Here is a 51,913-nt window from a genome sequence, read left to right on the forward strand (position 1 = left end):
ACCACATCCCCCCCCCGCCCCCCGGCCTCTGGGCCCGCCCCCCCACGCCCGCTTACCACCCCCACCCGGCCCCGGGCGGGGGCCCCCCTGGGGCGGCCCCCCCCCCGCCGTCATTGGAGGCTTCCTCGGCCGTCCGGGTGCCGAGCAGGGCTGGTAACGGATCGGTCTCGGAGCTCGCTCGCCGCGTGCGCGGGGGTTGACGGCGTGCGGCGGGCGGGCGTTTGCTGGCTCCCGCTCGTGTGAACCTGTTGGGTTCTGGTTTGTTTTGTGTGTTTGAACGTTCAAAGCGAACGCCCCGCAGGGCCCCCTTGTCTCCCTCGCCCCCTGCGCTGCCCCACAGAGAGGAATGCAATGTCACACCTTTCCCGTCGAGACCTGCTCCGCACCTCCGGAGCCGGTCTGCTGGCCCTGGCCGCCGGCGGCACCCTCGCGGCCTGCGGCAGCTCCGGCTCGGGCGGCGGCTCGGGCGGGGACGCCGACACCGGCACCGTCACCGTCTGGTCCTGGGCCACGGCCGCCGCCGCCCTGCGTGGAGTCGTCCCGGCCTTCGAGAAGGACAACCCCGGCATCAAGGTCGACGTGCAGGACATCGGCAACCCGGCCATCTGGGACAAGATCACCGTCGGCCTCGCGGCCGGCGGCCAGGGCCTCGGCGACGTCCTGCACATCGGCTGCGACTACCTGCCCGGCTACCTGGAGAAGTTCCCCGGCGGCCTCGCCGACCTCTCCGCCTACGGCGCCGACGCGCACAAGGACACGTTCGCCAAGGGCCTGTGGCCCGTCGTCACCGGCAAGGACGGCCACGTCTACGCAATGCCCTGGGAGGTCAACCCGCTCGGCTTCTTCTACCGCAAGGACTACTTCGACAAGGCGGGCATCGACCCCACCACCCTCGCCACCTGGGACGACCTGATCGCCGTCGCCGACCGGTTCAAGGCAGCCAACCCGGGCATCTCCCTCATCGGCATCAGCAAGGCCGCCAACCCGGCCCCCGACCTGGACTTCCTGCAGTCCCTCATGCAGCTCCAGGGCGCGTTCTACTTCGACCTCCAGGGCAGGATCACCCTCGCCTCCGAGCCGTGCGTGCGCGCCCTCACCACCGTCAAGCGCCTGGAGGACGCCGGACTGATCGCCGACGCCCCCGGCGACCAGGGCTGGGCCACCGCGATGAAGGCGGGCAAGCTCGCCGTCGCCCCGACGCCCGCCTGGGCCGCGCACTACCTGGAGTCCAAGTTCGCCGACCAGACCGGCAACTGGCGCCTCGCCAAGCCCCCGGCCGTCACCCCGGGCGGCAAGCGCACCGCCCTGGTCAACTCCACCCACCTGGCCGTCTCCGCCGCCAGCCCGCGCCGCCGCGCCGCCTGGAAGTTCGTCGAGTACGCGCTCACCCGCCCCGACTCCGTCAACAGCATGTTCGAGGCCGGCGGCGTCTTCCCCGCGCTCACCGCGGCCTACACCGGCCCGATGTACGCCGCGCCCCACCCGTACTTCGGCGGCCAGCCCGTCCTGAGGACCTTCGCCGACCTGGCCGTCGACGGCGGCGACCCGACCAACTACTCCGGTGACTACGCCCGTGCCCTCAAGCTCGCCGGCGACGCCCAGACCAAGGTCTTCCTCAAGGGCGGCGACCCCGCCGCCGTCCTCCAGGACGCCGCCAAGCAGCTCGCCCAGCAGACCGGACGCGGCATCGCATGACCGCCGCCGCCCAACCCGTCGTCCTCGCCGAGAAAGCCGCACGGACCCGCCGCCGTCCCCAGTGGCGCCGCGCCGCCCTGCCGTACCTGCTGATCGCCCCCGCCCTGGTCACCTTCGGCGTGTTCAAGGCCTACCCGATCGTCGACTCGCTGCTGCTCTCCTTCACCACCGGATCCGGCACCGCCACCCGCGCCGCCGGACTCGCCAACTGCCGCCGCCTGCTGGACGATCCGCTGTTCTGGACGGCACTGCGCAACACCGGCGAGATCCTCGTCGTGCAGGTCCCGCTGATGCTCGGCCTGGCCCTGCTGATGGCCGTCGGCATCAACTCCGCCCTGGTGCGCTGGCGCGCCGTGTGGCGACTCGGCGTCTTCATGCCCGCCGTCACCGGCCTGGTCGCCACCGGCGTGATGTTCGCCTTCCTGCTCAGGACCGACGACGGCGCGGTCAACTGGCTGCTCGACGCGGTCGGCCTGCCCACCGTCGACTGGCTCGGCCAGCCGTTCTGGGCTCGGATGTCGGTCGTCCTGGTGATGACCTGGCACTACACCGGCTACAACGCCGTCATCTACCTGGCCGGTCTGCAGTCCATCCCCCGGGAGCTGTACGAGGCCGCGATGGTCGACGGCGCCGGACCGATCCGCCGCTTCACCGCCGTCACCGTCCCCGCGCTGCGTCCGGTGCTGCTGTTCACCGTCGTGCTGTCCACCATCGGCACGCTCCAACTCTTCGACGAGCCGTACGTGTTGACCGGCGGCGGCCCGGACAACGCCACCCTGACCGTGTCCATGTACCTGTACCAGAACGGCTTCCGGTACTTCGACTTCGGCTACGCCTCCGCCATCGCCTACGCGCTCACCCTGCTGGTGTCCGTGCTCGGCGCGGTCCAGATGCGCCTGATGGGGGACAAGGACAGATGAACCTCAGGAAACTGCGCGGCTGGCCGCTGACCTTCCTCCTCGCCGCCGTCACCGGCCTGTCCGTCGGCCCGTTCTACTGGCTGGTGATCGCCACCACCCGGAAGGACACCGACATCTTCGACTGGCCGCCCGCACTGCTCCCCGGGGGCCACCTCGGCGACAACCTGGACCGGCTCCAGCACCGGATCGGGCTGCTCCGGGTGATCGGAAACTCGCTGCTGGTGGCCGGAGTCCAGACGGCCGGCGCGCTGATCGTCGCGCTGCTCGCCGGCTACGCCTTCGCCAAGTTCCGCTTCCGCGGCCGCACCCTGCTCTTCGCGCTGCTGCTCTCCACCCTCGTGGTGCCCGAACAGGTCATGCTGGTACCGCTGTTCAAGATGATGATGAGCTTCGGGCTGCTCGACTCCTACCAGGCGATCATCCTGCCCGGCCTGTGCGTGCCCTTCGCGATCTTCCTGATGCGCCAGTCGCTGAGCGGCCTGCCGGACGAACTGCTCGACGCCGCCCGGGTCGACGGCGCCGGCGAGTTCCGGGTGCTGTGGAGCGTCGTCGTCCCGGTCATGCGGCCGGTCCTGGCGGCCCTCTCGATCTTCCTGTTCCTGGGCTCCTGGAACCAGTTCGCCTGGCCGCTGATCGCCCTGCGCAGCCCGGACATGCACACCCTGCCGGTGGCCCTCGCGACCCTGTACGGCAACAAGAGCACCACCGACTACGGCGCGATCCTCTCCGGCACCGCGCTGTCCACCCTGCCGATGATGGTCCTCTTCCTGGTCCTCCAGCGGCAGTTCATCTCCGGCCTGCTGGCCGGCGCCACGAAAGGCTGAGCATGTCCGAGACCTTGAACGACATCTGGGAACCGCACGCCCCCACCGTCGCCGGCGGCCTGCGCCCGCTGTCCGCGCAGGGCCTGGACCTGAAGGCGAGCGGCGCGGCCACCGTTTGCGCGGTCGCCGACGGAGTGGTCGAGGTGAGCGCCGAGAGCCCGGGGGACGTGCGGATCGAGTGGCGGGTCCCCTGCGTGGACGCCACGGCCTTCTGGACCCCCGAGCCGCGCGGCACCGGCTGGCTGCCCGCCGCGTGGAGCGCCCCGCGCCGTACCGGCCTCGCGGCCGGCGCGCCGATCGCCGCGCTGGTCGGCACCGGGGACGTCGCGCTGTGCGCCTTCGCCGCCGAGCCCCCCGACGTGCTGGTCGGAGCCGGAGTGGTCGAGGAGACCGGCGAGTTCCGGTTCTGGGCCCAGGCCGAGGGCCGGCTCACCGTACGGATCGACACCTCGGGGCGGCACTTCGCCCGTTGCCTGGCCGACCTCGCCGTCTGGTGGGGCAGCGGCCGCACCGTCGACATCCCCGACGCCGCCCGCCGCCCCGCCTACTCCACCTGGTACTCGATGCACCAGGACATCACGCCCGAGCGTGTCGAGACCCAGGCCGCGCTCGGCAAACAGCTCGGCCTGGACGTGATCATCGTGGACGACGGCTGGATGACCGCCGACCGCACCCGCGGCTATGCCCACTGCGGTGACTGGGAGCCGGTTTCACTGCCCGACACCGCCGCCCACGTCCGCCGGGTGCACGAGCTCGGCGTGCGCTACCTGCTCTGGTACGCACTGCCGTTCATCGGCAAGGACAGCGCCGCGTACCAGAAGCTCGGACGCTACGCCCTCGCCGACGTCGCGCACCTGGGCGCGATCGTCGCCGACCCGCGCTATCCCGAGGTCCGCGACTTCCTCACCGCGCGGCTCGCCCGCGCCGTCGAGGAGTGGGGCATGGACGGCCTCAAGGTCGACTTCGTCGACTCGTTCGTCCGCGCCGAGCCCCCCGCCGCCGGCCCGGAGGCGGACTGCGCGGACGTGGACGAGGGCGTGGAGCGCCTGCTCGCCGCCATCCGCGGCCGGATCACCGCCGCCGACCCCGAGGCGATGGTCGAGCACCGCCAGCCGTACGTCAGCCCGGGCCTGTGGCCCTACGTCACCATGATCCGCGCGACCGACTGCCCACTCGGCCCGCAGGTGAACCGGAAGCGCACCGTCGATCTGCGGCTCGCCGCCGGACCCGTCCCGGTCCACTCCGACATGCTGATGTGGCACCCGGCCGAGCCGCCGGAGCAGATCGCCTGCCACCTGATCAACGTGCTGTTCTCGGTGCCGCAGATTTCCGTCGACCTCGCCGCGCAGAGCACCGCCCAGCGGGAGACGATCGCCTTCTGGCTGGGCGTCTTCCGCGCCCACCTCGACACCCTGCAGCTCGGCGAGCTGCGCCCGGCCCGCCCGGACCTCGGGTACCCGATGGTCACCGCCCTCGGCGCCGGGACCGTCGTGGTGGCCCGCTACGCGGCCCTGCCGGTGGACGCCTCGGGGACGGGCTGGCGCACCCTCATGGTGGCCAACGCCGACGCCGACCCGGACGTCCGGCTGACCGGCGTCAGCGGGACGGCCGCGGTCACCGTGCAGGACGCCCGGGGGCGTATCGTCCGGCAGGGCGAGGTCGAGCTCGACCGGGTGCAGGGGATCCCCGTACCCCGCGGCGGGCTGCTGACGCTGCGCCGCCCCTGACCACCCCGATCACCGGCCTGGAGGACGGCATGCCCGAGGGACCACGCCGACCGCGGCGCGGCGCCACCACCATCGAGGAGGTCGCCCGCGCGGCCGGGGTGTCCCGGCAGACCGTCTCCAACGCGCTCAACGCCCCCCACCGGGTCCGCCCGGCGACGCTGGCGCGGGTGACCGCGGCGATCCGCGGACTCGGCTACCAGCCCGACCAGTCGGCCCGCTCGCTGCGCAGCGGCGCCCGGCGCACCATCGGCTACCTCGCCCCGGTGGACGACCCCTTCGACCCCAACCCGCTGATGGCCGGCTTCCTGGAGGCCCTGGTCGACGCGGCCGGGGCCCAGGGACAGCGGGTGCTGCTGTTCCGGCCCGTCCCGCCCACGGCGGATCCGTCGCCCGCCCTCGACGAGCTGGTGGCGGCCCGCCAGGTCGACGGGCTGGTTCTGGCGGACGTGGTCCGCGAGGACGCCCGGGTCGGGCACGTCGCCCGGCTCGGCGTCCCGTTCGTCACCTTCGGCCGGACGGGTCCCGGTGAGCCGCAGCACTGGGTGGACGTCGCCAACGACGCCGCGATGGCCGCCGTCGTGCGCCACCTCGCCGCGCTCGGCCACCGGAGGATCGGCTACCTCGGGGCTTCCGAGGACCTGCCCTGGATGGCGGCGCGGCGGGCGGGCTTCCTCGCGGAGGCCCGTCGGCTGGGGCTGTCCGCCCTCGTGGCCGCGGGCCCGGCGACCGCGGCGGTACGGGCGCTGCTGCGCGGGCCCGACCGGCCGACCGCCGTCGTGGCGGGCAGCGACCTGCTGGCGCTGGACGTGTACGAGGCGGTGCGGGCGGAGGGGCTGACGGTCGGGCCGGGCGGGGTCGCGGTCACCGGCTTCCACGACACGCCGCTCTGTCGCCATCTCCATCCGGCGCTGACCTCGGTCCGGCTGCCGCTGCAGGCGATCGCCGTCGCGTTGGTGGGGCGGCTGCTCGACCAGGTGCGCGGGCAGCCGGCGCCGACGGCGGGGGTGGAGTTGGCCTGCGAGCTGGTGGTGCGGGGGAGTTCGGGTTGACCGGCCGCGCACGCACGACTTCGCCCCGTCGGGCAACGGCTCGACGGGGCGAAGTGCGGTCAGTCCAGGGGACTCACCCGGTGTGGGCGGCGCTGACCAGGTCGGGCAGCAGGTTCGCCGCGTTGGGCGTGCCGAGACCGGTGATCGGGTCCCAGCCGGTGGTGGCGGGGTAGCCCGGCACCGTCGGGTCGGCGGTGTTGTTGCCGAGGGTGACGTCGTTGAAGTCGGCCGCGTACTTCGCCGGGTCGGTGCTCAGCTTGTACAGGGCCGGGTTGATCTGGCCGAGGCCGCCGCCGTTGATCTGGTCCGCGATCGAGACCAGGCCGGCCCACTGCGGGCAGGACAGCGAGGTGCCGCCGATGTCGTACCAGCCCGTGCTGCACGGCGTGCCACCGCAGTTGAGGCCCGAGGAGCCGTCCGGCGGCAGCGACAGGTAGACCAGCGCGCCGGTGCCGGGGGCGGCCTGCAGGGCCACGTCCGGCACGCCGCGCTTGGCGCCGATCGGGGTCGAGCCGGCGGGCAGCGCCGACTGGTAGGCGGGCTTGTCGAAGACCTGGCTGAAACCGCCGCCCGCGTTGGTCCAACCGACCTCACCCGCACCGGGGTTGGCCTGGCAATTGCCCGGGTTGTCGGTGCTGTCCACGGTCCGGCCGCCGGTCGCGTTGGGGTCGGTGCACAGGTACGTGCCGCCGACGCCGGTCACCAGCGGGTCGGAGGCCGGCCACTCGACCGACGGGTACGGGAGGGTGGTGCCGCCCGACTTCACCGGGGTCTTCTCCGAGCCGGCCGTGCCGTTGTCGCCGGAGGAGCCGAGCACCGTGACGCCGTTGAGGGCCGCCGACTTGAAGGCGTGCCGCAGGGGCTCGATCGACTGGGGGCTGCCGAACGCCCCCTCGGCGGAGGCGAAGGACTGCGAGATGACGTTCGCCAAGTGGTGGTCGACGACGTACTGTTCGGCGTTCATCAGGGCGGGGAAGCCCTGAGTGCCGAGCGTCTCCGCGGTGGGCGTGGAGACCAGCAGGATGTTGGCACCCGGGGCCATCGCGTGCGCGGTCTCGACGTCGAGCGCGACTTCGAGCGCCCAGGCGGCCTTGTTCTCCTGGCCCGTGCCGTGGCTGGTGGGCGGCGGCGCGGTGGTGCCCGGCGAACCCTGGACGTGCAGCTCGCTGAAGGTCGGCATGCCCGGCTGGCAGGTCACGCCCTCCTCGCCGCACAGCGCGTTGACGCCGAACGCCTGGTCGAAGACGTGCAGGTCGTGCGCCATGGTGTCGCTGCCGTACGAGTCGAAGATGGCGATCGTCTGGCCGCGGCCGTCATAGCCGTTGGCGTACAGCGGGCCCAGGTTGTAGGCGGCCCGGATCGCCTGCGGGCTGAAGCAGCGGCGGCCCGCACTCGCGCACTGCGTCTGAGTGGGGGGAGTGGCGCCGGTCGACACCTGGGCGAAGTCGGCGACCGTGGGATGGGCCACCGGGTAGTCGGCGGCCACGGCGCTGACGGCTGCCGGGACGGCGAGCGCGCCGGAGGCCGCGAGGGCCAGGCTGCTCACCCCCGCCAGGAGCATGCGGCGTATGGTTCGAGCCTTCAAGTAGTCCTCCACGAGGGTTGGTTGGGGGACATCGGCGAGGAACCCGGGTCGGATCGAACGGCCCGGGTACGTGGGGGCTCCGGGACGCAAGGTCACGGACGGGCGCGAGTGTAGGCATGGGAGTGGCCCGGCCTCAATGGCTCGTCGGACGTCGGATCGACATCCGTTCTCGCGCACGGTGCTCCGGCGGTCCGCCCGAAACCCGTTCGGGTGAACGGCTGTCCGGGTGCTTCGTCCACGGCCCGTCAAGCCGACGAGCTGGGAGGCGAGTTCGTAAGAACCGCTTAAGAAAGCGGGCGGCCGAGACCTCGCTCACCCCGCCGGCCGACGTCTTCCCGACGCTCCTCGCGGACGTCGCCGACGAGGCCGCCGGCGCCCGGACGTGCGCCGACCGACGGTCGGTACCCGGCCCCGCCAGGGCGGAGCCGCAGCGGCCTCGCCGTCAACGGCGGCCGAACGCCTGGCGTCGATCCGCTTTATTTCTACGCGCGTTGTGCCGCGACCCTTGCCGGGCGGTCGGTCCGTCGCGACCATACGGCCGGGGGGTGTCGTGCACCACACGCGGACTCTGCTGGAGGAGTTTCGGTATGAGGTGGAAGACACGGATCGCCGGCACGGTGGCAGTCGTGCTGGCACTGGGAGTAACAGTGCTGAGCCCGAGCGGAGTCGCCGGACCGCATCCGGCGAGCGGCGTCGGCTCCTGCTCGCTGAAGAACTGGAACCCGGGCGACGACCCGGACGACGCGACGGACCTGCCCGAGGGGCAGAGACCCCAGTCCTACAAGCCCGACGACTACGACTGCACCGGCGCCGCCTTCGCCGCTCCCGGCGTCGAGTTCGCCAAGTTCCCGCAGCCGGGGAACTTCCACATCACCAACCAGCCGAAGGGCAGGACGGCCAAGGACGCGGTGGCGACGGTCAGTTCGCCGACCCAGGCGGTCAACCCGCTCGCGCCGTACTTCCCGCCCTTCACCCACTTCGTGGTCCTCTACCGGGAGAACCACACCTTCGACGACTACCTCGGCGACTGCGCCACCACCGTGCAGGCCGGCTGCAACGGGCAGGTGCAGAGCACCAACCACATCAGCTCGACGCCCAACCTGCACACCCTGGCCAAGAACTACGCGCTGATGGACGCGTACAGCACGGGCACCCAGCCGCCCAGCGGGCCCAACCACTGGTGGCTCTTCTCCGGCCAGTCGGCGTCCAGTTCGCGGCAGCAGTCCTACCCCGCCGCGACCGGCACCCAGTTCGACCGCTTCCTCAAGGGTCCCAACGGCGGCTACCCGTTCATCATGAACGGCGACTTCTACTGGATGCTCAGCACCGGCAGCGGCTACTGGCTCAACCCGGCCACCAACGCCGTCGAGGCACTGCCGGTCAACCGCCCCGGCACCAGCATCCCCGAGGAGCTCAACTACAACCACTACACCTGCTGCGGGCAGAACGACGACGACCAGACCGTCGCCACCGACTACGAGAACTTCGTCACCGCGAACGGCCTACCGACGTACTCGTACGTCGAACTGTTCAACGACCACCCGGGCACGTACCAGGACATCCCGAAGAACGACGCCGTCACCAAGCAGATCACCGACTTCCTGATGGGCAACGCGGCCTACCAGGACAACACGGTGATCGTGGTCACCGAGGACGACACCCAGAACGGCAGCAACGGCCCGGACCACGTCAGCAACACCTACCGGGTGCCGACCGTCATCGTCGCCTCGCCGAAGTACATGAAGCAGGGCTACGTCACCCACGTCGCGTACACCACCGACAACGTGCTGGCCGCGATGGAGCGCACGATGCAGAACGTCCACCCGGGCGTCATCGACCCGAACGACAACATCGGCCTGGCGACGTTCCCCATGACCACCGCGGACCAGGGCGGCCTCGGCGACCCCCTGGAAGACCTCTGGATCCAGGGCTCCACCCCGCTCTCGGCCACCGCCACCGGCACACCGACGACCGGCAACGCGCCGTTGAACGTCGCCTTCACCGGCTCCGGAAGCGGCGGCACCGCCCCCTACGGTTACAGCTGGGACTTCGGTGACGGCTCGGCGGCCAGTACCGCGCAGAACCCGAGCCACAGCTACGGCGCCGCCGGGACGTACACCGCGACCCTCACCGTCACGGACGCCTCCACGCCCGCCAAGACCGCCACCTCGTCCGTCACCCTCACGGTCAGCGCCGTCGGCAACCCACTGGCGGCCAGTGCCTCGGGCACCCCGACCTCCGGCCAGGTCCCGCTGAACGTCGCCTTCACCGGCACCGCCACCGGCGGCAGCCCGCCGTACTCGTACAGCTGGGACTTCGGTGACGGCTCGGCAGCCGGTACCGCGCAGAACCCGAGCCACAGCTACGGCGCCGCCGGGACGTACACCGCGACCCTCACCGTCACGGACGCCTCCACGCCCGCCAAGACCGCCACCTCGACCGTCAGCGTCACGGCCTCACCCATCGCCGGGACGGCCCCGGGCGCCCCCACCGGCCTGACCGCCACCGCCGGAAACGGACAGGCCACCCTGAACTGGACGGCCCCCACCAGCAACGGCGGCGTCGACATCAATGCCTACCGGGTCTACCGGGGAACGGCGAGCGGCGGCGAGACCCAGCTCACCACGGGCGGTTGCTCCGCCCTCGGCGTCGTGCTCAGCTGTACGGACACCGGGCTCACCAACGGCCAGACCTACTACTACAAGGTCAGCGCCGTGAACTCGATCGGCGAGGGTGCGCAGAGCACCGAGGCGAGCGCCAGGCCCGGCGGCTGCCCACCGCAGCAACTGCTCGGCAACCCCGGCTTCGAGACCGGCACCGCCGCACCCTGGACGGCCACCAGCGGAGTCATCAGCAACAAGACCAATGAGCCTCCGCACACCGGCAGTTGGGACGCCTGGCTGGACGGCTACGGCTACAGCCACACGGACACCCTGGCCCAGGCGGTCACCCTGCCGAGCGGCTGCTCGTCGTACCAGCTGAGCTTCTGGCTGCACGTCGACACCACCGACCCCAGCACGACCACCGCCTACCACACCCTCAAGGCGCAGGTCCTGAACAGCTCGGGAACCGTGCTCGGGACGCTCGCCACCTACTCCAACCTCGACGCCAACACCGGCTACGCCCAGCACACCTTCGACCTGTCGGCGTACGCGGGCCAGAGCGTCACCCTGAAGTTCACCGGCTACGAGAACGCGTACTACTCGACCTCCTTCGTCCTCGACGACACCGCGGTCAGCATCAACTGAGCGCGCCACCCGGGTCGGCCTCTCCCCGCTCCGGGGAGAGGCCGACCCGGGCCCGTGACGCCCTGCCGGTCACACCGTTCGGTCGTGCCCCGCCGGCTACGCCCGGTGGGCCGCCGGGCGCTCCGGGGAGGCCTCGGCGAGCGCCCGGGTAACCGCCGCGACGCCCTCGCGCAGCCCGTACACCGGGGTGCCGGGCTGCTGGCGCCAGGAGTCGTCGATCCCGCCGGCGTCCACCGTGTCGAAGCCCAACTCGTCGATCAGCGCCCGCACCACACGCTTGGCCGCCTCGTCGTCGGAGGCGACCGGCACGGCGAGGCGCTCCGGGTCGCCCGCCGGGCGGGGGCGCTCCAGCAGGTCCTGGGCGTAGGTGCCGTTGAAGGCCTTCACCACCCGGTGGCCGAGGTGCTGCTCCGTCCAGCGGCTCTCGGTCAGCCCGCCGTCCTCGATCGCGTCGATCCGGCCGTCGCGCTGCTGCGGGTAGTAGTTGCCGGTGTCGATCACCGCCACGCCCTCGGCCGCGCTGTCCAGCAGCCCGGCGGGCAGGGCCGGCACGCTCTTCAGCGGGACGGTGACCACCACGACCTGCGCGCCCTTCGCCGCCTCGGCTGCCGTCACCGCCGTCGCGCCGGTCTCCTCGACCAGTGCCTTGAGCGACTCCGGGCCGCGGGAGTTGGCCACCGAGACCTCGTGCCCGAGCGCGGTCAGCCGCCGGGTCAGGTTGCCGCCGATGTTGCCCGCGCCGATGATGCCGATCTTCATGGGAAAGCCCTCGTTCCGGGAGTGCCACAAGCTCGTCGACCTGCCCCAACCAGGCGGTGACCGGTTCTGTTCCCCTCGACCCGAGTCCCCGCCGGACGGCGTACCGGATCCACCCGGCCGGCCGAGTTGTCTCATGATGTGCATGACGGACGGCGCGACACCGCACGAACTCATCGACGGGCTCCCCGAGGCCTTCGTGACGGCCCGGCGCCCCGCGCGGATCGACGCCTGCCCGTGCCGCACCACCCCCCTGCGAACCGGCGACCCGGGGCGACTCGACCAACTGCCCACCGCCCATGACATCCTGACGACTTTCGCGTAGCGTCCGTTCGTATGACCCACGACTTGGCGCCGCCGCTCCTCGAGGTCGCGGCGGTTCTGCTAGCTGTCAAGGTGAATCGGCGCCGACGGAACGGGGATCCGGTACCGCTACTGCCCCGATCCACCGCGGCCCGGGCGGTCGCCGCGGCTGTCTTCGCGCTGGTGGTGGTCTCGGGCGTGCTGGCGGGCGGGCCCTGGACGGCGTCGATCATTCCCGCCGTGGCGCTGGGCGGACTCGTGGGCGCCGGCGTGGACCTCCTTCACCGTTCCCGCCGTTGACGCCGTCCCCGGGGTGCCGGCCACGGCATTCTGGCGGCCCGGCCGACCTCGCGTGGCGTCACCACGATGGGAGGCGCCCCTTGTGCCGGTCACGGCTGGAGCACCAGCAGGTCCCGTTCGTACAGCCAGGCGGCGACGGCCAGGGCCTGCTCGGCCGGCAGGGTGCGGCCCCAGGCCCGTAGGGCCTCGGCGAGTGTGTGTTCGCCGCGCAGGGCTTCCGCCAGTGGGGCGAGTGCGTGCCCACCGAGGTAGGCCACCGGCTGGGGCAGCGCGGGGTGGGTGAGCGCGGGTCGGAGCGCCACCTGGTCACCCACCACGCAGGGGGTGCTCGTCAGCCGACCGGCCGGTGCCAGCCGGACCCGCCGGTGCATCAGCGCGGCCAGGCTCGTGCGGGGCGCGGGCGAGGCGGCCGGCCCGGGGGCGGGGAGCGGCCGGGCGCGTCGGCGCCAGAAGCTGTTGCCCCGGTGCGGGAGGTGTTCCGCGTAGTGGCCGCCGGTCCAGCGTGCGTGCTGTTCGACCGAGGAGAGCTGGCTGTCGCGGTAGTAGGCCAGCGCGGCCTTCCGGTCGCCGCCCGGGTCGAGCAGGGTGTGCACGGTGACCGCCCCGGCCATGGCGGTCTGCAGGGCCTTGTCCACTCCGGAGGAGGAGAGCGGGTCGAGGGCGAAGGCCGCCTCGCCCAGGCTGATGCGGTCCTCGGCAACGGGGTCGGGGTCGTGGTAGCCGGTCGCGTCGCAGACCGCCACCGCGCTCGCGGGCCGCTCTCCCGCGAGTCCGCGCAGCAGTTCGGAGCCGTCCAGCAGGCTTCGCAGGAAGCCGGCGAGGGAGGAGCGGCGGACGCCGGACCGGTGCAGCTGTTCCGGGTCGGTGAAGGCCATGGCCCGGTAGGCCCCGTTCGGCAGGGGCGTGCCCCACAGCCAGCCGTGCGGCCCGGCCTCCAGGCAGGTCGGCGGGCTGGGCCGGGTCTCGACCTGCCAGGCCGCGTACAGCGCGACGGTCCGCGGGCCGGTGCGCGTCACGCGCCCGCCGAGGATCCGCGACCGCCCGGTGGCATCGACCAGGAACCGGGCGCGCAGGAGCCGGGCCCCGTCGGGCGTCGTGACGGGCACCTCCCATCCCTCGGCGCGGCGGTCGGGCCGGTGGGCGCGGGCGGGTTGGAGCACCGTGACGCCGGCGGCTCGGGCGGTGTCCAGCAGGAGTTGGTCGAATCGTCCGCGGCAGACCGTGAGTCCGCACGTACCGGCCGGCAGGCGAACCCGACGCACCTGCTCGTCCGCCCAGCGCACGCTCGACCAGGTGGGGGTGAGGAAGCCCGCGCCGCGTACGGCGGGCAGCAGCCCGAGGCTGTCCAGCAGCGGCCAGACGGCCGGCGTCAGCGCCTCGCCGACGTGCGGGCGCGGGAACGGATGCCGCTCCACGAGCAGGACCCGGTGGCCGAGTTCGCCCAGCCGCCGGGCGCACAGGGCCCCCGCCGGTCCGGCGCCGAGGACACAGATCTCGGTGTCGATCGTTGAGGGGTGCGCCCCGACGCTCATGCGCCCGCCTCGCTTCGCTCGGCGGAGGCATTCGCCCACGCGCACCCCTCAAGGGTGAGCTCGCTCCGCTCGCTCACACCGGTGTCCCGGTGGCCGGCCCGGGGAGGAACCAGTCGGGCCTCCGGGCGAGCAGGCGGTGGTACGCGCCCAGGGCGTAGTGCAGCCAGCCGCGGATGTACTGACAGGCGGGGCGGCCGCGGTCGATCACCTCGTGGTGGCAGCCGCCGCCGCACAGGTAGCGCGCCCAGCACGAGCGGCACGGTTCCTGGCGGTGCACATGCCGCTCGCTCAGCCAGGCCAGTTGGCGGTCGCGGTCCACGCCCCGGTCGAGGCTGCCCATCGCGCCCCGGGCATCGCCCACGAAGCGGTGGCAGGCGGCGAGCTCGCCCTCCGCCGAGACGCCCAGGTACCCGGCGCCGGCGCCGCAGGGGTACGGGCGGTGGGTGCCCCGGTGGAGTTCGCGCAGCGCGTTGACCAGGTTGGCGAACGGGTAGCGGTGGCCGGCGACCACCTGCCGTTCGAACTCCTCACCGCAGGCGACCATCTGATCCAACATCACTTCGAGGTCGGCGGAGGTCAGTTCGCCGCGACCGGTCGGGGAGTTCAGCAGCGGCGAGAAGCCGACGCTGTGGAAGCCGAGTTGGACGAAGGCATCCAGGGTGTCCCGCAGGGCGAGGTTGTGCGGAGTCACCGTCACCCGGGCGGAGACCTGCATCCGGCGCTGCGCCGCCAGCAGCGGGGCCACATTGGCGATCACCTTCCGGAAGCTGCCCTGTCCGCCCCGGTACGGGCGCAGCGAGTCGTGCACCTGCTGGGTGCCGTCCAGGCTCACCGTCACCGCGAAGCCGTGCCGTTCGAAGAAGTCGGCGTCCGCGGCCGTCACCGTGGTGCCGTTGGTGGTGATCGAGAAGGTGGCCGGCACGTCGTGCTCCGCCGCGAGCCGGGCCGCGTGCTCGGTGGCGGCGTGCACGACCGGCCGGTTGAGCAGCGGCTCGCCGCCGAGGAAGGAGAGGTTCACCCGCTCGCCCGGTGCGGCGGCACGGAAGAGCAGCTCGACCGCGGCGAGCGCGGTCTCGACCGGCATACTGGTGGGTGTCTGGCCGAAGCTGCCCTGCTGGGCGTAGCAGTAGGTGCAGCCGAGGTTGCACTTCTGCGCCACCGAGAGCGACAGGGCGCGTACCGGTGGCTCGACGGGCGGCCGGTCGTCGATCAACTGCGGTGCGTCCAGCCCTAGTTCGGACATCAGCCGGGAGAGTTCGGGGCCGTCACCGGCCTGCCGGGCGCGGTCGAGGGCCCGGTAGCTGTCCGCGTCGAGGTCGAACAGGCGGCTGCCGTTGACCACGAGGGCGTGCCGGCCGACCTCGGTACGCAGCAGGTGGAGGTCGGGGCTGGCCGGGGTGGACAGCTCGAACAGCTCGCGGGCGGGTCCGCGGGTCGCGGATCCGGTGGGGGAGGGATTCATCGGATGGGCCTCGCCAGAGATGGTCCGGATGGTCCGGATGGTCAGCGGTGGTCCGGGTAGTCCCGGCCACCGACGATGAACCGCAGGTGCTGCTGCCACTCCCGGAAGAGGTCGTCGTACGTCAGGAGGCGGGTGTCCCGGCCGTTGTCGAGCACGTACTCCCTGGGCTCGCGGTGCACCGAGAGCCAGTGGTTGCCGACGCTGACGCCCTGCTCGTCCACGTCCACGTTGACGTAGTCGGGCCGACTGGCCGCCCAGTAGTAGCAGGCGCACTCGCGGTAGTCGTTCTGCCAGGGCGAGCAGAGGCTGCGGGTGAGGTCGCCGGGCTGCACCAGCTGCTCGTCGATCACTGCCAGCCGGTCCTGCGCCGCCTCGCTGACGGCGAACAACGGGCGGACGACCAGGTCGACCGAGCGCAGCTTGGTGGGGTCGTCCGGGATGCCGACCGGGTTGTCGCTCGGCTGCATGGTGAACTCGCAGGTCACCGGGCGACCGGCATGGTCGTCCAGGACCTTGGCGAGGGAGTTGGACCACTCCAGCATCGTCACACCGTCGGGGTTGGCGGCCGAGGTGAGCGGGCCGGACGCCCCCCGAGGCAACTGCGGGCCGACCAGGCTGCCGACCACCGGTTCACCGGCCACCCGGAGCAGCCGGCAGCCTTCGAGGACCTGGTGGTCCGGGTCGGCCCGGACCACCAGGTTGTCCGCCTCGTGCAGCTCGATGCCCTCGAAGATCCGGCGCCAGATGTTGCGGAAGTCGAATTCGAGGCCGGGGAAGGCGTTGGAGATGGCTGCGGCCGGCAGGGTGCTGGGTGGATTGCCGGGCGCCCGGTAGTGCAGCTGGGCCGAGAGGTTCGTCGGCTGGATCGAGGTGATCGGTCGGGGCTCTGTCATCCCTGCTCCTCGGAGGCGGCGGCCGAAGTGGCGTCGCCGGCGGGCCCGTTGTCGGTGAAGATCGCGCGCTGGGCGACCTTGCGGACGAGGTCGACCTGGCGGCGGGTCAGCGCGAGGGAGCGACCGTCCGCGCCGCGCATCAGGGCCGGCATCTTGCGCCGTCCTTTGTCGGACAGGTCGCCGGCGTCGTCGAAGTCGCGCAGCACATCGGCGAACCACGGTGCCGTGCCGCTGCGCAGGCCGGTGAGCACCTGCTGGTGCAGGTTCAGCAGCGCGGTGCGGTCGACCAGCGACGGAGCCATGATCGGCTCGTACAGGCGGCCGGTGTCGTTGGTGTCCTGGGCGACCATGGTGGAGGCGCCACGGACCTGGCCGTTCACCGTGTTGCCGTTCAGGACGGCCGTGTTCATCAGCCGGACGGTGTCGAAGGCGCGCCGGACCACCTCCTCGGCGGCCGCCAGGGAGACCTCGTCGGCGGTGACGGTGGGTCCGAACATGGCCTGCTCCAGCTCGTCCGCGACGGCGCGGACCGGGAAGCTGTCCGGGGCGTAGGCCGGCGGGCCGGCGCCGATCCGGCCGTAGGCGCTCAACAGGGTTCCGTCGACGGTGAGTTCCGCCCTGACCAGGCCGTCGCACTCGTCGTCCAGATAGCCCTTGCTGACCCAGTTGCCGTCCTGGTCGGAGGACCCGGCGTAGATCTGGGAGGGGTTGGTCACCCGGGGGCTGGAGGTGTCGTCGTGGTAGCCGAGCCAGGTGCCCCGGTTGGCGTCGTACAGGAACGCCGTCACGTTCGGGTCGGGCGTCGGCTGCTCCTCCTTGCCGGAGCCGTAGACGCGGCCGGCGGCGGGGGTGAAGCGCAGCCGGATCCCGGGGAACTCGGGGGTGGGCCTGAGGTACCGGACGTGCCCGAGTGGGAGTTCCCGGCCTTCCCAGAAGTTCGGGCAGGTGCCGTTCAGCGGGTGCATCTCGTGGTCGTGGAACGGGCCGGCCTGCGCGTCGATCCGGTCGTTCTCGTCGCCGGTCCGGCGGTGGATCTTGTGATTGCCCACGTGCACCGTCCAGTGCACGTCCTCGGGGCCGAGCCCGTGCCGGGCCAGCAGGTCGAGGGTCAGCGGCTCCAGCACGTCCTCCCGGCCGGGCTCCGAGGTCAGCGCCCAGACCTCCAGGAACGGAGCGACCGGCCGGACGTCGCCGTTCTCGGTGAACCGCAGCTCGGACGGGGCCTCGTACGACGTGATGGCGCCGCTGTCCGGATCCACCTCGAAGGTCGGGGCCGGTCGCAGCTGTCGGGGCGCCAGCGGGCGGCGCGGGTCCGCCAGCGCTTCGTAGTTGTCCATCGGCCGGGCGGCCGCGCCGAGACGGCCGATCGCCAGGGGCGGGAGAACCCGGAGTTCCTTGATGGCCACGCTCTCTCCTCGTAGGTGGTTGGTCGCTCCCCCGGGGTCGTTCAGCGCTCGGCCAGGACGCGGTCGACGAAGTCCCGTGCCTGGACGTCGGTCTCGCGCAGCGCGCGCAGGTACGCCTCGCCCTCGGTCGTCAGCGTCGTCCGCAGCAGGGCGTCGACGGCGCGCAGCGAGGCCTCGGTGAGGTCGCGCTGGAGCAGCCAGCGGTTACGGTCGCCCGCCGGGAGGTCCAGCGTGTACGGCATCTCGAACGGCGGGCCGGCCAGCAGACCGGTGGACCCCTCGTGGTCGAGCGGGAGTTGGAGCAGCATCCCGGCGACGGCCCGGAGGTTGTACATCTCGCCGAAGGTCCGGTGGATCAGCGATCCGCGCGCGGTCAGGGCGGTGCCGTTGTCGAGCGGGCCGATCAGGCGGAAGGCGTGCGCGACGTCGGTCAGCAGCATGCGGTAGCGCAGGTTGAACAGGTGGCCCCAGCGGGCGGCCTCGGGGTGGGTGATGGGGGCGACCTCGGGGCGCGGCTGGTCGGGTGCGAGGGCCAGCGCGTGCGTCAGGGCCAGGGTCTCCTCGTTGAGCCGGTGGTCGGTGCGCGGGTTCTCGGCGACCGGCCGTGCGACGGCGTCCTGGTCGGAAGGGTCGAGCCGCTCCAGTTCGCGGAAGATCGTCAGGAAGCGGAAGAAGTGGGAGAGTTCCCCCGGGCCCGTGCCGGCCGCGCTGTCGGGCGCCGGGACGGGGGCCTGGAGCGGGGGGAACGCCTCGCCCTGCTCGCCGATGAGCTTCAGCGCGTTCAGGGCGGAGTCGCGCGAGGAGACGCCGACGATCAGCAGGTCGGGGGACTGGGTCTCGGGCACGTTGCCGGCGTCCCGACCGCGTTCACCAAGGGTGTAGCCGCGGCCCCACTCGTTCCAGGAGGCCTGGTAGGGAAGGGTTTCGGCCTGGAAGGCGGCGTCCGGGATCCGGCCGCGGTCTCCCAGGATGTCGGTCAGCCGGTCGTAGAGGGCGCCCACGCGGTTCACCGGCACGCCCTGCTTGCCGGCGGCCAGCTGCCGGATCCGCTCGGCCTCCTCGCCGGTCCAGTTGGGCGGGCTCTCGGCGCAGATGTACCGGGCGAGGGTCTCCGAGGTGAGCCGCCGGAGCGTGAACGGGAACGGGTAGAAGTCCGTGCCCCACGGATAGTCCTCCCGGCTGAGGTGGACCGGGCCGCCGAGCGCGACCAGGAGGTTCTGCACGGTGAGCAGGTGGCCCATCTCCTCCTTGGCGATGCCGAGGACGACCTCCTGCCAGCGCCGCACGTCCGCGCGCAGGTGCTCGGGGACCTGCGGTCCGCCCAGCGAGTACGCGGCGAAGAGGTACTGCACCATCAGCGAGTGCTCGATCTCCGCGGCCACGTGCAGCAGTAGCACGGTGTAGTCGCGCCAGTTGAACTCCGGTGGCAGGACCGGCCGGCGTCCAGGCGCGGCCTTCACACCGACGGCCAGCTCGGGGAAGGCGGCCTCCAGGTGCCTGGTGATCCTCGTTCGCATGGGTTCCGTCCCTGGACTCGACGCATCGGGGCGGCTCACCCACAGTCAGGGCGCAGCACCCGCAGTCACCCTCAGTGACATGCGACAGAAGCTTCCCCTGCCGGGAAGCGGTAGTCCAGGCCATGACACCCGGACGGACCAAGGCGTACACGCGCAGGGACGAGTCGTTTTCGTGCGCCGGGGCGCGCGGGTCCTCCGCGCCACCGGGGGCGCGGCCGATGGCGCGCTCCGGGTCCGGGCTCGGCGAGCGTCTTCGGGCCGGAGCTGGTCTGCTGGTTCCGAGGGGTGGTCGTACCGGTGCAGCGGGAGGAATCCGGATGAGTACCTATCGAGTGGCACAGGTGGCCGACGTCGGCGGGTCGTTCGAGATCGTCGAGCGTGAGGTGCCGCGGCCGGGCCCCGGTCATGTACGGGTCGCCGTGGAGGCCTGCGGGATCTGCCACAGCGACGCCATGTTCGTGAACGCCGCGCTGCCGGGCGTCCGGTTCCCGCTGGTCCCCGGGCACGAGATCGCCGGGCGCATCGACGAGCTCGGCGAGGGGACGCAGGGCACCGGTTGGCAGGTGGGCGACCGGGTGGCGGTGGGCTGGTTCGGCGGCAGCTGCGGGCACTGTGCCCCCTGTCGGCAGGGCGACTTCGTCCTGTGCCTGAACCTGAAGGTCCCCGGCTGGGCGTACGACGGTGGTTTCGCCGAGGCGGCGGTGGTGCCGGTCGACGCGCTGGCCCGGATCCCCGACACGCTGGCGGCCGCCGACGCCGCGCCGATGGCCTGCGCCGGGGTGACCACGTACAACGGGCTGCGGACGAGCTCCGCACGGCCGGGCGACCTCGTCGCGGTACTCGGCATCGGCGGCCTCGGCCACCTGGGTGTGCAGTACGCGGCCGCCATGGGCTTCGAGACCGTGGCCATCGCCCGCGGCGCCGACAAGGCCGACTTCGCCAAGCAGCTCGGCGCGCACCACTACATCGACAGTACGGCCGGCACGCCCGTCGCGGACGCGCTGCAGTCCCTCGGTGGCGCCAGGGTCGTCCTGGCCACCGCCGCGAACTCCGCCGCCATCTCGGCGACCGTGGACGGGCTGTCCCACCGGGGTGAACTGGTGGTCATCGGCGCGGACAGCGAGCCGCTGCGGATCACCCCGGTCCAGCTGCTCATGCGCGGCCGGACCGTTCGCGGCCACCCGTCCGGCACCGCGCAGGACGTCCAGGACACCATGGCGTTCAGTGCCCTGCGGGGCATCCGCCCGATGATCGAGACCGCGCCGCTCGGCCAGGCCGACGAGGCGTACCGGAGGATGCTCTCCGGCAGCGCCCGCTTCCGCATGGTGCTCACCACCGGGACGGGATGACGGGAGACCGACGTGCCGGGGCCTCGTCCGGTCCGCTGATCGGCGTTCGACGGCGGGCGAACCGCACGAGGCCCTCGGCACGGCGTTCGCCGTGCTCGTCGGCCGGATCTCAGCCGCGTACGGCCGCCGGCACCGACCTGCCGGTTCGGCGGTGGATCACTCTCCCGGAGGGGGCGGGTTCCCACAGTGCTCGCCGTGCTCGGCGGCGTGGGCGACGGTGGGTTCGGCGCGCCGGATGGCGATGACGGCGGCGTCGTCGTTGAGGCGGTCGCCGACGTGGGCGAGGAGGTCGCGGCGGATGTGGTTGACGAGAGCCTCGGGGGAGCACCTGGTCCAGTGGGCGGCGCGATCGGCGAGCGGGTAGAACTCGCCGGATTCGTCGCGTGCCTCGGTGACCCCGTCGGTGTACAGCAGCAGCGTGTCGCCCCTTTCGAACGGGAAGTCGTCGCTCGGGTAGCTGCCGTCGCCGAGGTCGTGCACGCCGAGGGGTGGAGCGGCCGGCACGGAGTCGACGGGCAGCGCGCGGCCGTCGCGCAGCAGGAGGGGCGGCGGGTGTCCGCAGTTGGTCATGCGGGCGACGGGCTCGTCGTCGGGCAGGTCGAGGAGGATCGCGGTGATGAAGTGCTCGACGATCTCGCCGCTCTCCTGCGCGAAGTCGGTGAGGTAGCGCCCCACGTTGTGGTCGAGCGTGGACGCCAGGTCCGCCAGGGTGTCGTGCTGTGCGGCGATGAGGCGGAAGGCGCTGACCAGCAGGGCCGACTCGCCGACGGCGGCCAGGCCCTTGCCCCGGACGTCCCCGATGACCATGCGGGTGCCGCCCGCGGTGCGGGTGGCGGTGTAGAGGTCGCCGCCGATCTGTGCCTCCTCTTCGGCGGCGAGGTACATCGTGGCGATCTGGAGCGGCCCGATCTGTTCGGGCAGCGGGCGCAGCAGGGCGCGCTGGGCGGCTTCGGCGACCGACTGGGCCCGGGCGAGCTGTCTGGCCCGGTGTTCGCGGATGGCGGTGAACATGACGATCAGGACGCACAGGACGGTCAGCGCGGTGATCTGCGCGATGTGGTTGCTGGTGGTGAGGCCGCCGTGGAGGAAGGCGATGAGGACCTGCGCGGCGATGGCCAGGGCTCCGACGAGGGCGGTCGGGCGCAGGCCGGCGAACGAGGGGGTGAGGGCGGGGGCGATCACCAGGAGCGGGCCGAGGTGGATGCTGGTGGGGGAGTGGAGATCGACCACGGTGATCGCCGCGATGAGGGCGAGCGGGATCAGCAGCAGCGCCCAGCTCCGTTGTCCGCGCTGCTGGTGGCGGGCCGCGCGTGCTCGGACTTCCATGTCCCCACTGTGCTCCTGGGGGTCGGTGAGCGCAGTTGTGTGGGCAATGCGTGGTAACTGACTTACCGACCGTAGCCGCTCCGGTGTCGCCGCCCACGCAGAACGGATCTCAACGGGCAAGAGGCCCTGCGAGGCGTGGATATCTCACCGGTATGCGACATCTGCCGCATTTTCACTTGGTTGGACTCATGGTGTCACACCTTGGACATGTCCGGCATGACAGTCCATAAGGGCTCTCGTTACGTTCGTCGCGGGTCGGTCACCCGGCCGACGTCCGTGAGACAGAGAGACACTGACATGCGCAGGCGCACATTGGCCGTGGCCGCTGCCGGAATAGGCGCGGCGGCCCTCGCAACCACCGGTATCACCTATGCCCTCGCCGGATTCACCTCGGCGCCCCCGTCCGTCCAGCAGGTGGTCCAGCCCGTCGAACAGGTCGACCCGGAGCCCCTGTCCGTTCAGCGGGCGGCCCAGCCCGTCCAGCAAGCCGCCCCGGCCGCGGCTGTCGCGGGCGGCGGCGGCCAGAACGGCGGCCAGAACGGCGCCGAGAAGGGCGGCGCTGAGAAGGACGGTGGCGAGAAGGGCGGCGCTGAGAAGGACGGTGGCGAGAACGGGGAGAAGCGCGAGGGCGGCGACCGCCATGAAGGCGGACGCGGACGCGGCCACGGCCATGAGGAAGCGGGAAGGATCTACTTCAACGAACGTACCTACTCCGCCGACTCCGAGGGATGCATCACCGCTGCCAGCGGACTGGGCTCCACCAGCTTCAGCGTCTTCAACGACAGCCGGAAGGTCGTCGAGGTCTACCGCGGCTTCTCCTGTGACGGCGGCTCTCCGGTGACCACCGTGGGTCCCTACGGCGCCACCAACGGCGTGGTGACCCGTACCACCCACGGGAGCATGTTCGGTGGCGACGGCGCCGTGGGCAGCTTCCGGGTGATCGGCGACTACGACGAGTGGTGACGGTGCCGCCCGGAGCGCGGCCGGCTCCCGGCCCCGCCGAGAAGACCGCGAGCGCTCAGAGGACCGCGAGCGGATTGACCGGGGAGCCGGTGCCGCGGGGGATGTTCAGGGGCGCGGCGACGAGGAGGAACTCCCATCGCGAGGTGCGCGCGCACGCCTCGGCCAGCGGCTCCAGGTCCAGGTTGTCGATCAGCGACAGGCCCAGGGCGGTGATGGCCAGCACGTGGACCGGTGAGTGGACGCCGTCGACGGGGCTCGGGCGCACGTCGCTGTCGCCGTCGCTGCCCAGTGCCGAGGCCTGTGACTCACTCAGCACGCGCATCGCGCCGGGGTGCAGTCCCGCGCTGAGGTCGTCCGGGTCCCACGCGCCCAGCCGCCGCCGTCGGGCGAGGTGGCCCGTGCGGACCAGGAGGATGTCCTGGGGGCGGAGCGGGCTGCCCTGTTGCTCGGCGCAGACCAGCAGCTCCGAGCCGCCGATCGCCTCTCCCGGCTCCAGCCAGGCCGTGCCGCGCAGGCGTGGCACGTCCAGCAGGACTCCTCGCCCCACCAGCCCGGGCAGCAGGTCGGTCACCGCGCCGTAGGCGGCACCTTGCGAGGAGAACACCTCCCGCGCCCGCACTCCCGCGAAGAGCAGTCCGCCGTACGCGATGTGGCAGAGCGCGTCCAGGTGCGTCTGTGCCTTGCCGTGGTAGTCGGAGGCGATGAAGTCCCGGTGCACGGTCGGCTCGGGGGCCGTGACGTCCGCCAGTTCGGTCATCTGGTGCAGCGCCGGCCTGCGGTTGTCGGGCCCCGGCACGCTGTCCCACGGCCGCCCCATGGCGACGACCTCACCCGTGCGTACGAGTCCGGCGGCCGCCACCCGCCGCCCCGCTTCGACCGGCTCGGGGAGATGGTCGCGGCGCAGCTGCCGGAAAAGCGCGTCGAACTCGTCGCGGGTCATCGCCGGCCCGTTGGCACTGGTCATGGCACTCCTCAACCCGGCCCCCGCTCTGCCGATGATCCGGTGACGGTCGCGATACCGCCACCGTGCTCGGGGAGCGTGCGCGATCCGGTGACAAACACTGCAGAACGGGCAAAGTCCTAATATTGCATCGAAAGGGTGCAGCTCCACGGAAATGTGAGCGCTGTGGCGGCCATGACAGCTTTGGATGAGGCGGGGATCGGCCCCGTACGGGCCCGTGAGCGGTTCATGCTCGGTGAACCGGTCGAGGGTGGCGTGCGGAGTCTGATCCTGAACTCCTGGCAACGCTGCCAGTCGATGGGGATCTCCCCGGACGGCGCCGAGCTCCCGTACCGGCCGGACATCGATCTGGACGGCCGGCTGGTCCGTGCGGCCAGGCCCGTGCTGGACCGGCTGGCCTCCAGATTCGCCGGCAGCCGGATGAACGTGGCTCTGACCGACGGGGACGGGGCGGTGCTGCAGCGCCGCTTCGGCGATGCGTCCATGGTCAGGCAGCTGCCCGCGATCCAGAGCGTCCCGGGCTTCGTCTTCGCCGAGCAGTACGGCGGGACCAGCGGCATCGGGCTGGCGCTCACGGAACGGCGGCTCATCCACATCTCGGGAGCCGAGCACTTCGCCGAGCGCGGCCAGTCGAGCGCCTGTACGGCGGTTCCCGTCCGCGACCCCCTCAGCGGACGGATCGAGGGCGTCCTCTGCTTCGGCTATCCGCCCGCCTACGCGGACCCGCAGTTGGCGGACCTCATCCGCAAGGCCGCCACCGCCATCGAGCGGCGCCTGCTGGCGCAGAGCTCGGCGCGGGAGCGCACCCTGCTGCGCGCGTACCTCGACTCCAGGCGCCGTGCCCGGACCGACCAGGCGGCCGGGGACGGGCGCCCGGTCGGGATGGACGAGCTGCCCCGAAGCGGGCTGGACCGGCACGACCAGACACTGCTCGAACAGATGGCCACCGAGCTGATCTCCGCAGCCCGCCGCACCGCAGTCGAGGTGCCCCTTTCCCAGGGCCGGCGGGTCACCCTGCTGAGCCGCCCGGTGGCCAGCGAGTGCGGGGTGGAGGGCTTCGTCATCGAGGCGATCCTGCACGGTGACTCGCCGCCCCGGGTCGCCGCCCCCGACCAGACCGGTCGGCCGGCCGGCGTCCCGGCGCCCGCCATGACCGCCGCCGCCCCACCGCCGCGGCACCCCGAGGGCGGCGCAGCGGATCGCGGGGCCAAGGCGCCGTTCGGCCCCGCGCCCGACGCGGCCACCAGGCTGCTGCTGCTGGGCGAGCCGGGCGTGGGACAGTACGCCGTCGCGGCCCGCCGCCGCCTGGAGCTGCTGTCCGAGGCCAGCACCCGCATCGGCACCACCCTGAACGTGACCCGAACCGCCTGGGAACTCGCCGAGATGGCCGTCCCGCGGCTGGCCGACTACGTCACCATCGACCTGCCCGAGACCGTCCTGCGCGGCGAGGAGCCCACCGACCCCGTCAACGAGCTGCACCGCACGGTGGTCCACGGCATCCGCGCCGACTGCCCCTTCTACCCGGTCGGCGGACGGGTCGACCTCAGCCCCACCACGCCCCACCGTCGCTGCCTGGCCAGCGGGCAGCCGGTGCTGGAACCCGATCTGCACAGGGCCTCCGGCTGGATCTCGCAGGACCCCGAGGTGGTCGAGCACCTCTTCGCGTACGACCTCCATTCCCTCATCACCGTCCCGCTGCTGGCCCGTGGCGTCGTGCTGGGCATCGCCGCCTTCTACCGGGCCCGGAACCCCGCCCCCTACGGGGACGACGACCGCTCGCTGGCCCAGGAGCTGGCCACCCGCGCCGCCATCTGCATCGACAACGCCCGCCGCTACACCCGCGAACACGCCATGGTCCTGGCCCTGCAGCGCAGCCTGCTCCCGCGCAGCCTGCCCGAGCAGAGCGCCATCGAGGTCGCCCACCGCTATCTGCCCGCCGAATCCGGGGTGCGCGGGGACTGGTTCGACGTCATCCCCCTCTCCGGTGCCCGGGTCGCCCTGGTCGTCGGCGATGTCGTCGGCCGCGGACTGCACGCCGCCGCCACCATGGGCCGCCTGCGCACCGCTGTGCACAACTTCGCCGAACTGGACCTCGCCCCCGACGAACTCCTCACCCACCTGGACAACCTCGTGGGGCGCCTGGACCGGGACGAGGACGGCGCGGAGCCCGCCACCGGCAACGACGGCATCATCGGCGCGTCCTGCCTGTACGCCGTCTACGACCCGACCTCGCAGCGCTGCACGCTGGCCCGCGCCGGTCACCCGCCACCCGCGGTGGTCCACCCGGACGGCACGGTCACCGTCCCCGACCTCCCCGCCGGGCCCCCGCTCGGCCTGGGCGGCCTGCCGTTCGAAACCGCCGAACTGCACCTCCCCGAAGGCAGCCAGCTGGTCCTCTACTCCGACGGACTCCTCGAAGACCACCGTCGCGACCCCGACGCGGCCCTCGACCGCCTGCGCACCGCCCTGTCCCACCCGAACCGCTCGCCCGAGGACATCTGCCGCACGGTCGTGGAGGCCGTGGTGCCCGAGCACCCGGCCGACGACGTCACGCTGCTCGTCGCCCGCACCCACGCCCTCGACCCGGGCCGGATCGCCACCTGGGACCTGCCCGCCGACCCGGCCCGGGTCGGCGACATCCGCGCCGCCGCCGCTCGCCGCCTGAGCGACTGGGGACTGGAGGAGACCGCCTTCGTCACCGAACTGCTGCTCAGCGAGCTGGTCACCAACGCCATCCGCTACGGCATCGAGCCCATCCAGGTCCGGCTGATCCACGACCGCGCCCTGATCTGCGAGGTCTCCGACGGCAGCAGCACCGCCCCCCACCTGCGCCACGCGGCCACCACCGACGAGGGCGGCCGCGGCCTGTTCCTCGTGGCCCAGCTCACCCAGGCCTGGGGCACCCGCTACACGGCCAGGGGCAAGGTCATCTGGGCCGAATGCGCCCTGGAGGCGTCCGACGGCGTCCCTGACCTCTTCGAGAGCCAGTTCGCCGACATCCCCGAAATCGGATGACCCGCCCTCCGGACATCAACGGCCGCCGTGGCGTGTCAGCACCATGGGGGCCGAGCCGAGCTGGTAAGAACGGTGGTCCATGCACACCCCCGACCCCCTGGCCGGCCCACCCGCGCGCAGCGGCCCACTCGTCCGCATCCGCGGTCTCGGCAAGCGGTTCGGCGGCACTCCCGCGTTGGCCGGGATCGACCTCGACATCCACCGCGGCAGTGTCCTGGCCCTGCTCGGTCCGAACGGCGCCGGCAAGTCCACCCTCATCCGGACACTCGCCGGGATCCACCACGCGGACCAGGGCGAGGTGACGGTGGCCGGGCACCCGCTCGGCACCGAGGCCGCCGCCCGTCGCATGGCCTTCATCCACCAGGATCTCGGTCTCGTCGACTGGATGACCGTCGCCGAGAACATCGCCCTGGTCGCCGGCTACCCGCGCCGTCACGGGCTGATCTCCTGGCGGCGGACCCGGGAGCGCTGCGCCGACGCCCTCGCCCTGATCGCCGGACACCTCGACGCCGACGCGCGGATCGCCGACCTCGCCCCCGCCGAGCGCTCGCTGGTCGCCATCGCCCGCGCGCTGGCGACGCGGGCGGAGCTCATCGTCCTGGACGAGCCGACCGCCGGCCTCCCCGCCGCGGACTGCGCCCGGCTCTTCGCCGTGCTGCGCGCCCTGCGCGACCGAGGGCACGGCATCGTCTACGTCACCCACCGGCTCGACGAGGTCCACCAGGTCGCCGACACCGTCGCCGTCCTGCGCGACGGCCGTCTGATCAGCGCCGGCCCGCTCGCCGGTTACAGCCGTCGGCGCCTGGTCCACGACATCGTGGGCCGAGAACCGGTCAGCCACCGGGCCGCTCCGGTCAGCCCCACCGAGGGCCCGGTGGTGCTGAGCCTCGACGCGGTGCGGACCACGAACACCGGGCCGGTCAGCCTGGAGCTGCGCGCCGGCGAGATCCTCGGCATGGTGGGCCTCACCGGCGCCGGCCACCTCGACCTGGGCCGCGCCCTCGCCGGATCCCGTCCGATCCTCGGCGGGCGGGCCCTGCTCGACGGCCGACTGTACGCCCCGCGCACGGTGGCCGGTGCCGTCGACTCCGGCGTCGGCCTGGTCACCGGCAACCGCCAGGAGGAGGGCTGCGCCGCCGAACTGACGGTCCGTGAGAACCTCCTGGCGAACCCCCGGCTGACCGGCCGGTCGGCGCTGCACCGGATCAGCCCCCGGCGCGAGCGGGCCCGGGCCGCCGCCCTGATCGAGCGGTTCTCGGTGCACCCACGCGACAGCGAGGCGCCGATCGCCACGCTGTCCGGCGGGAACCAGCAGAAGATCATGGTCGGCCGGTGGCTCGGGGTGCACCGGCGGCTGCTGATCCTCGAAGAGCCGACCGCCAGCGTCGACGTCGGCGCCAAGGCCGAGCTCTACCGGCTGCTCGACCGGGCGCTGGCCGACGGCCTCGCGGTCCTGCTCGTCTCCACCGACTTCGAGGAGGTCGCCACCGTGTGCCACCGTGCCCTGGTGTTCGTCCGCGGGAGCGTGACCGCCGAGCTGACCGGTGCGGCCCTCACCGTCACCGAACTCACCGCCGCCGCCTCGGCCATGCCTCCTGTCACCGGCGGTGACGGCGACCGGCGTGCGACAGGCCGATGACCGAGCCCTCCTCCCGCCGATCCCCGCGGGGCCGCCGGCGCGGACACCTGATCGGCAGCTACGGCCTGCCGGCCCTCGCCGTTCTGCTGTTCCTGATCTTCTCCGTCGCGCGGCCGAACACCTTCCCCACCCTCGACAACGTCTCCTCGATCCTGTCCAACCAGTCGATCCCCGCCATCCTCGCGCTCGGTGCGACGATCCCGATCGCCACCGGCAACTTCGACCTGTCCATCGGCTACGGCCTCGGTCTCGCGCACGTCGCGGTGCTGCGGCTCATCGTCGGCGGCGACTGGCCCTGGCCGCTCGCGTGCCTGGCCGTGATCCTGGGCGGAGCGGCCTTCGGGGCCCTCAACGGTGTCATCGTCGAGTTCGGGCGGATCGACTCCTTCATCGCCACGCTCGGCACCGGCAGCATCCTGTACGCCTTCACCGGCTGGATCACCGGCGGCGCCCGGGTCCTCCCCGGCACCGGCGGTCTGCCGGTCGCCTTCACCGACCTCTACGACTCCACGTTCCTGGGGCTGCCGGTGTCCGCCTCCTACGTGCTCGCGCTCGCGGCCGTCCTGTGGCTGCTGCAGGAGCGGCTGCCGCTCGGCCGGTACCTGTACGTCATCGGCTCCAACCCGCGCGCCGCCGAACTCGTCGGAATCCCCACCCGCCGCTACAGCATCTACGCCTTCGCCGGATCGGGCCTGGTCGTCGGTTTCGCGGGGGTCCTGCTCGCCGCGCAGCAGCAGATCGGCAACCCGAGCGTCGGCCTGGACTACCTGTTGCCCGCGTTCGTCGGCGCGCTGCTCGGCTCCACCGCGATCAAGCCCGGACGCGCCAACGCCCTGGGCACCGTGGTCGCCGTCGCCGTCCTCGCCATCGGTCTGGCCGGCATCGGGCAGCTCGGCGCCGACTTCTGGGCCGTGCCGCTGTTCAACGGCGCGACGCTGCTGCTCGCCGTCGGCCTGGCCGGCTACTCCGCACGCCGTCGGCTGCGGGCCGGTGCCGCCGGGAACCGCGGTCCGCTCACGCCGCCGTCGACGGACGCGGGTTCCTCCCAGGACACGCCGTGAAGCGCGGTGCCGCGACCGTGCTGGCAGCAGTCGTGCTGGCGACGGCGGGCACCGCCCTGGACGGCTGCCAGCGCGGCCCGTCGACCGGGACCGGGGCCCCCGTCCCAGGGCCGTCGGGGGCCGGTTGCCCGGCGGCCACCCTCGCCAGGGCGAAGGCGGACGTCCAGCAGGCCGAGCAGGTCGACGCCCCCTGGAACGGCCCCACCAGCGGCCCCGGGGCGGTTCCCGATCGGACCATCGTCTACGTCGCCCAGACCATGACCAACCCCGGCGTCGCGGGTGTGGCCAGGGGCCTCATCGAAGCCGCGACGGTCATCGGCTGGAGCGTCCGGGTGATCGACGGGCAGGGCACGCCCGCCGGCACCCAGGCGGCGTTCGGCCAGGCGGTCAACCTCCGAGCCTCGGGCATCGTCATCGGCGGCTTCGACCCGGGTCTGACCTCGCAGCAGGTCACGCAGGCCGCCGCGGCACACATCCCGCTCGTCGGCTGGCACGCGGTCGCGGCCCCCGGGCCGAGCACGAACCCCCCGCTGTTCAGCAACATCACCACCAGCGTCGAGGACGTCGCACGGCTCAGCGCGGACTGGGTCATCGCGGACTCCAACGGCAACGCCGGAGTCGTCGTCTTCACCGACGACTCCGTCCCGTTCGCCAGGAACAAGTCCCAACTGATCAAGGACGGCCTCGCCAGCTGCCTCGGCGTGCGGCTGCTGTCCTCCGAGAACATCCCCATCCCGGACGCGAGCAGCCGCACCCCCCAGGCGGTCTCCGCCCTCCTCGCCCGCTTCCAGGGCCGGTGGACGCACTCCGTCGCCATCAACGACCTGTACTTCGCCGACGCCGCGCCCGCCCTGCGCGCGGCCGGCAGGCCCGGCAACGGCGCCCCGTACAACATCGCCGCGGGCGACGGCGACCCCTCGGCCTTCCAGCGCATCGACAGCAGGCAGTTCCAGGCCGCCACCGTCCCCGAGCCCCTCACCGAGCAGGGCTGGCAGATCGTCGACGAGTTCAACCGCGCCTTCTCCCACCGGCCGGCCAGTGGCTACGTCGCCCCGGTCCACATCACCACGGCCGCCAACAGCGGCGGAGCGACCTCCTGGGACCCGGTGGGCTACCGCCAGGCGTACCGGAGGATCTGGGGCAGGTAGCGAGGGCGGCGCCGACGCGGTCCGTGCGGTCGGTTCGCGTCGGTACGGTCGTCGGCGAAGGGCTGCCGCGGGGTGGCGGCGCCGCCGCTGCCGCCGAGCCCGCCCTTCAATTCGTCCCGGGCGGGTTCGGTGTGCGCGCCCGGCTCCTCCCCCTCCGGGAGCCGGTGCGCGAGGAGCACGGCGATGTCGTCGTCGAGGGCGGCATCGCTGTACGCGATCAGGTCCCGGTGCAGGTGGTTCAGAAGCTCGCGTGGCGGAAGGGCGGTCCAGTCGCGGACACGCCGGGTGAGCGGGTAGAAGGCTCCGGTGCGGTCGCGGGTCTCGGTCACGCCGTCGGTGTACAGCAGCAGTTGGTCGCCCGGATGGAAGGGCTCGACGTCGACGTGGTAGTCGCCGCCGAGCAGTACACCGAGGTTGAGCGGCGGTGACGGATCACGCGGGGCCAGTTCGCTGACCCGGCCCTGGTCGATGAGCAGCGGCGGGGGGTGACCGCAGTTGACGATGCGGACCACGGGCTCGTCGCCGGGGATCTCGGCGAGCACAGCGGTGATGAAGCGTTCCTCGCTGCCGGGGAGCTGGGCGGCTCGGCGGCTCATGCTCCGTTCCAACCTGCGCGCTACCGCGGGCAGATCGGGCTCGTCGTAGGCGGCCTCGCGGAAGGCGGCCAGCATCGCCGCGGCCGTCTCCACCGCGAGCAGGCCCTTGCCCCGGACGTCGCCGATCAGCAGGCGCACACCGTGCGCGGTGCTCATCGCCTCGAAGAGGTCGCCGCCGATCCGGGCCTCCGCGGCTGCCGACAGGTACAGGGTTTCGATGCTGATGCGGCCGAGGAGGTGGGGGACCGGACGCAGCAGCACGCGCTGCGCCGTCTCGGCCACCGAGCGCACGGTGGCCAGGGTGCGTTCCCGGCGCGTTCGGTGGGCGGCCAGCAGGGCGCCCAGCATCCCGACCAGTGCCGTGGAGAAGTAGGTGGCCACGTAGTGGCGCTCCCACAGATAACCCACGTCGCGGCCCGCGCAACAGGGAGTGCCCGCCAGGACGCCTTCGAAGACCACGGCGAAGACCGTGACGGCGGCGACGAAGGCGGGACCGTGGGCGTAGGCGGCGACGACGGGCAGGGCGATGAGCAGAAAGCTCACCGGCCACTGCACGGGGGTGATCGGTTCCAGGGCCAGGATGACCGCGACGTAGATGGCCGGCAGCCAGCGTATCCAGGCCGGCTGGGCGGGCACGCGCGGCTCCGTCCCACCTGGCTCGGTCCCACGCCGCCGGTCGGCCCCGCCGCGGCCCGGGAGCCTCACCGGGCGCTCCGGTGGCGGTGCGCCCGGTCGAACGGGAAGCCGCGGCGAACCGGCCGGGCCCGGGCGGGCGAAGCGGACCGCCGCGGCCCCACGAGCGGGGGATCCGTCAGCACGCCGGAGAGCTTCCGCCCGGACGGCGGCGGGAGCCCGACAGCCGCGGAGGGCGCCGCGGCGTGCGGCGGTGCGACCCCGAACTCCCGGTGGCGGGTGTCGTCCGGTTCGTGATCCGCCTGTCCACACATACATCAATCATCACGGCATACCAGTCACTGCCGCCTGCCGACGGGGTCGAGCAGGGGGCCTGGCCCGTCACTCGAAGCGTGTGGGGTCGCCGGCCCCGCGCCGGACGATTTCCGGCCCGCCGCCGGAGAAGTCGACGACCGTCGTCATCTCCGTGCCGCAGTCGCCCGAATCCACCACGGCGTCCAGCATGTGGTCGAGCCGCTCCTTGATCTCCCACCCCTGTGTCATCGGTTCGTCCTCACCGGGGAGAACCAGGGTGCTGGAGACCAGGGGCTCACCGAGTTCGGTGAGCAGGGCCCTGGTGACGGTGTGCTCGGGGATCCTGACTCCCACCGTCTTCTTCTTCGGGTGCATCAGGCGGCGGGGAACCTCCTTGGTGGCAGGGAGGATGAAGGTGTAGCTGCCCGGCGTCGCGGCCTTGACGGCGCGGAAGACATTGTTGTCGAGCTGGACGAACTGGCCCAGCTGCGCGAAGTCCACGCACATCAGGGTGAAGTGGTGGCGCTCGTCGAGCCGCCGGATCGACCGGATCCGTTCGAGGCCGTCGCGGTTGTCCAGCCGACAACCCAGGGCGAAACAGGAGTCGGTGGGGTACGCGATGAGGGCGCCGGACCGGAGACTGTCGGCCACGGTGCTGATGGTGCGCGGCTGGGGGGACTCTGGGTGCACGTCGAAGTACTTCGCCATTGGCCGACCCTACGGGATCCCGGCCACCGATCGGCGCAGCCGCGACACCGCGCACTCTGGCGGGCTGCCGGGGCGCGGCGTACGGTCGGTCGGCATGGGCTTCGATCAGGCGCGGGTGAATCGGATCTTCCTCCCGGAGACGTACGCCGAGGGTGTGCCGTACGACCTGTTCCGTGAGCTGCGGGCCGAGTCGCCGGTCTGCTGGGTGGAGGAGCCGGCGGTGGGGGACTGGCCGGGTGGCACGGGGTACTGGGCGGTGCTACGGCACGCGGACGTGAAGCACGTGCTGCGCAGCCCCGAGCTGTTCTCCTCGAACCTCGGCGCCACCCAGATCCGTGACCCGGACGCGCCCGCCGATCTGGAGTTCGTCCGGGCGATGATGCTCAACCAGGACCCGCCCGACCACTCCCGGCTGCGCCGGATCGTGGCGGCGGCGTTCACCCCACGGGCCCTGGCGGAGCTGTCGGAGGCGATCGGGAACCGGGTGCGGGAGCTGATCGATGCGGTGCGGCCGGCCGGTGTCGCCGACCTCGCCCGGCTGGCCGCCGATCTGCCGGTGTGGACGCTGGCCCGGGTGATGGGGGTGCCGGAGCAGGACCGCCAGTTGCTGCTCGACTGGGCGAACCGGGTGATCGGCTACCAGGACGCCGACTACGCCCACTCCAGCACCGCGGATCCGTCGAACCTGACCGACCTCGGCCGCGCCGCGCTCGCCCATCGCCCCACCACCTGGACCACCGCGGACGGTCGCCCGGTCAACCCCCGCTCCCGCGCCGCCCTGGCCGACATGTACGCCTACGCCCATGCCCTCGCCGGCCGGCCCGCCCCGGGCGGCGTGTTGGCCCGCACCCTTCGAGCGGGCCTGACGGTCGAGGAGTTCGAGACCATGTTCTTCCTCTTCGCCGTCGCGGGCAACGAGACCGTCCGCAACGGCGTCCCCGGCGCCGTCCTCACCCTCCTCACCCACCGGGACCAGTACGAACTCCTCCGGGTGAAACCCGAGTTGACGGACTCGGCGGTGGAGGAGGCGCTGCGCTTCTGGCCTCCTGTGGTGCACATCCGCCGCACCGCGACCCGGGACCTGGAGCTCGGGGGCCGGTCGATCCGCCGGGGCGAGAAGGTGGTCGTCTACCACGCGGCCGCCAACCGGGACGAGACCGTGTTCCCCGAGCCGGACCGTTTCGACATCACCCGCAGCCCCAACGACCACGTGAGCTTCGGCTACGGCCCGCACTTCTGTCTCGGCGCCCAACTCGCCCGGCTGCAGATGAGGTTCGCCCTGCGCCACCTGGTCGACAGTCTCCCCGGTCTCGAACTGGACCCGGAGCGGCCCCCGCAGCGCCTGGTCTCCAACTTCCAGAACGGCCTCAAGAGCCTGCCGGTCCGCTGGGAGTCGAAGGGGTAGCCCCAACGCCGTGTAGATAGAGCCTGCGGGTTCCGGTCACGGGTCTGGTGTGGTCAGGATGTTGATGCTGATGGTGGCCTTGTAGCTGGTCCGGTCGACGGTGCCTTTGGCGTTGTACTTGGAGATCGCGCGTTTGACGATGCGGGGTCGGGTGCGGATGCGCCGGTCGGGCATGAGGTCGGCCAGGACGCGTCGGCCGATGGTGCCGACGAGGTCGATGACGGTGTCCGCGATGACGCCCGCGGCCTGGATGACCAGGTCGCGGGCGGTGTTCAGGGCGATGGTGAAGCTGGCCCGGTCGGGGTCGACGTGGGGGCGGGTGTCGGTGGCGTCGGCCATGGCCAGGCGCAGGACCTGGTAGGTGACCAGCAGCGCGTAGACCTCCTGGTCGAGGCCGGCGGGGGTGCGGGCGCGCAGGACACGGCCACCCAGGATGGTGGACTTGATCTCCAGGTAGGCGGTCTCGATCTCCCATCGCTGGTGGTACAGGGTGATCAGTTCGGCGGCGGGATGGGTCCGGTGGTCGGTCAGGGTGGTCACCAGTCGGTAGAGGCCGGTGTGGCGGCCGGTGGCCGTGGTGATGGTGATCTCGCAGTCGATGGCCCGGACCGCGACGGTGCCGAGCCTGGACAGGTAGGAGCCGTCGTGGTTGCGGTGAAGGACGGGCAGGTGGCGGCCGTTCTTCACCCGGACCAGGACGTGGGCGCCGGTGGTGGCGACGGCGGCCACCAGGGCTTGCGCGGCGAAGTTGCGGTCCAGCAGCACGATCATGCCCTCGCGCAGGCTGCGGAGCAGGCGTGGTGCGTAGGTGGTCTCGCCGTCGGTGGTCGGCCCGAACACCGCGTCCAGCACCGTGCGGGTGCCGCAGGACACCAGGACCAGCAGCCGCAGCGCCGGATAGCCCGAACCGCCGTTGTTGCAGCGGTGTTTGGTGTATTCGGTCAGGTTCGCCGGGCTGTCGGGCACCGCGATCGTCGTGCCGTCGATCGCGCAGACCAGCAGATTCCGCCATCGCACGCCAGTGGTGCGGATTCCCGCGGCCGGGCCGCGCAGCAGGTCGAACAGCCAGCGCAGCGGCTCGGCCCCCACCCGCCTGCGGGCCTGCGCCAAAGCGCCACCCGTCGGGTCGGCGACCGGCAGACCGTCCAGGCCGGCGGTCAGCCGCTGCCACACCTGCCGCCAGCCCAGTCCGGGGAACAGGCACCCGGCCAGCAGCAGATACACCACCACCCGGGACGGCAGATCCCTCACCCGGGCCTGCATCCTGCCGGTCTGTGTCAGTGCCTCGTCGACCATCTCGAACGGGACGATCCGGGTCAACTCGCCGAGATGGCCGGGCGCGAACGCCCCTGCGGCAACCGCAACCTTACGAGAGATGACAGACTGGGCATCCACGGAGCTCCTACTGAACAGTGATCTTGGCCGACACGGTTCTAGCAGGAGCTCCGTCCCATTTCAGGCGACTTGACGCAACCGCCCAAGGCTCTATCTACACGGCGTTGGGGGTAGCCCGCGCGCTGGAGGAGGCGGCCGAAACGATCAGCCCGCGCAGGCCGGGCAGAGCCCCCGGTAGGTGACCTCGGCGCCGGAGACGGCGAAGCCGAAGCGCTGGTCGGCCGGGAGGTCGGAGAGCGGGTTGCCGAGCGGGTGGACGTCGCGGATGGCGCCGCAGCCGGTGCAGATCAGGTGCTGGTGCGGGTGGTGGGCGTTGGGGTCGTAGCGCTTGGCGCGCCCGTCCGTGGAGACCTCGATGACCTCGCCGAGGGTGACCAGTTCGCCGAGGGTGTTGTAGACGGTCGCTCGGGAGATCTCCGGGAGGCGCTCGGCCGCCCGGGCGTGCACCTCGTCCGCGGTCAGGTGCACGTGCTCGCCGTCCAGGACCTCGGCGACGACACGCCGCTGGGAGGTGAGGCGCCAGCCGCGCCCACGCAGTCGCTCCAGCAGGTCACTCATATCGGTTCACCTATTCAGGTCATGGGGGAAACCGGAGTTTACCAATACACATCCGCTGTGGTCCGGTTCCCGAACGCATATGGATTTGGTGTCTTTCTTGACTTGGATTCCGTCCATCGTAGGATCGGCTCCGGCGCTAGCCTGGGTAGCAGCAGTGCGCAGCAGACACGGCGATACCCGGAAGTAGCAGCAGTACACAGCAGTAGCAGCAGTTGGTGCCGTAGGTAGCAGCAAGACACCGTGATCCGCCTTGTAGGGAAGGATTCCCATGTCTGAGAACCACGATGCAACCGGCGTAGAGGCGAGCGCGGAAGGCTGCCCGGTCAACCACGGGCGCGCGCTTCACCCCACCCAGGGCGGCGGGAACCGCCAGTGGTGGCCGGAACGGCTGAACCTGAAGATCCTCTCCAAGAACCCCGCTGTGGCCAACCCGCTGGGTGGGGACTTCGACTACGCCGAGGCCTTCAACTCCCTCGACCTCCCGGCCGTCAAGCGCGACATCCAGGAGGTGCTCACCACCTCGCAGGACTGGTGGCCCGCCGACTTCGGCAACTACGGTCCGTTCATGATCCGCATGGCCTGGCACAGCGCCGGCACCTACCGGATCAGCGACGGCCGCGGTGGCGCCGGCGGTGGCCAGCAGCGCTTCGCCCCGCTGAACAGCTGGCCGGACAACGCCAGCCTGGACAAGGCCCGCCGACTGCTCTGGCCGGTGAAGAAGAAGTACGGCCGCAGCCTGTCCTGGGCCGACCTGATGGTCCTGGCCGGCAACGTCGCCCTGGAGGGCATGGGCTTCGACACCTTCGGCTTCGGCGGCGGCCGCGTCGACGAGTGGGAGCCCGACGAGGACGTGTACTGGGGCCCCGAGACCGTCTGGCTCGACGACAAGCGCTACACCGGCGACCGTGAGCTGGAGAGCCCGCTGGCCGCCGTCCAGATGGGCCTGATCTACGTCAACCCCGAGGGCCCCAACGGCAACCCCGACCCGATCGCCGCCGCCCGCGACATCCGCGAGACCTTCTACCGGATGGCGATGAACGACGAGGAGACCGTCGCGCTGATCGCCGGCGGCCACACCTTCGGCAAGACCCACGGCGCCGGCCCGGCGGACAGCGTCGGCCCGGACCCGGAGGCCGCGCCGATCGAGCAGCTCGGCCTCGGCTGGAAGAGCAGCTACGGCACCGGTGTCGGCGGCGACGCGATCACCAGCGGCCTTGAGGGCACCTGGACGGCCACCCCGATCACCTGGGACAACAGCTTCTTCGAGACGCTGTTCGGCTACGAGTGGGAGCTCACCAAGAGCCCGGCCGGCGCCCACCAGTGGAAGCCGAAGGACGGCGCCGGCGAGGGCACCGTCCCGGACGCGCACGACCCGAGCAGGCGGCACGTCCCGATCATGCTCACCACCGACCTGTCGCTGCGCTTCGACCCGGTCTACGGGCCGATCTCCCAGCGCTTCCTGGAGAACCCGGACCAGTTCGCCGACGCCTTCGCCCGCGCCTGGTTCAAGCTCACCCACCGCGACATGGGCCCGATCGTGCGCTACCTCGGCCCGGAGGTCCCGGGCGAGCAGCTGCTCTGGCAGGACCCGCTGCCGGCCGTCTCGTACCAGCAGGTCGGCGTCGCCGACGTCGCCGACCTCAAGCGTCGGATCGCCGCCACCGGCCTGTCGGTCTCCGAGCTGGTCTCCACCGCCTGGGCCGCGGCCTCCTCCTTCCGCAGCAGCGACAAGCGCGGCGGCGCCAACGGCGGCCGGATCCGGCTGCAGCCGCAGGCCGGCTGGGAGGTCAACGAGCCCGACCGGCTGGCCACCGTGCTGCGCGCCTTGGAGGGCGTGCGGGAGGAGTTCAACGCGCAGGCCGGCGACAAGCAGGTCTCGCTGGCCGACCTGGTGGTGCTGGCCGGTGGCGTCGGCGTCGAGCAGGCCGCCAAGGCGGCCGGCCTCGCGGTCGAGGTGCCGTTCGCGCCCGGACGGGTGGACGCCCCGCAGGAGCTGACCGACACCGAGTCCTTCGCCGCGCTGGAGCCGAAGGCCGACGGCTTCCGCAACTGGGTCGGCAAGGGCAACCGCCTGCCGGCCGAGTTCCTGCTGCTCGACAAGGCGAACCTGCTGGGCCTGAGCGCGCCCGAACTGACCGTCCTGGTCGGCGGTCTGCGCGTGCTGGGCGCCAACCACCAGCAGTCCGCGCACGGTGTCCTCACCAAGACCCCGGGCGCGCTGACGAACGACTTCTTCGTCAACCTGCTGGACCTGGGCACCAGCTGGAAGTCCACCTCGGAGGACGCGCACACCTTCGAGGGCCGGGACGCCTCCGGCGCGGTCAAGTGGACCGGCACCCGCGCCGACCTGGTCTTCGGCTCGAACTCCGAACTGCGCGCCGTCGCCGAGGTGTACGCGAGCGACGACGCCAAGGAGAAGTTCGTGACGGACTTCGTCGCGGCCTGGGTCAAGGTCATGAACGCGGACCGCTTCGACCTGGTGTGACAGGACTGACCTGGACGGGAGCCCGGGGGCACCAACCCCCGGGCTCCCGTTGCGTGTTGTCGAGCGTTATCCCGTGTTGTCCCGGGTCAGCGCGGATCGGGCACGGAGCCCACGCTGACCAGCCCGGTCTCGTACGCCGCGACCACCACCTGGGCCCGGTCCCGCAGGCCCAACTTGCCCAGGATCCGGGCGACGTGGGTCTTCACCGTCGCCTCGGAGAGCTGCAGCCCGGCGGCCAGCTCGGCGTTGCTCAGGCCCCGGGCGAGCAGCGTCATCACCTCCAGCTCGCGCGGGGTGAGGGTGGCCAGCTCGCGGTGCGGGGCGGCGGCATCCGGGGCGGCCGGTCGGGCGAAGCGCTCGACCAGGCGGCGGGTGATCGCGGGGGCGAGCAGCGCGTCGCCGGTGCGCACCAGCCGGACGGCGGCGGCCAGGTGCTCCGGGGTGACGTCCTTCAGCAGGAAGCCGCTGGCCCCGGCGGCCATCGCGGCGTAGACGTAGTGGTCCAGGTCGAAGGTGGTCAGCATGATGATCCGCGGTGCGTGCTCGGCCCCGCCAGGGCCGTCGGCGAGGATCCGGCGGGTGGCCTCCAGCCCGTCCAGGCCGGGCATCCGGATGTCCATCAGCACCACGTCCGGTCTGGTCCGGCGAACGGCGGCGACCGCCTGCTCGCCGTCCTCGGCCTCGGCGACCACCTCGATCCCCTCGGACTCCAGGATCAGCCGGAACCCGATCCGGACCAGGGCCTGGTCGTCGGCCACCACCACGCGCAGCGCGCTCATCAACTCTCCAGCGGGATCAGGGCCGTGACGCGGTAGCCACCGCGCGGCCGGGGACCGGTGTGCAGGGTGCCGCCGTAGACGGCGAGGCGTTCGCGCAGCCCGAGCAGGCCGCGTCCGTTGCCGGTGGCGGCGGCGCCGGTGGGGCGGCCGCCGGTGTCGGTGACCTCCACCCGCAGCCGGTCGGGGGTGTACTCGACGGTCACCGCGGCGTCGGCGCCGCCCGCGTGCTTGACGGTGTTGGTGAGCGCCTCCTGGACGACCCGGTAGGCGGCGAGTTCGACCCCGGGCGGGACGGCCCGGCGCTCGCCGCGCACGCTCAGCTCCACCGGCAGCCCGGCCCGGCGCACGCCCTCGACCAGGGCGTCGAGCCGGTCGAGGCCGGGCTGCGGGCTGAGGTCGGCCTCCGCCGCCGGGTCCGCCCCGCTGCCCGCGTCGATGGTCAACAGGCCCATCACGTGCCGCAGTTCGGTCATCGCCGCGCGCCCGCCGGTCTCCACCGCGGCCATCGCCTCGCGGGCCTTGTCCGGGGCGGTGTCCAGGATCTTGCGGGCGGCCCCGGCCTGGATCGTCATCATGCTCACGTTGTGGGTCACCACATCGTGCAACTCCCGGGCGATCCGCGCCCGTTCGAGCTCCAAGGCGCGCTCCAGCGCGGCCAGCTGCTCGCGTTCCAGGGCGGACAGCCGCTCCCGCCCCTCCTCCGCCCGGCGGCGCCACATCCGCAGTTCGTAGGCGACCGCCAGCACCGGCACCAGGACCAGGACGGCGATCACCCCGTTCGGGAAGTGCGGCAGCTTCGCGTCGTTGAACAGCACCACCAACGCGGCGGTGGCGACCGGTAGGTTCGGCAGCACGGCGCCCGGTCGGCGCCCGTACGCGGCCGCGCTGTAGGTGGCGACGATGACCGCCACACCCGCCGAGTACGCGATGTCCGCGGACTGTGACCGCACCAGCAGCGCGGCCGGCAGCACCGTCCACAGCACCGCCAGCGGGTAGCGGCGGCGCAGCACCAGCGGCAGCGGGACGAGCGGGACGAGTAGCAGCACCCCGTGCCAGGTGCCGTCCCGCGGGGTGCCCGCGATGGTGGCGTAGCGGCCGGAGGTGAAGGCGAGGAACAGGGCCAGGGCCAGGTCGAAGACCTGGCCGCGCCGGGTCGGCCGGGGCGGGGGAGCCGCGCCGGGGTCGCCGCTCAGTCGGGTCGCTGCCGTGCGCAGCCGCCGCACCGTCGGATGGTCGATCACGTTGATCACCGGGACATTGTGGCGGTCGGCCGCCGTCCGTGACAGCCCCGCGGGCGACGGCAGCCGGTACACCGGGCGACTACATCGGAAGGATGACACCGCGCCGGGTCCACCGGACGCGGTACGGAACTTGCCGCGGGCGGCGGACGCGGGTGCGGGCCGCTCGTTCGTACCTTCTTCCTCGTCACCAGGCAGGACACGATGAGGAGCGGGGACATGAGCGGCGATCCGGTGATCGAGCTGAGCGGTGTGAGCCGCCACTACGAGGGCGCGCAGGCGGCCTTGGACGGGGTCACGCTGAGTGTGCGGGAAGGGGAGTCGGTGGCGGTGCTCGGCCCGTCCGGCAGCGGGAAGTCCACCCTGCTGAACCTGGTCGCCGGGCTGGACCGGCCGAGCGAGGGGACGGTCACGGTGGCCGGGGTCCGGGTGGACCGGCTGAACGAGTCCGCCTCGGCCCGCTACCGGCGCGGCACGATCGGCATGGTGTTCCAGTTCTTCAACCTGCTGGACGACCTCACCGTGGCCGACAACGTGGTGCTGGCCGGCGAGTTGGCCGGTGTCCCGCGAGCCGAGGCCCGGCGCCGGGCGGCCGAGCTGCTGGAGTCGCTCGACATCGACCGGCACGCCCGCGCCCACCCGGGCCGGCTCTCCGGCGGAGAGCGCCAACGCGTGGCGGTGGCAAGGGCGTTGATGAACGATCCGGCCCTGCTGCTGGCTGACGAGCCGACCGGCGCGCTGGACTCGGCCTCCGGCGAGGACGTCAAGGAACTGTTCCGCGAGCTGCACCAGGACGGCCAGACCATCCTGATCGTCACCCACGACCTGAGCCTCGCCGAGGACTGCGCCACCCGCACGGTCCGGATGCGGGACGGCCGGGTCGAGTCGGACTCGGCGGCGGAGGTGGGCGCATGAGTGAGCGAAGCAAACTCATCATCAAGAGGTGCGTGTTGCGCGAAGCGCCTGCCGAGCGCAGCGAGGTGGGTGCATGAGCGCGCTCGGTCGTGTCGTTCGCGCCGGGGTGCGCAGGCGCCGGACCCAGTCGGTCGCGGTCGGGCTGGCCGCGATGGTGGCCACCACCTGCTCCGTCCTCGGCGGTTCGCTGCTGATCGCCTCCCAGGATCCCTTCGACCAGGCCTTCGACGGCCAGCACGGCGCCCACCTCACCGCGCGCTTCGACGGCACCCGGGTGAGCGCCGACCAGCTCGCCGCCACCGGGCACGCCGCCGGGGTGACGGCCGCCGCCGGCCCCTTCCGCACCGTCACGGTCGACCCGGAGCCGGGCCCCGGCTCGACCGTCCCGGCGGGCCTGACGATGCCGCCGATGACCGTCGCCGGCCGCACCTCGGCCGCCAGCGGCGTCGACAACGTCACGATGGTGCAGGGGAGTTGGCCGACCAGGCCGGGCGAGGTGGTGCTCGGCGCCATGTACGGCAACCCGGGTGTGCCGATCGGCGGCACCCTCCGCCTGCCCGGTCTGCCGGGCGCGCCCTCGCTGACGGTCGTCGGCCTCGCCCGGTCCGTCAGCCGGACCGCCGACGCCTGGGTGATGCCCGAGACCATCCCGTCCCTCACCGCGCCCGGCAGCACCCCCGGTTACGAGATGCTCTACCGCTTCGCCCAGGCCGGCACCGCCGACGCGATGACCGCCGACCGGGCCGCCGTCGCCTCCGCCGCGCCCGACGGCGCGCTCACCGGCGCCCAGTCCTGGCTCACCGCCAAGCAGGGATCGGACCGCAACACCGCGCTGTTCCTGCCCTTCATGGTCGCCTTCGGCCTGCTCGGCATGGCGATGTCGGTGCTGGTGGCGGGCAATGTGGTGGCCGGCGCGGTCGGCACCGCCACCCGGCGGATCGGCGTGCTCAAGGCGATCGGCTGCACCCCCGCCCAGGTGGTGCGCGCCTACGTCGCCCAGGCGCTCGTCCCGGCCACCGCCGGCACCCTGCTCGGGGTGGTGGTGGGCAATCTGCTGACCGTTCCGGTGCTCGCCACCGCCGGGAACCTCTACGGCACCAACGCTTCGGGCATCGCGCCCTGGGTGGACGTCGCCGTGGCGGGGGGAACGCTCGTCGCCGTCGCCCTGGTCGCCTGGGCGGCCGCCGCCCGCGCCGGACGGCTGCGCACCGTGGACGCGCTGGCCGTCGGCCGTACGGCGGGCGGCACCCGGCGCGACGCCCTCGCCCGGTCCGTCGCCGCGCTGGCGGCCCGGCTGCCGCTGCCCCGGCCGCTGAGCCTCGGTCTCGCCCAGCCCTTCGCCCGCCCGGCCCGCGCGGCCGGGATGCTCGCGGCGGTGCTGTTCGGCACGGCGGCCGCGGTCTTCGCGGTCGGCATGGGCGGGACGATGAGCTGGGTGCAGGAGGCGAAGAACCACGACACCTCGGACGTCCTCGTGCACCCCCAGCGGCCCGACGTTCCCTCCGACGCCTGGTCTGCCCCCGCGGCCAGGCCGGTCGCGGCCGACCCGGCGGCCGTCACCGCCGCCCTGAACGCCCAGCCGGGCACCGCCGCGTACTACGGCCTCGGCGTCGAGGACGTCACCGTCCCCGGGGTCGCCGGGAACACCACGGTGACCGCCTTCACCGGCGATTCCTCCTGGGCCGGCTACCGGATGGTCTCCGGCCGCTGGTACCAGGGCCCGGGCGAGGCCGTCGCCCCCGCCACCTTCCTGACCGAGGCCTCGGCCGAGCTCGGCGACCAGGTGACCTTCACGACCCACGGCCGAACGGTCACCGTCCGGATCGTCGGCGAGGTCTTCGACCCGCACGTGCAGACCAACGAGCTCTTCACCGACGCCGCCGGCTTCCCGTCCGGCACGGCCCCGACGCCGGACACCTGGTTCGTCGAGCTGAAGTCCGGCACCGACCACGCCGCCTACGCCACCGCCCTCGGCGGCGCGCTCGCTCCGCTGCACATGGCAGCCGAGGCCGGCGTGGAGCACAGCTCCAGCGACTCGATCGCCGCCCTGAACTCGCTCACCGCCACCCTGACCGTGCTGCTGGTCGTGGTCGCCGGGCTCGGGGTGTTCAACACCGTCGTGCTGGAGATCCGCGAGCGCACCCGGGACATGGGCGTCACCAAGGCGCTCGGCATGACCCCGGCGCAGACCGTGGGCGTCGTCCTCGCCTCGGTGCTCCTGGTCGGGGCCGTCGGCGGCGCGATCGGCCTGCCGGTGGGCCTGCTGCTGCACGGCCTGACGGTGCCCGCGATGGGCCACAGCGCCGGGCTGAACTTCCCGTCCTCCGCGCTGGACGTCTTCGGCACCCCGGTGCTGGTCCTGCTCGGCCTCGGCGGGGTGCTGATCGCCCTGCTCGGCGCCCTGCTCCCGGCCGTCCGGGCGGCGCGGGCGCGGACGGTGGACGCGCTGCGGGCGGAGTGACCTCCACGGGCGTGTGCGCAGCCAGGGCGGGTGGGCGGCCGAAGGGGGCCGCCCACCCGGACCTGTCCGTGGAGCCCGGACCGGCTCGATGCCGGTGCCGTACCGGATGGCGTGACCTCAGGCCCCGTCTCCCGTCCGCTCCTCGCCCGTTCCCTCCCCGCCCTCGCCCTCCCCGCCCTCGCGCTCCGCGGCCCGGTTCTCCTCGGCCTTCTTCTCGGCCGCCCGGACCTGCTCGGTGAAGGTGTGCTCGTCGATCCGCTCGACCGCCGCCCCGTGCTTGGCGGCCAGCTCGTCCGCCGGGCCGGGCGAGGCCTCCCGGACGTCCAGGGCGAGCAGCGCCCCGCCGTCCGGTACCCGGGGCGAGAGCACGATCATCGCGGCACCGGCCTCCGTCGCGTAGTGCTCCTCGGCCGCGTTGCCGAGCGCCGCGCCCGCCGCGAAGCCCAGCAGCATCCCGACCGGCCCGCCCAGCAACCCCACCAGGCCGCCCAGCAGGCCCGAGCCGACGGTGGCCACGCCCGCGCCCCGGGTGAAGGTGTCCCGCACCTCCAGCACGCCGTCGGCACTGCGCTCCAGCGCGGCCGCCAGCCGCAGGCCCGGCAGGTGCTGCGCCTCGTCGAAGGCCGAACGCCAGGCGGTGGCGTCGGGAAAGGTCAGCAGGACGAGGTTGTGCTGCTCGCTCATCGCACTCCGATCGGGGTGGGGCTGCCCGGGTCTCCATCGTGACCTTCGCTCCGGGGCGCTGCCACAGGAGCGGCGGGTTCAAACCAGGGTCGCGGTCCACCCGGGCGCGACCGCCCCTGTTTCGGCCAGGTGTGGGGCCACCCGAACGATCGGACGGCGGGGGCGGGCGGTGGGAGCGAGCGGGCTCGGCCTGGGGGAACGAGGGCGCGGCCGCCGGGCGCTCGTTGGTTCGATCCTGGCCGAAACGAGGACCGGTGGTGTGCATGCCACTGGTGTGCGGGGTGGGGCGCTGCCAAGATCCAGATTCGGCACACCCGTGCCAGATCCGAACGCTTGGAGGAGGCAGCATGCAGCCCACGGCTGAGCAGGTTCGCGCACTCAAGGACGAGGACTTCCGGCTCACCCTCGGCCAGGGCCACCAGGTCCACCCGGCCGGCGAGCTCTCGGACGAGCTCTACGTGACCGCCGCGGTGCTGAACAGCACCTGCGACGGCTGGTCCAGCTGCGGGCGGCTCTGCAGCTACTGAGACCGGGATCCGGCGCGGGCCCCGGGCCGTACGGTCGGCCGGGGTCCGCACCGGACAGGCGCTCCGCGCGCCTTCGCGCACCGGCGCCGAACGGACGGAGCAACAGTGCAGACAGAGAGGCAGCACCACCCCGTGGTCGACGCGTCCGAACTCCTGCGGGCTGCCGCCCGAGCCGTCCCGCTGAACGCCCGCGGCCGGGCGCCGGAAGGGCCCGACGCGGAGCCGCTCGGTGACGCCGACCGCGCCGAACGCCGTGAGCGGGCCGCCCGGAAACTGGAGCGCTGGCGGGCCCAGGCGCCGTTCGACCGCGCCGACTGGTTCACGCGCCGGCTCACGGCCGACGGCATCGACCCCGACGCCCTGCACGCCCTGCTCGCCGAGCACCCGGACGCACTCGCCGATCGCCTCGCAACGCTCCCCTGGGCCGAGCGGCTCGTCACCGCGTTCCACCGGCCGGCCGCCCTGGACATTCCTGCGGAACACGAATTCGCCGGGCTCGTCGCTCCGCTGCTCGCCGCCGCCCACGACCGCCTGCGCACCGGGCTGGCCGCCCTGGACACCCCCGCCCTGGGCACCCCCGAGGAGCTGGCCGCCCTCGCCCTCCCCGCGCTCACCGCCGCCGCCCACGCGATGGCGACCCGGACCGTCATCACCGAACTCCATGTCGCCCGACTCACCGGCGAGTTGACCGGCGACACCCCCGAGGGGCGCTACCGCGACTTCGTCGACAGGCTCACCCGGCCGGAGCGGGCGCTGCGGCTCCTCGCCGAGTACCCGGTCCTGGCCTTCCGCCTCACCACCGCCGCGGAGCAGTGGACGACCACCACCCTCGCCCTGTTCCGGCGACTCGCCGCCGACCTGCCCGCCCTCGCCCGCACCTTCGCCGACGGCCGCCCGCTCGGCCGGCTCACCGAACTCGCCACCGGCCTCGGCGACCCGCACCGCGGCGGTGCCACGGTCAGTTCACTGCGCTTCGAGCACGGCGTGCGGATCGTCTACAAGCCGCGGCCCCTCGGCGCCGAGACCCACTTCCAGCAGATCCTGCACTGGCTCAACCCGCAGCTGCGGCTGCCCCTGCGCGACCTCGCCCACCTGGCTCGCGACGGCTACGGCTGGGTCGCCCACCTCACCGCCGAACCGGCCCGGGACGAAGTCGAGTTGAGTGCCTTCTACCATCGCGCCGGCACCCTGGCCGCGCTGATGTACGTGCTCGACGCGGTGGACTGCCATGCCCAGAACCTGCTCGCCGTCCGGGACCAACCCGTGCTCATCGACCTGGAGGCGATCCTCCACCCCGACCTGCACGAGCCCGCCAAGGACCTGTCCGAGTCCGAGCGGCTCGCCCGCCACCAGGCCCGGCACTCGGTGCTGCGCTCCGGCCTGCTCCCCGAACGGATGTGGGACGAGGGCAACGGCGGCACCGACCTCTCCGCCCTCGGCTGGGACCCGGCCAGCCTCCCGCCCCGCCCCGCGCCCGTCCTGGTCGACGAAGGGACGGACGAACTCCGTGTGGAGTACCGGAGGTTGCCGGTGGAAGCCCCCGGCAGCCGCCCCGTGCCGGCCGGGCAGCCGCTGCGACCGGCCGACCACCTGGCGGAGTTGGAGGCCGGATTCACCGAGGCCTACCGGCTGCTCGCCGCCGACAAGGGTCAACTCCGCTCCCTGCTGCGCGCGTTCGCGGCCGACGAGACACGCCTGCTGCGCCGCGACACCTTCGAGTACCGCAGCCTGCTCGGCACCGCCTGCCACCCCGACCTGCTGCGCGACGGCCTCGACCAGGACCGCCACCTGGACCGGCTCTGGTCCCTGGCCGCCTGGGAGGAGCGCGCCCTCGCCTACGTCGACCACGAACGCGCCGACCTGTGGCGCGGCGACGTGCCCGTCTTCACCATCCGCCCCGACGGCGTCGACGCCCGCTCCTCCACCGGTGCCCTCATCCCCGACGTCACCGACCAGCCCCCGCTCGACCTCGCCCTCGCCAAGGCCGACGCCCTCGGCGAGGAGGACCTGGAGCGCCAACTCCAGCTGCTGCGGCTGTCGGTGACGACGTCCGGCGGCGCCCGGGAGCCGCACGGCCGGGCAGTCGTGCGGACACCGGTGGCCGGTGCGGCCCCCGGCCGGGGAACCGCCGACCGCGCCCTCGCCATGGCCGTCGAGGTCGGCGAAGGGCTGCTGCGCGAGGCCTGCCGAGGGAGCGCCGACCTCGCCTGGGTCGGCCCCAACTGGGCCCCGCCCGGCCACTGGGTGCCCGCCGAACTCGGCCCCGACCTGTACAGCGGCACGGCCGGTGTGACGCTCTTCCTCCACCAACTGGCCTGCACCACCGGCGACCGTGACCACCGGACGGCCGCCTCCGCCGCCGAACTGACGCTCCGCCGGCAGATCCGGCGGCGCGCCGACCGCCTCGGCGGCGGCCTCTCCGGCCTCGGTGGCCTGCTCTACGCGCTCGCCCAGCTCACCGCCCACCACCCGGACGCCGAACTCGACGCGCTCGGCTCCCTCCTCCTCGACCGCGTCAGTGCCACGGCCGCCGGCGACACCCAGTACGACCTCCTCGCCGGGAACGCGGGCACCATCGGCGGCCTGCTCGCCTGGGAGGCCGTCCGCCCCGGGCCCGCCGTCACCGACGCGCTGGCGGCCTGCGCCGAACACCTCGTCCGGGCCGCCGCCCCGCACCCCGAGGGCGGCGCCGGCTGGCTGCCCGCCTCCCTCGCCGGTACCGTCACCCGCCCCCTCGCGGGCTTCGCCCACGGCGGCTCCGGCGTCGCCTGGGCTCTGGCCCGGGCCGGGCACCGCCTCGGCGACCCCCGCCTGCCCCGACTCGCCCTCGCCGCCGTCGCGTACGAGCGCACCCTGTTCGACCCCGCCGCCGCCAACTGGCGCGACGTCCGCGAGGACGACGGGCCCGACGGCCCCAGCTACCCCGCCCTCTGGTGCCACGGTGCCTCGGGCATCGCGCTGGCCCGTACCGACCTCGCCCGACTCGTACCGGAAGAACGCGAGTCGCTCCTCGCCGAGCGTGACGCCGCCCTCGGTACGGTGCTCCGGGAGGGCTTCGGTCACAACTCCTCGCTCTGCCACGGCGATCTCGGCAACCTGGAGGCCCTCCACCTCGCCGGCGGATCGTGGCAGGCCGCCGCCGAGCGGCAGACCCGTGCCACCCTCGACGACCTGGCGGCCCGGGGCTGGACCTGCGGCCTTCCGCACGGGGTCCGCAGCCCCTCGCTGATGGTCGGCCTGGCGGGCATCGGCCACGGCCTCCTGCGCCTCGCCGCCCCCGACGTCACCCCCTCCGTCCTGACCCTCGAACCGCCGACTGCCTGATCCCGTCGGGCCGTTGCCGCTAGCCGTCGGCCGCCCGAGTCGTCCGGCGGCGGCCGGCAGCGCGCGGCCGTCGCCTGGGCGCTCTACCGTACGGTGCGCAGCCCCGGCCCGCTGATCCCGGACGAGCCGACCCGTCCCGGCGCAGCGGACTCCGGGCTCCGCGGGTTCGTGAGGCGAAGCCCGGCGCACCGGCACCCCGCCGGTGCGCCGGGACGGCCGCTCAGTCGAGGCAGAACTCGTTGCCCTCGATGTCCTGCATCGCCAGGCACGATTCATTGACGCCGTCGGCGCGCAGCAGTTGCACGCGCACCGCACCGAGCGCGACCAGCCGTGCGCACTCGGCCTCCAGCACGGCGACGCGCTCCTCACCCACGAGCCCGGTGCCGATCCGCACGTCGAGGTGCACCCGGTTCTTGACGACCTTGCCTTCGGGAACGCGCTGGAAGTACATGCGCGGGCCCACACCCGTGGGGTCCATGCAGACGAACGCCGCACCCTGGCGCTCGGCCGGCAGCGATTGGTTGTAGTCGTCCCAGGTGGCGAACCCCTTCGGCGGCGGCGGTACGACGTACCCCAACACCTCGCACCAGAAGCGGGCGACGCGCTCGGGTTCCGCGCAGTCGAAGGTGACCTGGAACTCCTTGATCGATGACATCGGTCCTCCATAACGCGTGCTGTTCAGGGCGGCCCCGGATGTCATCGCCGCGTGGTGAGCGGACGCGCCACCAGGGATGCGTCGATGCCCACCTCGTCGTCGAGCAACCTGGTGATCTCGGGCACGGCGGGTGAGCCTGCCACGTGATCACCGTCGGCTCAACCGGTTTTCCGCCCGTGCCGCGTGGTGGACCATGGCGGTATGGAGCTGAGGATCGAGGCCGCCGACCTGCCGGGCCGCGAGTGCGGCGGCGGGCCCGGGTTCCCGGGGTACCGGGACATCCACGTCGCCGTCCAACGCCGCTGCCGCCCGGCCGAGTTGCTCGACCCACAGCCCGGGGACGCGGCGCGGGCGCGCTGGTCGCTGGAGTGCGCGGCGAAGCGGCTGCCGGACGGCGAGGTGGACATCACCGGCCGGTACGTCCAGGGCGGGCCGGGCGGCCGGTTCGTCTACCTCAACTGGGTGACGCGCGAGGGCGACACGTGGTCGCTGTTCCGCCGGGCCAAGCTGCTGCTGGCGGCGGTCGACCCTGCCACCGTCGAGGCGGCCGTGGCGAGCGGATTGCTGGTCGCCCGCCTCGGCCTCACCGACGCCAAGGGCCACCCGCTGTGCGCCGCCGTCCGCCCGCCGCTGGTCACCTGGACGGCAGCGGGCTGAGCGCCGCGCACTCCAGCGGCGCCGACGGGTCCACCGAGAGGTCGGCGGGCGCCGGCCGGGCACCGGCGCGGACCAGCAGATCGCCGATCGCCGCCACCATCGCGCCGTTGTCGGTGCACAGCCGCAGCGGCGGTACCCGCAGGGCGATGCCCGCCGCCGCGCAGCGTTGCTCCGCGAGCGCCCGTACCCGTGAGTTGGCCGCGACCCCGCCGACCACCACGAGGGTGCCGATCCCGTGGTCGGTGCAGGCGCGCACCGCCTTGCGGGTGAGCACGTCCGCGATCGCCTCCTGCAGCGCGGCCGCCGCGTCGGGCACGTGGGGTTCGGTCCGCACCTCGACCCAGCGGGCGGCGGCGGTCTTCAGGCCGGAGAAGGAGAAGGCGTACGGGTCGTCCTTCGGCCCGGTGAGCGGGCGGGGGAGCCGTACGGCCGTCGGGTCGCCGGTGCGGGCGGCGCGGTCGATCGCGGGGCCGCCGGGGTAGGGCAGGCCGAGGACGCGCGCGACCTTGTCGAAGCACTCGCCGGCCGCGTCGTCCAGGGTGTCGCCGAGGTGGACGATCGGGTCCCGGGCGAGGTCCCGGACGAGGAGCAGCGAGGTGTGTCCGCCGGAGACGATCAGCACCACGCAGGGGTTCGGCAGCGGCCCGCCGTCGAGGGCCGCGGCGGCGACGTGCCCGGCGAGGTGGTGCACTCCGTACAGCGGGACGCCGAGCGAGAACGCGTACCCCTTGGCGGCGGCCACCCCCACCTGGAGCGCTCCGGCCAGCCCCGGACCGGTGGTGACGGCGACCGCGCCGACGTCACCGAGCGTCAGCCCGGCCCGGTCCAGCGCCTCCTGGACCACCGGCGCCATCGCGTGGACGTGCGCCCGGGCGGCGATCTCCGGCACCACCCCGCCGTAGCGGGCGTGCTCGTCCATCGACGAGGCGACCGCCTGCCCGAGCAGGACGCCGTCCCGGACCAGGCCCGCGCCGGTCTCGTCACAGGAGGACTCGATGCCCAGTACGACCACCGGCGACCCTGTCACAGCCACTCACCCTCATCAGCCATTACACGTTCGGGTGACCATTGTGCCCGACGGGATGTGAGGAATAAGCAGGAGCCCATGCCTCGTTCCTGCAAGTCATACGCAATAGTGTTGTCCCGGCACGATCGATACGACCAACCCGCCGAAAGGGGCCGTGTCCTGATGGGCACCTACACGCTTCCCGACCTGCCGTACGACTACTCCGCGCTGGAGCGGGCGATGTCGGCCGAGATCCTGGAGCTGCACCACTCCAAGCACCACGCCGCTTACGTGAAGGGCGCGAACGACACCCTGGAGCAGCTCGCCGAGGCGCGCGACAAGGAGCAGTTCGGCGGGCTGGTCGGTCTGCAGAAGACCTTCGCCTTCCACCTGTCCGGCCACGTGCTGCACTCGCTGTTCTGGCAGAACCTCTCCCCGGAGGGCGGCGAGCGCCCCGAGGGCGAGTTGGCCGACGCCATCACCGAGCACTTCGGCAGCTTCGAGGCCTTCAAGAAGCAGCTCACCAACGCCACCACCGGGGTCCAGGGCTCGGGCTGGGGCATCCTCTCCTGGGAGCCGCTCGGTCAGCGCCTGATCGTCGAGCAGGTCTACGACCACCACGGCAACGTGGGCCAGAACACCACCCCGCTGCTCGCCTTCGACGCCTGGGAGCACGCGTACTACCTGCAGTACCGCAACGTCCGCCCGGACTACGTCACCCGCCTGTGGGACGTCGTCAACTGGCAGGACGTCCAGTCCCGCTTCGCGGCCGTCAAGAGCGCCTGACCCGGATCAGGTGACGGAAGGCCCCGGTCCGGTCCTTAGGTTCTAGCGGTCGTCGCAACACCCCAGCGCAAGGGGTGCGATGGACTTCAAGATCCGCAAGAACCGGACGGTGGGGCAGGGACCGAAGA

The 51,913-nt window shown here is 72.8% G+C and carries 40 protein-coding genes; 22 read left to right on the forward strand and 18 right to left on the reverse strand.

Annotation, left to right across the window (positions count from 1 at the left end; genetic code table 11):
* Window positions 1-351: 351 nt before the first annotated feature.
* Genes ACGF12_RS26830 through ACGF12_RS26850 form a run of 5 tightly spaced genes read left to right on the forward strand, consistent with a single transcriptional unit; the run spans window position 352 to window position 6,215 of the window.
* Window positions 352-1,695 carry an ABC transporter substrate-binding protein gene (locus ACGF12_RS26830; protein ID WP_393035056.1) on the forward strand — a complete coding sequence of 448 codons (1,344 nt, stop codon included), beginning with the start codon at window positions 352-354 and terminating at the stop codon, window positions 1,693-1,695.
* Window positions 1,692-2,615, forward strand: a complete 924-nt coding sequence (locus ACGF12_RS26835) for a carbohydrate ABC transporter permease (RefSeq protein ID WP_393035059.1) — start codon at window positions 1,692-1,694, stop codon at window positions 2,613-2,615. Before ACGF12_RS26830 ends, ACGF12_RS26835 begins: the two co-directional genes overlap by 4 nt.
* The gene (locus ACGF12_RS26840) at window positions 2,612-3,439 is read left to right on the forward strand and encodes a carbohydrate ABC transporter permease (RefSeq protein ID WP_393035062.1); all 828 of its coding nucleotides are present in this window, start codon (window positions 2,612-2,614) and stop codon (window positions 3,437-3,439) included. The genes ACGF12_RS26835 and ACGF12_RS26840 overlap by 4 nt, the downstream gene beginning before the upstream one ends.
* Window positions 3,440-3,441: 2 nt before the next feature.
* Window positions 3,442-5,166 carry a glycoside hydrolase family 36 protein gene (locus ACGF12_RS26845; protein ID WP_393035065.1) on the forward strand — a complete coding sequence of 575 codons (1,725 nt, stop codon included), beginning with the start codon at window positions 3,442-3,444 and terminating at the stop codon, window positions 5,164-5,166.
* A 29-nt stretch (window positions 5,167-5,195) separates the two neighbouring features.
* Complete coding sequence (locus ACGF12_RS26850) at window positions 5,196-6,215, forward strand: LacI family DNA-binding transcriptional regulator (protein WP_393035068.1); 1,020 nt, start codon at window positions 5,196-5,198, stop codon at window positions 6,213-6,215.
* Between the two features lie 73 nt (window positions 6,216-6,288).
* Here ACGF12_RS26850 and ACGF12_RS26855 read toward each other — a convergent pair whose 3' ends face one another.
* Window positions 6,289-7,776, reverse strand: coding sequence for a hypothetical protein (locus ACGF12_RS26855; protein WP_393035071.1), 1,488 nt, complete (start codon window positions 7,774-7,776; stop codon window positions 6,289-6,291).
* A 611-nt stretch (window positions 7,777-8,387) separates the two neighbouring features.
* Here ACGF12_RS26855 and ACGF12_RS26860 point away from each other — a divergent pair.
* Window positions 8,388-11,048 (forward strand): PKD domain-containing protein, encoded by a 2,661-nt coding sequence (locus ACGF12_RS26860; RefSeq protein ID WP_393035073.1) that lies wholly within the window; start codon window positions 8,388-8,390, stop codon window positions 11,046-11,048.
* 96 nt (window positions 11,049-11,144) lie between these two features.
* Here ACGF12_RS26860 and ACGF12_RS26865 read toward each other — a convergent pair whose 3' ends face one another.
* Window positions 11,145-11,807: an NADPH-dependent F420 reductase gene (locus ACGF12_RS26865; RefSeq protein WP_393035076.1), complete on the reverse strand. Its 663-nt coding sequence runs from the start codon at window positions 11,805-11,807 to the stop codon at window positions 11,145-11,147.
* A gap of 142 nt (window positions 11,808-11,949) precedes the next feature.
* Here ACGF12_RS26865 and ACGF12_RS26870 point away from each other — a divergent pair, with 142 nt between their 5' ends.
* Both ACGF12_RS26870 and ACGF12_RS26875 read left to right on the forward strand, forming a co-directional pair.
* On the forward strand, window positions 11,950-12,129 hold the full coding sequence (locus ACGF12_RS26870) for a hypothetical protein (protein WP_393035078.1): 180 nt from the start codon (window positions 11,950-11,952) through the stop codon (window positions 12,127-12,129).
* 11 nt (window positions 12,130-12,140) lie between these two features.
* Complete coding sequence (locus ACGF12_RS26875) at window positions 12,141-12,407, forward strand: hypothetical protein (RefSeq protein WP_393035081.1); 267 nt, start codon at window positions 12,141-12,143, stop codon at window positions 12,405-12,407.
* Between the two features lie 89 nt (window positions 12,408-12,496).
* Here ACGF12_RS26875 and ACGF12_RS26880 read toward each other — a convergent pair whose 3' ends face one another.
* From ACGF12_RS26880 to ACGF12_RS26900, 5 genes are all read right to left on the reverse strand, one after another.
* The gene (locus tag ACGF12_RS26880; protein WP_393035084.1) at window positions 12,497-13,939 is read right to left on the reverse strand and encodes an NAD(P)/FAD-dependent oxidoreductase; all 1,443 of its coding nucleotides are present in this window, start codon (window positions 13,937-13,939) and stop codon (window positions 12,497-12,499) included.
* A 73-nt stretch (window positions 13,940-14,012) separates the two neighbouring features.
* On the reverse strand, window positions 14,013-15,401 hold the full coding sequence (locus tag ACGF12_RS26885; RefSeq protein ID WP_393035086.1) for a radical SAM protein: 1,389 nt from the start codon (window positions 15,399-15,401) through the stop codon (window positions 14,013-14,015).
* Window positions 15,402-15,442: 41 nt separating this feature from the next.
* Window positions 15,443-16,294 (reverse strand): LodA/GoxA family CTQ-dependent oxidase, encoded by an 852-nt coding sequence (locus ACGF12_RS26890; protein WP_393035089.1) that lies wholly within the window; start codon window positions 16,292-16,294, stop codon window positions 15,443-15,445.
* Entirely contained in the window at window positions 16,291-17,700 is a 1,410-nt protein-coding gene (locus ACGF12_RS26895) for a hypothetical protein (RefSeq protein ID WP_393035092.1), read from the reverse strand. The genes ACGF12_RS26890 and ACGF12_RS26895 overlap by 4 nt, the downstream gene beginning before the upstream one ends.
* Window positions 17,701-17,741: 41 nt before the next feature.
* Window positions 17,742-19,217 (reverse strand): ferritin-like domain-containing protein, encoded by a 1,476-nt coding sequence (locus ACGF12_RS26900; protein WP_393035095.1) that lies wholly within the window; start codon window positions 19,215-19,217, stop codon window positions 17,742-17,744.
* A 317-nt stretch (window positions 19,218-19,534) separates the two neighbouring features.
* Here ACGF12_RS26900 and ACGF12_RS26905 point away from each other — a divergent pair, with 317 nt between their 5' ends.
* Window positions 19,535-20,566, forward strand: a complete 1,032-nt coding sequence (locus ACGF12_RS26905) for an alcohol dehydrogenase (protein WP_393035098.1) — start codon at window positions 19,535-19,537, stop codon at window positions 20,564-20,566.
* Window positions 20,567-20,722: 156 nt separating this feature from the next.
* On the opposite strand, the gene ACGF12_RS26910 is transcribed toward ACGF12_RS26905, so the two are convergent.
* On the reverse strand, window positions 20,723-21,892 hold the full coding sequence (locus ACGF12_RS26910; RefSeq protein WP_393035101.1) for a PP2C family protein-serine/threonine phosphatase: 1,170 nt from the start codon (window positions 21,890-21,892) through the stop codon (window positions 20,723-20,725).
* Between the two features lie 297 nt (window positions 21,893-22,189).
* Here ACGF12_RS26910 and ACGF12_RS26915 point away from each other — a divergent pair, with 297 nt between their 5' ends.
* Window positions 22,190-22,855, forward strand: a complete 666-nt coding sequence (locus tag ACGF12_RS26915) for a hypothetical protein (RefSeq protein WP_393035104.1) — start codon at window positions 22,190-22,192, stop codon at window positions 22,853-22,855.
* A gap of 55 nt (window positions 22,856-22,910) precedes the next feature.
* Here the strand turns inward: ACGF12_RS26915 and ACGF12_RS26920 are convergent, their stop codons facing one another.
* Entirely contained in the window at window positions 22,911-23,819 is a 909-nt protein-coding gene (locus tag ACGF12_RS26920) for a cyclase family protein (protein WP_393035107.1), read from the reverse strand.
* 171 nt (window positions 23,820-23,990) lie between these two features.
* On the opposite strand from ACGF12_RS26920, the gene ACGF12_RS26925 reads away from it, so the two are divergent.
* The 4 genes from ACGF12_RS26925 (at window position 23,991) to ACGF12_RS26940 (ending at window position 30,679) form a co-directional block, all read left to right on the forward strand.
* The gene (locus ACGF12_RS26925; RefSeq protein WP_393035110.1) at window positions 23,991-26,831 is read left to right on the forward strand and encodes a SpoIIE family protein phosphatase; all 2,841 of its coding nucleotides are present in this window, start codon (window positions 23,991-23,993) and stop codon (window positions 26,829-26,831) included.
* A gap of 79 nt (window positions 26,832-26,910) precedes the next feature.
* Entirely contained in the window at window positions 26,911-28,470 is a 1,560-nt protein-coding gene (locus tag ACGF12_RS26930) for a sugar ABC transporter ATP-binding protein (RefSeq protein ID WP_393035113.1), read from the forward strand.
* On the forward strand, window positions 28,467-29,531 hold the full coding sequence (locus ACGF12_RS26935; RefSeq protein WP_393035116.1) for an ABC transporter permease: 1,065 nt from the start codon (window positions 28,467-28,469) through the stop codon (window positions 29,529-29,531). The genes ACGF12_RS26930 and ACGF12_RS26935 overlap by 4 nt, the downstream gene beginning before the upstream one ends.
* Window positions 29,528-30,679, forward strand: coding sequence for a substrate-binding domain-containing protein (locus ACGF12_RS26940; RefSeq protein WP_393035119.1), 1,152 nt, complete (start codon window positions 29,528-29,530; stop codon window positions 30,677-30,679). The genes ACGF12_RS26935 and ACGF12_RS26940 overlap by 4 nt, the downstream gene beginning before the upstream one ends.
* Here the strand turns inward: ACGF12_RS26940 and ACGF12_RS26945 are convergent.
* The gene (locus ACGF12_RS26945; protein ID WP_393035122.1) at window positions 30,643-31,911 is read right to left on the reverse strand and encodes a PP2C family protein-serine/threonine phosphatase; all 1,269 of its coding nucleotides are present in this window, start codon (window positions 31,909-31,911) and stop codon (window positions 30,643-30,645) included. The genes ACGF12_RS26940 and ACGF12_RS26945 overlap by 37 nt on opposite strands.
* Before the next feature lie 378 nt (window positions 31,912-32,289).
* Complete coding sequence (locus tag ACGF12_RS26950) at window positions 32,290-32,910, reverse strand: L-threonylcarbamoyladenylate synthase (protein WP_393035125.1); 621 nt, start codon at window positions 32,908-32,910, stop codon at window positions 32,290-32,292.
* A 94-nt stretch (window positions 32,911-33,004) separates the two neighbouring features.
* Between ACGF12_RS26950 and ACGF12_RS26955 the strand changes: the two genes are divergently transcribed.
* The gene (locus tag ACGF12_RS26955) at window positions 33,005-34,315 is read left to right on the forward strand and encodes a cytochrome P450 (RefSeq protein WP_393035128.1); all 1,311 of its coding nucleotides are present in this window, start codon (window positions 33,005-33,007) and stop codon (window positions 34,313-34,315) included.
* Between the two features lie 36 nt (window positions 34,316-34,351).
* Here the strand turns inward: ACGF12_RS26955 and ACGF12_RS26960 are convergent, their stop codons facing one another.
* On the reverse strand, window positions 34,352-35,710 hold the full coding sequence (locus ACGF12_RS26960; protein WP_393035131.1) for an IS4 family transposase: 1,359 nt from the start codon (window positions 35,708-35,710) through the stop codon (window positions 34,352-34,354).
* Between the two features lie 144 nt (window positions 35,711-35,854).
* Entirely contained in the window at window positions 35,855-36,268 is a 414-nt protein-coding gene (locus tag ACGF12_RS26965) for a Fur family transcriptional regulator (protein ID WP_393035134.1), read from the reverse strand.
* A gap of 268 nt (window positions 36,269-36,536) precedes the next feature.
* Here ACGF12_RS26965 and katG point away from each other — a divergent pair, with 268 nt between their 5' ends.
* Window positions 36,537-38,753 (forward strand): catalase/peroxidase HPI, encoded by a 2,217-nt coding sequence (gene katG, locus ACGF12_RS26970; RefSeq protein WP_393035137.1) that lies wholly within the window; start codon window positions 36,537-36,539, stop codon window positions 38,751-38,753.
* 86 nt (window positions 38,754-38,839) lie between these two features.
* Here the strand turns inward: katG and ACGF12_RS26975 are convergent, their stop codons facing one another.
* Complete coding sequence (locus ACGF12_RS26975; protein ID WP_393035140.1) at window positions 38,840-39,532, reverse strand: response regulator; 693 nt, start codon at window positions 39,530-39,532, stop codon at window positions 38,840-38,842.
* Window positions 39,532-40,782 carry a sensor histidine kinase gene (locus ACGF12_RS26980; protein ID WP_393035143.1) on the reverse strand — a complete coding sequence of 417 codons (1,251 nt, stop codon included), beginning with the start codon at window positions 40,780-40,782 and terminating at the stop codon, window positions 39,532-39,534. Before ACGF12_RS26980 ends, ACGF12_RS26975 begins: the two co-directional genes overlap by 1 nt.
* A gap of 207 nt (window positions 40,783-40,989) precedes the next feature.
* Between ACGF12_RS26980 and ACGF12_RS26985 the strand changes: the two genes are divergently transcribed.
* Window positions 40,990-41,685 (forward strand): ABC transporter ATP-binding protein, encoded by a 696-nt coding sequence (locus ACGF12_RS26985; RefSeq protein ID WP_393035146.1) that lies wholly within the window; start codon window positions 40,990-40,992, stop codon window positions 41,683-41,685.
* A gap of 73 nt (window positions 41,686-41,758) precedes the next feature.
* Window positions 41,759-44,146: an FtsX-like permease family protein gene (locus ACGF12_RS26990; RefSeq protein ID WP_393035148.1), complete on the forward strand. Its 2,388-nt coding sequence runs from the start codon at window positions 41,759-41,761 to the stop codon at window positions 44,144-44,146.
* A 117-nt stretch (window positions 44,147-44,263) separates the two neighbouring features.
* Here ACGF12_RS26990 and ACGF12_RS26995 read toward each other — a convergent pair whose 3' ends face one another.
* The gene (locus tag ACGF12_RS26995; protein WP_393035151.1) at window positions 44,264-44,830 is read right to left on the reverse strand and encodes a hypothetical protein; all 567 of its coding nucleotides are present in this window, start codon (window positions 44,828-44,830) and stop codon (window positions 44,264-44,266) included.
* Between the two features lie 347 nt (window positions 44,831-45,177).
* Between ACGF12_RS26995 and ACGF12_RS27000 the strand changes: the two genes are divergently transcribed.
* Window positions 45,178-45,357 (forward strand): hypothetical protein, encoded by a 180-nt coding sequence (locus ACGF12_RS27000; protein ID WP_387629607.1) that lies wholly within the window; start codon window positions 45,178-45,180, stop codon window positions 45,355-45,357.
* A gap of 105 nt (window positions 45,358-45,462) precedes the next feature.
* Complete coding sequence (locus ACGF12_RS27005; RefSeq protein ID WP_393035154.1) at window positions 45,463-48,681, forward strand: type 2 lanthipeptide synthetase LanM family protein; 3,219 nt, start codon at window positions 45,463-45,465, stop codon at window positions 48,679-48,681.
* A gap of 220 nt (window positions 48,682-48,901) precedes the next feature.
* On the opposite strand, the gene ACGF12_RS27010 is transcribed toward ACGF12_RS27005, so the two are convergent.
* Window positions 48,902-49,336, reverse strand: a complete 435-nt coding sequence (locus tag ACGF12_RS27010) for a VOC family protein (RefSeq protein WP_393035156.1) — start codon at window positions 49,334-49,336, stop codon at window positions 48,902-48,904.
* Window positions 49,337-49,537: 201 nt separating this feature from the next.
* Here ACGF12_RS27010 and ACGF12_RS27015 point away from each other — a divergent pair, with 201 nt between their 5' ends.
* Window positions 49,538-49,993 carry a DUF5990 family protein gene (locus tag ACGF12_RS27015; RefSeq protein WP_393035159.1) on the forward strand — a complete coding sequence of 152 codons (456 nt, stop codon included), beginning with the start codon at window positions 49,538-49,540 and terminating at the stop codon, window positions 49,991-49,993.
* Here ACGF12_RS27015 and tsaD read toward each other — a convergent pair.
* Window positions 49,971-51,026: a tRNA (adenosine(37)-N6)-threonylcarbamoyltransferase complex transferase subunit TsaD gene (tsaD, locus tag ACGF12_RS27020; RefSeq protein WP_393035162.1), complete on the reverse strand. Its 1,056-nt coding sequence runs from the start codon at window positions 51,024-51,026 to the stop codon at window positions 49,971-49,973. The genes ACGF12_RS27015 and tsaD overlap by 23 nt on opposite strands.
* Window positions 51,027-51,182: 156 nt before the next feature.
* Here tsaD and ACGF12_RS27025 point away from each other — a divergent pair, with 156 nt between their 5' ends.
* Window positions 51,183-51,785 (forward strand): superoxide dismutase, encoded by a 603-nt coding sequence (locus tag ACGF12_RS27025; protein ID WP_393035165.1) that lies wholly within the window; start codon window positions 51,183-51,185, stop codon window positions 51,783-51,785.
* Window positions 51,786-51,913 lie beyond the last annotated feature (128 nt).

It is taken from the genome of Kitasatospora sp. NPDC048296, from assembly GCF_043201815.1.
Taxonomy (GTDB): domain Bacteria; phylum Actinomycetota; class Actinomycetes; order Streptomycetales; family Streptomycetaceae; genus Kitasatospora.

What these genes read in the sequence shown, in the direction of transcription:
- ACGF12_RS26965 (WP_393035134.1), bottom strand. Translation starts at nt 36,268, where the DNA reads ATGAGTGACCTGCTGGAGCGACTGCGTGGGCGCGGCTGGCGCCTCACC.
- ACGF12_RS26900 (WP_393035095.1), bottom strand. Translation starts at nt 19,217, where the DNA reads ATGCGAACGAGGATCACCAGGCACCTGGAGGCCGCCTTCCCCGAGCTG.
- ACGF12_RS26890 (WP_393035089.1), bottom strand. Translation starts at nt 16,294, where the DNA reads ATGACAGAGCCCCGACCGATCACCTCGATCCAGCCGACGAACCTCTCG.
- ACGF12_RS26835 (WP_393035059.1), top strand. Translation starts at nt 1,692, where the DNA reads ATGACCGCCGCCGCCCAACCCGTCGTCCTCGCCGAGAAAGCCGCACGG.
- ACGF12_RS27010 (WP_393035156.1), bottom strand. Translation starts at nt 49,336, where the DNA reads ATGTCATCGATCAAGGAGTTCCAGGTCACCTTCGACTGCGCGGAACCC.
- ACGF12_RS26925 (WP_393035110.1), top strand. Translation starts at nt 23,991, where the DNA reads ATGACAGCTTTGGATGAGGCGGGGATCGGCCCCGTACGGGCCCGTGAG.
- ACGF12_RS27025 (WP_393035165.1), top strand. Translation starts at nt 51,183, where the DNA reads ATGGGCACCTACACGCTTCCCGACCTGCCGTACGACTACTCCGCGCTG.
- ACGF12_RS26870 (WP_393035078.1), top strand. Translation starts at nt 11,950, where the DNA reads ATGACGGACGGCGCGACACCGCACGAACTCATCGACGGGCTCCCCGAG.
- ACGF12_RS26865 (WP_393035076.1), bottom strand. Translation starts at nt 11,807, where the DNA reads ATGAAGATCGGCATCATCGGCGCGGGCAACATCGGCGGCAACCTGACC.
- ACGF12_RS26880 (WP_393035084.1), bottom strand. Translation starts at nt 13,939, where the DNA reads ATGAGCGTCGGGGCGCACCCCTCAACGATCGACACCGAGATCTGTGTC.
- ACGF12_RS26920 (WP_393035107.1), bottom strand. Translation starts at nt 23,819, where the DNA reads ATGACCAGTGCCAACGGGCCGGCGATGACCCGCGACGAGTTCGACGCG.
- ACGF12_RS26930 (WP_393035113.1), top strand. Translation starts at nt 26,911, where the DNA reads ATGCACACCCCCGACCCCCTGGCCGGCCCACCCGCGCGCAGCGGCCCA.
- ACGF12_RS26850 (WP_393035068.1), top strand. Translation starts at nt 5,196, where the DNA reads ATGCCCGAGGGACCACGCCGACCGCGGCGCGGCGCCACCACCATCGAG.
- ACGF12_RS26935 (WP_393035116.1), top strand. Translation starts at nt 28,467, where the DNA reads ATGACCGAGCCCTCCTCCCGCCGATCCCCGCGGGGCCGCCGGCGCGGA.
- ACGF12_RS26915 (WP_393035104.1), top strand. Translation starts at nt 22,190, where the DNA reads ATGCGCAGGCGCACATTGGCCGTGGCCGCTGCCGGAATAGGCGCGGCG.
- ACGF12_RS26910 (WP_393035101.1), bottom strand. Translation starts at nt 21,892, where the DNA reads ATGGAAGTCCGAGCACGCGCGGCCCGCCACCAGCAGCGCGGACAACGG.
- ACGF12_RS26905 (WP_393035098.1), top strand. Translation starts at nt 19,535, where the DNA reads ATGAGTACCTATCGAGTGGCACAGGTGGCCGACGTCGGCGGGTCGTTC.
- ACGF12_RS26990 (WP_393035148.1), top strand. Translation starts at nt 41,759, where the DNA reads ATGAGCGCGCTCGGTCGTGTCGTTCGCGCCGGGGTGCGCAGGCGCCGG.
- ACGF12_RS26845 (WP_393035065.1), top strand. Translation starts at nt 3,442, where the DNA reads ATGTCCGAGACCTTGAACGACATCTGGGAACCGCACGCCCCCACCGTC.
- ACGF12_RS26840 (WP_393035062.1), top strand. Translation starts at nt 2,612, where the DNA reads ATGAACCTCAGGAAACTGCGCGGCTGGCCGCTGACCTTCCTCCTCGCC.
- ACGF12_RS26830 (WP_393035056.1), top strand. Translation starts at nt 352, where the DNA reads ATGTCACACCTTTCCCGTCGAGACCTGCTCCGCACCTCCGGAGCCGGT.
- ACGF12_RS26985 (WP_393035146.1), top strand. Translation starts at nt 40,990, where the DNA reads ATGAGCGGCGATCCGGTGATCGAGCTGAGCGGTGTGAGCCGCCACTAC.
- ACGF12_RS26875 (WP_393035081.1), top strand. Translation starts at nt 12,141, where the DNA reads ATGACCCACGACTTGGCGCCGCCGCTCCTCGAGGTCGCGGCGGTTCTG.
- ACGF12_RS26885 (WP_393035086.1), bottom strand. Translation starts at nt 15,401, where the DNA reads ATGAATCCCTCCCCCACCGGATCCGCGACCCGCGGACCCGCCCGCGAG.
- ACGF12_RS26855 (WP_393035071.1), bottom strand. Translation starts at nt 7,776, where the DNA reads ATGCTCCTGGCGGGGGTGAGCAGCCTGGCCCTCGCGGCCTCCGGCGCG.
- ACGF12_RS27000 (WP_387629607.1), top strand. Translation starts at nt 45,178, where the DNA reads ATGCAGCCCACGGCTGAGCAGGTTCGCGCACTCAAGGACGAGGACTTC.
- katG (WP_393035137.1), top strand. Translation starts at nt 36,537, where the DNA reads ATGTCTGAGAACCACGATGCAACCGGCGTAGAGGCGAGCGCGGAAGGC.
- ACGF12_RS26860 (WP_393035073.1), top strand. Translation starts at nt 8,388, where the DNA reads ATGAGGTGGAAGACACGGATCGCCGGCACGGTGGCAGTCGTGCTGGCA.
- ACGF12_RS26950 (WP_393035125.1), bottom strand. Translation starts at nt 32,910, where the DNA reads ATGGCGAAGTACTTCGACGTGCACCCAGAGTCCCCCCAGCCGCGCACC.
- ACGF12_RS26995 (WP_393035151.1), bottom strand. Translation starts at nt 44,830, where the DNA reads ATGAGCGAGCAGCACAACCTCGTCCTGCTGACCTTTCCCGACGCCACC.
- ACGF12_RS26955 (WP_393035128.1), top strand. Translation starts at nt 33,005, where the DNA reads ATGGGCTTCGATCAGGCGCGGGTGAATCGGATCTTCCTCCCGGAGACG.
- ACGF12_RS26975 (WP_393035140.1), bottom strand. Translation starts at nt 39,532, where the DNA reads ATGAGCGCGCTGCGCGTGGTGGTGGCCGACGACCAGGCCCTGGTCCGG.
- ACGF12_RS27015 (WP_393035159.1), top strand. Translation starts at nt 49,538, where the DNA reads ATGGAGCTGAGGATCGAGGCCGCCGACCTGCCGGGCCGCGAGTGCGGC.